The organism is Variovorax paradoxus, assembly GCF_000834655.1.
Classification (GTDB): Bacteria; Pseudomonadota; Gammaproteobacteria; order Burkholderiales; family Burkholderiaceae_C; genus Variovorax; species Variovorax paradoxus_F.
Map to the genome: position 1 here is coordinate 1 of NZ_JXQQ01000047.1, position 55,737 is coordinate 55,737.

Here is a 55,737-nt window from a genome sequence, read left to right on the forward strand (position 1 = left end):
GGCAGAGCGCTCGATGGATACGCCGCTTGCCCCCACCCCAGCCCTCCCCCGGAAGGGGAGGGAGTAAAGCTTAGAACTCCAGCGTGCAGCTGTCGCCCAGCGCCTCTCGCCACACGCGCACCCGCGCAAGCGACGCCCGGAATTCCGGCAGCGCATCCGCAATGAACAGGCACAGGTTTTCCAGCGTCGGCGGATGCAGCCCCGCCACGTCGTCCAGCAGGTGATGGTCCAGCAGCTCGCGCACGTCTTCGAGCTGCCGCCTCAACAACCCGAGGTCGATCACCATGCCAGTGACGGGATCGCGCTGGCCTTCGAGCCAGACTTCGGCGTGGTACGTGTGGCCGTGGATACGGCGGCTGCCTTCCACTTCGATCTCGCGCTTGAGCGTGTGAGCGGCGTCGAAGAAAAAGCGTTGGCTGATGGTGAAGCGCATAGAGGGCGGGCGGCTATCGGATGCCTGTGATCTTGTGGGTCTGAACGCTCAGGCGCCAGGTGGGCTGGCGCATGCATTCGGCGATGCAGAGTTCGGTGTTGGCCACGCGGTCGGGGCCGTCCATGGGTTGCAGGAAGCGGTGCGTGAATTCGCCGGTGCGCGCCATCGTGTCGAGATCGAATGCGGCCTGCGGCCACACCAGCTTGAGTTCCTGGCCGCGCTGCTGCACCCAAGGCGCGCCGGCCTTGGGACTGATGCAGAGCCAGTCGATGCCCTCGGGCGCGGCGACCGTTCCGTTGCTCTCGACCGCGATGCGAAAGCGGCGCGCATGCAGCGCATCGACGAGCGCCGCATCCACCTGCAGCAGCGGTTCGCCGCCGGTCAGCACCACCAGCCGGTGCTCGGCATCGTTGGCGGGCCACTGCGCGGCGATGGTGTCGGCGAGTTGGTCGGCGCTCTTGAACTTGCCGCCGAGCGTGCCGTCGGTGCCGACGAAATCGGTGTCGCAGAAACGGCAGATGGCTGAGGCCCGGTCTTCCTCGCGGCCCGTCCAGAGGTTGCAGCCCGCGAAGCGGCAGAACACGGCGGGCATGCCGGCCTGGCCGCCTTCTCCCTGCAGCGTGTAGAAGATTTCCTTGACGCTGTAGGTCATGAGGCGAGGGCTTCGATTTCGAGGTTGTCGATCAGGCGGGTGCTGCCCAGGCGCGCTGCGGCGAGCGCCACGAGCGGTTCGCCAGCCGCCGGCGCCTGCAGGTCGGCACGGCGCCGCAGCACCAGGTAGTCGGGTTGCCAGCCGCGCGCCGTCAGCGTTTGCATGGCCCGCGCTTCGATCGCGGCCAGATCGCGCTCGCCCGATCGCACCGCCGCAGCCATCGCCTTCAGCGCCTTCGACAGCTGCACCGCCTCCGCGCGCTCGGTCTCGCTCAGGTAGCCGTTGCGCGACGAGAGGGCCAGGCCGTCGTCGGCGCGGAAGGTCTCGCTGCCCACGATTTCGATCGGCAGCGCGAACTGCCGCACCATGTGGCGGATCATCATCAGCTGCTGGTAATCCTTCTTGCCGAACACGGCCACGCGCGGCTGCACGCAGGTGAAGAGCTTCATCACCACCGTGCACACGCCGATGAAGAAGCCGGGGCGAAAGTGCCCTTCGAGGATGTCGGCCAGCGCCGGATCGGGGTGGACCTTGCAGGTCTGCGGCTCGGGGTAGAGCGCTTTCTCGTCGGGCGCGAACAGCACGTCGCAGCCGGCGTCGCGCAGCCTGGCGCAATCGCTCTCCCAGGTGCGCGGGTAGGTGTCGAAGTCCTCGTGCGGCAGGAACTGCAGGCGGTTGACGAAGATGCTCGCTACCGTCACGTCGCCCAGCGGCCTGGCCTGCGCGATGAGCGCGATATGGCCATCGTGCAGGTTGCCCATGGTCGGGACGAAAGCGGGGCGCTTGAAAGCCGAGAGATGGTCGCGCAGCTCGGCGATGGTGTGTGCGATGTACATGGAGGTCGGTCCTCTTTTTCTTTACCAGGCGTGGAGACGATCGTCGGGAAAGCTGCCGTCCTTGACAGCCTGCACGTAGGCCTTGAGCGCGGGCAGCACGCCCGGCGCGTCGGCCATGAAGTTGCGCACGAACTTCGGCATCTTTCCGAGGTTGATGCCCAGCATGTCGTGCAACACCAGCACCTGGCCGGCGGTGGCCTTGCCAGCGCCGATGCCGATGGTCGCGCAGTGCGTGAGCTCCGCGGTGAGTTCGGCGGCGAGCGCGGCCGGCACCATTTCCAGCACCAGCATCGTGGCGCCCGCGTCCTGCAGCGCATGCGCGTGCTGTTTCAGCAGCGCACCCGCGTCGCCTTTGCCCTGCACGCGGTAGCCGCCCAGCGCATGCACGGTCTGCGGCGTCAGGCCCAGGTGCGCGCACACCGGAATGCCGCGCTCGACCAGGAAGCGCACCGTCTCGGTCGTCCAGCCGCCGCCTTCGAGCTTGACCATGTGCGCGCCCGCCTGCATCAGCACCGTGGCGCTGCGCAGCGCCTGCTCCCGCGATTCCTGGTAGCTGCCGAAGGGCAGGTCGGCGATCAGCCAGGCCGTGCCCTGCACGCGGCGCAGGCCCCGCGAGACGCTGTCGGTGTGATAGCGCATGGTCTCCAGGCTCACGCCCACGGTGCTGGCGAGGCCCTGGCAGACCATGCCCAGCGAATCGCCGACCAGCAGGCAATCGACGCCCGCCGCATCGGCCATGGCCGCGAAGGTGGCGTCGTAGGCGGTGAGCATCGAGATCTTCTCGCCGCGCGCGTGCATGTCGGCCAGGCGCGGCAGGCTCACGGGCTTGCGGGAGGCGGGCATCGAGGCCGGGGGCAGCGAGCCATAGGGGGAGGCTGGCGTGGTTTCCGGCGGTGGGGTGGTGGTGTTCGACATGGTTGGGTTTCTCCCTGCGGGCGTCGGTGGCCGGGCATCCTTGAGTGAAGAAAAACGCGAGTGGGGTGGGTCGTCAGTCCGTCCGCGGCACCAGCACGGTGGGCGCCGTCGGTTCGGCGAGCGAAGGATAGTCGCGGCTGAAATGCAGCCCGCGGCTCTCGTGGCGGGCCTGGGCCGAGCGCACGATCAGCTCGGCCACCTGGACCAGGTTGCGCAACTCCAGGAGGTCGCGCGTGACGTGGAAGTTCGCATAGAACTCCTGGATCTCGGCCTGCAGCAGCGCGATGCGGTGGCTCGCGCGCTCCAGGCGCTTGTTGGTGCGCACGATGCCCACGTAGTCCCACATGAAGCGGCGCAGTTCGTCCCAGTTGTGCGAGATGACGACGGCCTCGTCGGCATCGGTGACCCGGCTCTCGTCCCACGCGGGGATGTCGGCGCCGGCATGCACGGGCGCGCTGGCGATGGCGCCCGCCGCGGCGCGCGCGAACACCATGCACTCGACCAGCGAATTGCTGGCAAGCCGGTTGGCGCCGTGCAGGCCCGTGCAGGCGGTCTCGCCGATGGCGTAGAGGCCCGGCACGTCGGTGCGGCCGGAAAGATCGCTGAGCACGCCGCCGCAGGTGTAGTGCGCGGCCGGCACCACGGGAATCGGTTGGCGCGTGATGTCGATGCCCAGCTGCGCGCAGCGCGCGAGGATGTTGGGAAAGTGTTCCTTCAGGAACGCGGCAGGCTGGTGCGAGATGTCGAGGTACACGCAGTCCAGCCCGTGCTTCTTCATCTCGAAGTCGATGGCGCGGGCCACCACGTCGCGCGGGGCGAGTTCGGCGCGCTCGTCGTGGTTCGGCATGAAGCGCGTGCCGTCGGGCAACTTCAGCAGGCCGCCCTCGCCGCGCACCGCCTCGCTGATCAGGAACGACTTGGCGTGCGGGTGGTAGAGGCACGTCGGGTGGAACTGGATGAACTCCATGTTCGACACCCGGCAGCCCGCGCGCCACGCCGCGGCGATGCCGTCGCCCGTGGCGGTGTCGGGGTTCGTCGTGTACAGGTAGACCTTGCCTGCGCCGCCCGTCGCCAGGATGGTGTGCGGCGCGCGGAAGGCGAGCACCTCGTCGGTGGCGTCGTCCAGCGCGTAGAGGCCCACGCAGGCCGGGTCTTCCAGGCCGAGCTTGGTGCCGGTCACCAAGTCGACCAGCGTGTGGTGCTCGAAGAGCGTGATGTTCGGCGTGCGGCGCACCCGCTCGATCAGCACCTGCTGCACGGCCGCGCCGGTGGCGTCGGTCACGTGGACGATGCGGCGCTGGCTGTGGCCGCCTTCGCGCGTGAGGTGCAGGTCGCCGCCTTCTTCCGAGAACGGCACGCCCAGTTCGCGCAGCCAGCCGATCGCCTCGGGCGCATGCTCGACGACGAAACGCGTGGCCTCGGGGTCGCACAGGCCCGCGCCCGCGACGAGCGTGTCTTCCACATGTGCATCGAAGCTGTCGCCCGCGGCCAGCACCGCCGCGATGCCGCCCTGTGCCCAGGCGCTGGAGCCGTCGTTCAGCGCGCGCTTGGTGAGCACGGCCACGCGGTGCTTGGGCGCCAGGTGCAACGCGGCCGAGAGGCCGGCGAGGCCGCTGCCGACGATGAGGACGTCGAAATCGAGCACGGCGCGATCCTCGGGCAGCGGGGTCAGGCCGGCGAGTAGGCCAGGCGAACGTAGATCGGCGCGAAGGCTTCGGCCTGCGTGATGTCGATCAGCGTTTCCTTCGCGAGCTCCAGCATCGCGATGAATGTGACGATCAGCACGGGCGCGCCGCGCGAGACGTCGAAGAGTTTCTCGAACTCCACGAAGCGCTGGCCCTGCAGGTGGCGCAGCACGATGCTCATGTGCTCGCGCACGTTGAGTTCTTCGCGCGAGATCTTGTGGTGCTGCACGAGCTTGGCGCGCTTCATGATGTCGGCCCACGCATCGCGCAGGTCGATCACGTTCACATCCGGAAAGCGCGGCTTGAGCGACTGCTCGATGTAGACCTGCCCCTTCCAGAAGTCGCGCCCGTAGGTCGGCATCGCGCTGATGGCGGCGGCCTGCAGCTTGGTCTGCTCGTACTCGAGCAGGCGGCGCACGAGTTCGGCGCGCGGGTCTTCGGCCTCTTCGCCATCGGCCACCTTCTTGGGCGGCAGCAGCATGCGCGACTTGATCTCGATCAGCATCGCGGCCATCAAGAGGTATTCGGCCGCGAGTTCGAGGTTCGTCTGGCGAATCTCGTCGACGTAGCTCAGGTACTGCCGCGTCAAGCCCGCCATCGGGATGTCGAGGATGTTGAAGTTCTGCTTCCTGATGAGGTACAGCAGCAGGTCCAGCGGACCTTCGAAGGCTTCGAGAAAGACCTGCAGCGCCTCGGGCGGGATGTACAGGTCCTTGGGCATCGCGAACAACGGCTCGCCATAGAGCCTGGCGAGCGCGACCTGGTCGACCACCTCGGGCATCGCCATCACCGGCGTGTCGTTGTCCTCGTCTCTGCTCATCGGGCGAACGCTATCAATTCAATAGCTGTCGGCGCAATGCGGGCGAGGGCTGGATGCCGAACTGGCACCATTTACTTGGATTGGGTCTGGTAGACGTAGGGCTGCTGGGGCACGCGGGCTTCGCTGTACTCCTCGAGCAGGCCGCGGTCGAGGTTCTTGTCCCAGAGGAGGGCGCGGCCGGCGCGCTGTTCGGCTTCCAGCGTCGGCTTCTTTTCTTTCATCTCCTCGATGAAATTGGTGATCTCGGAAGAGTAGTGGGGGCGGCGGAAGATGGACATAGACTGGACCTTTGTAGCCTGAATTTTACCGGGGACGGCATGGGACATCGGCAACACTGGCAGATCGGCATGGCAACTGCGTTGCTGGCGGCGGTAATTGGCCTGGCGGGCTGCGACAACCAGCGCATCGCCGAACTCGAGGAAGGCGTCGCCACGGAGGCCGACGTGCGAACCAAATTCGGCCAACCAGAGAACATCTGGGACGCCCCGGACGGCGGCCGCGTCTTCGAATACAACCGCCAGCCCCAGGGCCAGAAGAACTACATGATCACCATCGGCCGCGACGGCAAGATGAGCGCGTTGCGCCAGGTGCTCACGCCCGAGAACTTCGCCAGGGTGAAGCCGGGAATGATGATGGAAGACCTGCGCAAGCTCCTCGGCAAGCCCGCCAAGGTCACGCCCTACGCGCTCAAGCGCGAGACCGAATGGGAGTGGCGCTGGGTGCAGCCGCCGAATTCGCCGATGGTGTTCACCGCCACGCTGAACGACGACCAGCGCGTGGTCCGCAGCGGCTCGTCGCCCGACCGCGCCACCGAGGCCAACTAGCCGTCGGCGGCGTGCGGCCTTGCGGCCGCCAGTTCTTCCGCGAACCCCGAACGCTCGATCACTTCGCGCGGTTGCGGCTGCAAGGATTCAATCCGCAGCACCCCGTCGCGCGCCAGCACCGCCCTGTGCAACTGCCGCAGCGCGTCGACGCCGGTAGCGTCCAGGTAGATGAGGTGCGTGGCGTCGAGCACCACCGTCATGCCGCGCGGCGCGCGCTCGGCCGCGTTCACCGCCTCGTCGAGCTTGGCCGCAGCACCGAAGAACAGCGCGCCGTAGATGCGGTAGGTGAGCACCGGCGGCTGCAGCGTCTCGAGCTCGACGCTGAAGAGCCCGCTCATCCGCCGGATGAAAAGCGCGCATGCCAGCACGATGCCCACCTGCACCGCCACCGTGAGGTCGAACACGACGGTCAGGAAAAAAGTGCCGAGCATCAGCAGCCGGTAGTGCCGGCTGAAGTGCCGCAGCTGGCCCGGCGTGAACTCGCGCCATTCACCCATGTTCAGCCCCACGAACACCAGGATGCCAGCCAGCACCGCAAGCGGCACATGGCGCGCGAGTGGTGCAGCCAGCAGCACCACGGCCATCAGCGTGAGCGCATGCACGATGCCCGCGACCGGCGAGCTGCCGCCCGAGCGGATGTTGGTCACCGTGCGCGCGATGGTGCCGGTGGCCGGCATGCCGCCGAAGAAGGGCGTGACGATGTTGGCGATGCCCTGCGCCATCAGCTCCTGGTTCGGGTCGTGGCGCGGTTGGCCGCTCAGCTGATCGGCCACGCGCGCGCACAGCAGCGACTCGATGGCGCCGAGCAGCGCGATGGTCAGCGTTGGCGTGACCAGCTGCTTGACCGTCTCCCAGGAGAAGCCAGGCAGCGCGAAGCTGGGAACGCCCTCGGGAATGCCGCCGAAGCGCGTGCCGATGGTCTCCACCGGCAGCGCGAAACCCCATGACAACAGCGTGAGCGTGACCAGCGCGACGATCGGCCCCGGCACGCGCGAGCCCATCTGTACCGCGCGCGTCTGCGCGATGTGCAATGGCAGCCGAGGCAGCCGACGCCACAGCACCAAGCCGGCCACACAGGCCACGCCGAGCGCGAAGGCATGGGGGTTGAAGGTGCCGATCTGCAGCGCCATCGCGTGCAACTGCGAGAACACGTCGGCCGGCATCTTCTCGACCGACAGTCCGAGCAGGTCCTTCAATTGCGACAGGAGGATCAGCACTGCGATGCCGTTGGTGAAGCCCACCACGATCGACAACGGCACGAAGCGCACCAGCCGTCCCAGGCCGAAGAAGCCCGCGGCGAACAGCAACACGCCGGCGCACGCGGTCGCGATCAGCAGGTTCGCCACGCCGTAGCGCTCCACGATGCCGTAGACGATCACGATGAAGGCGCCGGCCGGCCCGCCGATCTGCACCGCCGAGCCGCCCAGCAGCGAGATCAAGAGGCCCGCGATGATCGCCGTCCAGATGCCTGCCTCGGGCTTGAGCCCCGAGGCAATGGCGAAGGCCATGGCCAGCGGCAGCGCCACGATGCCGACCGTCGCTCCAGCGCCCAGGTCCTTGAAGAAGCGCTCCCTGCTGTAGTCCGCCATCGCGTCCAGCAGGCGAGGACGAAAGCGGGTGATGTTCAGCGGGGATTGCATTGGTGGCCGATTGTGGCCTGCGCGCCCATTGCTCAGCGCCATCGACGGGGCCGTTCGCCTCTATGCGTACTTTCGATCAACTTATCCAGAACGAAGGATGCAGATACAGTTTTCACACTAATTGACATTTAGAAACCAGCTTACCGAGGGAGCCGGGCCATGCACATCCTGCTTGTCGCAAGCGCGTTCAACAGTTTGACGCAGAGGGTCCTTGCCGAACTCCAGGACCGCGGCCATACCGTCGGCGTGGAGCTGGCCGTCGGCAACGACGACGCCTTGCGCGAAGCGGTTCGCACGCATGCGCCCCGGCTCATCGTCGCGCCGATGCTCACCACCGCAATACCCGAGGACATCTGGCGCGCCCACACCTGCCTGATCGTGCACCCCGGCCCACCTGGCGATCGCGGCCCGTCCTCGCTCGACCGGACGCTGCGGGAGGGCGCCGAGAGCTGGGGCGTCACCGTGCTGGCCGCCGTCGCCGAGATGGACGCGGGCGACGTCTGGGCCTGGTCGCCGCTGAAGGTGCCGCCGCTGGCCGGCAAGAGCGATCTGTACCGCGGCGAGGTGGCCGATGCGGCCATCGACGCGGTGCTGCTGGCGGTCGAGCGCTTCGCCTCGGGCACGTACAAGCCCAAGCGGCAGAAGGCGGCCGACCTCGCGGCCGGCTGGCGTCCGTTCCTGAAGCAGGCGGAGCGCCGCATCGACTGGACCTCGGCATCGACCGAGTCGGTGTTGCGCCAGCTGCGCGCCGCTGATTCGCAGCCCGGCGTGCTCGACGAACTGCTCGGCACGCCGTGGTACCTGCACGGCGCGTACCCCGAAGACGAACTGCGCGGCACGCCCGGCGAACTGATCGCCACCCGTGCCGGGGCCGTCTGTCGCGCCACGACGGACGGCGCGGTCTGGATCCTGCAAATGCGCCCCTGGCATGCGTCAGGCTCGGGGCTCGCCAGCTTCAAGCTGCCGGCGGTCGATGCGCTCGGCGACCTGCTTCCTGCCGGCCTGCCCGACGTGACCGCGCCGCTGGAACTACCGGCCGGCCGCCGCACCTGGACCGACATGCGCTACAGCGAGCACGGCGAGCATGGCGCGGTGGGCGTGCTGAATTTCTCGTTCCCCGGCGGCGCGATGAGCAGCGTGCAATGCCGCCGCCTGCTGGAGGCTTACCGATTCGCCTGCACCCGCCCGACCTCGGTGCTGGTGCTCGGCGGCCTGCGCGACTTTTTCTCGAACGGCATCCACCTGAACGTGATCGAGGCCGCGCCCGATCCGGCCGAGGAGTCGTGGGCCAACATCCACGCGATGAACGACCTGGTCGAGGCGGTGATCACCACCACCGACCGGCTCACCGTCGCGGCGCTGGGCGGCAATGCGGCGGCCGGCGGCGTGATGCTCGCGCTCGCGGCGGACGAGGTGTGGTGCAGGGACGGCGCCATCCTCAACCCGCACTACAGGCTCATGGGCCTCTACGGCTCCGAATACTGGACCTACACCTTGCCGCGCCGCGTGGGCGAGCGCGAGGCCGAGCGGCTCACGCAATCGGCGCTGCCGGTGAGCGCGAAGCGCGCGGTCGAACTCGGCATGGCCGAACGCGTGCTGCAGGCCGCGCCGGAAGAACTGGGCGATGAAGTGATGCGGCTGGCCACGCAACTCGCGGGCTCACCCGATCTGGCCGCCCGGATCGCGAAGAAGCAGGCCAAGCGTGCGGAAGACGAAGCGGCAAAGCCGCTGCAGCGATACCGCGACGAAGAACTGGCGCACATGCGCCGCAATTTCTTCGACCGCAGCGAGCCGCACGCGGCCTTGCGCTCGGCGTTCGTCCGCAAGGAGAAGGCGCAGCACACGCCCGCGCACGTCGCGCAGCTGGGCCTGCCGCGCTGAATTCCAGCCGCTTATTTGCTGTCCGGAATGACCGCGTCGGCCGCAGCGCCCACGGCCTTGCCGGTGATGCGCGCGGTGCCGATGGCCGCGTCTGCGGCGAGGCCGACCGCCCCGGCACCCACGCTCACCGCGGTACTGGCCACGGTGACCACCGCACAGCCGCTCAGCGCGGCGACGAGCGACGACAGCAGAAGGGTGCGCAGCAGCATGGTGTGATCTCCTCGATCAGCGAACCCGCATGCCCGGCGTCGCGCCCGGCCAGGGTTCGAGCACGTGGATGCCCGGATTGGCTTTCTCGTCGCCGTGGCTCGCGGCCAGCACCATGCCTTCGCTCACGCCGAACTTCATCTTGCGCGGCGCGAGGTTCGCGACCAGCACCGTGAGCTTGCCCACGAGTTGCTCGGGCTGGTAGGCCGAGGCGATGCCGCTGAAGACGTTGCGGGTCTTGCCCTCGCCCGCATCGAGCGTCAGGCGCAGCAGCTTGGTCGAGCCTTCGACCTTCTCGCAGGCCACGATCCTGGCGATGCGCAGGTCGATCTTCACGAAGTCGTCGATGGTGATGGTGGGCGCGATGGCTTCGCCGCCGGGCAAGGCATCCGCAGTGGTTTCCACGGCAGCAGCGGCCACCGGCTCGGGCGCATCGAAGAGCTTGTCGACCACCTTGGCATCGGCACGCTGCATCAGGTGCTTGTACTCGCCGATGGTGTGGCCCACGGGCAGCGCTTGCGCGGCGTCCGGCCAGGCCAGCGGCGAAATCTTCAGGAACGCCTCGACGTTCACGGCCAGCGCTGGCAGCACCGGCTTCAGGTACAGCGTGAGCAGGCGGAAGGCCTCGATGCACACGGTGCACACGTCGTGCAGGCGCGCCTCGGCGCCTTCTTTCTTGGCCAGCTCCCAAGGCTTGTTCTGGTCGACGTATTCGTTCACCTTGTCGGCCAGCGCCATCACTTCGCGCAGCGCACGGGCGTAGTCGCGGCCGTCGTAGAGCGAATGGATCTGGCTCGCCGCGTCGCGCAGCGCGAACAGCAGCGCGTCGCCGTCGGCCGACACCTCGCCCAGCTTGCCGCCGAAGCGCTTGCCGATGAAGCCGGCCGCGCGGCTGGCGATGTTGATGTACTTGCCCACGAGGTCGCTGTTGACGCGCGCGACGAAGTCCTCGGGGTTGAAGTCGATGTCCTCGTTGCGGCCGTTGAGCTTGGCCGCGATGTAGTAGCGCAGCCACTCGGGGTCGAGGCCGATCGACAGGTACCTGAGCGGGTCGATGCCGGTGCCGCGGCTCTTGCTCATCTTCTCGCCGCTCACCGTGAGGTGGCCGTGCACGTACACCGCGTCGGGCGCCTTGCGGCCGCTGAAGTGCAGCATGGCGGGCCAGAAGAGCGTGTGGAAGGTGATGATGTCCTTGCCGATGAAGTGCACCTGCTCCAGGTCCGGGTCGGCCATGTACTCGCTGTACGAGATGCCGTCGCCGCCCAGCTCGATGCAGCGCTTGTCCAGCAGGTTCTTGAGCGACGCCAGGTAGCCCACGGGCGCGTCGAGCCACACGTAGAAGTACTTGCCCGGCGCATCGGGAATCTCGATGCCGAAGTAGGGCGCGTCGCGGCTGATGTCCCAGTCGCCCAGGCCCCCCTTGCCTTCGTCGTCCTTGTAGAGCCACTCGCGGATCTTGTTCTGCACTTCGGACTGCACGTGGCCGGGCGCGGCGGTCCATTCCTTCAGGTAGGCCTCGCAGCGCGGGTCCGAGAGCTTGAAGAAGAAGTGGTCCGAGCTGCGCAGTTCGGGCTTGGCGCCCGAGAGGGCCGAGTAGGGGTTGATCAGCTCGGTGGGCGCATACACGGCGCCGCACACCTCGCAGTTGTCGCCGTACTGGTCCTTCGAATGGCAGTTGGGGCACTCGCCCTTGATGAAGCGGTCGGCCAGGAACATGCCCTTCTCGGGGTCGTAGAACTGCTCGACGCTCTTGGTCTCGATGAGGCCGGCGGCACGCAGGTCGCGGTAGATGTCCTGCGCGAGCTGGTGGTTCTCGGGCGCGTCGGTCGAGTGCCAGTTGTCGAACGAGATGTAGTAGCCGTCCAGATACGGCTTGCGGCCCGCGGCGATCTCGGCCACGAAGGCCTGCGGCGTCACGCCGGCCTTGTCGGCCGCGATGGTGATGGCCGCGCCGTGCGCGTCGTCGGCGCAGACGAAGTTGACCTCGGCACCGTTCATTCGCTGGTTCCGCACCCAGATGTCGGCCTGGATGTACTCCATCATGTGGCCGATGTGGAACTTGCCGTTGGCATACGGCAGGGCGGTGGTGACGAAGAGCTTGCGCGGGGCGGACATCGGGGAGGGCGCTTTCGGGGAGTGACGGACGGGGGAACCGGGCATTTTAGGTGGCCGCGTCCGTCCTGCGCCCGGCCCCGTGTTTGATGGCAGCATCGTCCCATGCCGCACGCCATCGACCTTTCCTCGTACATCGCCGGATTCGCCGCCTCGCCAATGGCGAAATGGGGCGCTTCGATGCCCTGGACGCTCTCGGCGCGGGCGCCCGACATCGTGCGCGAGCTGCTCGCGGAACTGCCGGCCGACGAATACGCCATCGACGGCGACATCGCCGTCCATCGCAGCGCCCGCATCGAGGCCGGCGCGGTACTCAAGGGCCCACTCATCCTGGGCGCCGGCTGCTTCGTGGCCGCGGGTGCCTACCTGCGCGGCGGCAACTGGGTCGATGCGCGCTGCACCATCGGCCCGGGCACCGAGCTCAAGTCGTCCTTCGTCTTCGCGCGGCACGGCGCTCGCGCACTTCAACTTCGTCGGCGATTCGGTGATCGGCGCGGGCGTCAACATGGAGGCCGGCAGCATCGTCTGCAACCATCGCAACGAGCGCGCCGCCAAGGAAATCTTCGTGCGCAGCGGCGAGGGCTGGGCGCTGCAGCCCACGGGCTGCGAGAAGTTCGGCGCGCTCATCGGCGATGGGGCACGCATCGGCGCCAATGCGGTCCTCGCGCCGGGCGCGTTGCTTCGCCCCGGCCGTGTCGTCGGCCGCGCGTCGCTGCTGGACCAGGAACTGCCCGGCCACGAATGACCGACCCGCGTGACCGGCCCGAGTGCCCCACGAAACCGCGGGGTGTCTCGCGCGCGACGTATGCTTCGACCCCCGATACAGAAAGCCTGAAAGCGAGACGCAGCCGATGACCACCCCCATTCCCGCAACCCTCATCCCCGGTGATGGCATCGGCCCCGAAATCGTCGACGCCACGCTGGCCGCGCTCGATGCGCTGAAGGCGCCCTTCACCTGGGACACCCAGATCGCGGGCCTGGGCGGCGTCAAGGCCTCGGGCGATCCGCTGCCGCAGGCCACGCTCGAGAGCATCCGCCGCACCCGCCTCGCGCTCAAGGGCCCGCTGGAGACGCCCTCGGGCGGCGGCTACCGCTCGTCGAACGTTCGGCTGCGGGAGGAATTCCAGCTCTACGCCAACCTGCGCCCCGCGCGCACCATCATCCCGGGCGGCCGCTTCGAGAAGATCGACCTGATGATCGTGCGCGAGAACCTGGAGGGCCTCTACATCGGCCACGAGCACTACGTGCGCATCGACGGCGACCCGCACGCCGTCGGCATGGCCACCGGCATCAACACGCGGCAGGGTTGCCGCCGGGTGCTCGAATACGCGTTCGAGACCGCGATCGCGACCGGCCGCAAGAAGGTCACGCTGGTGCACAAGGCCAACATCATGAAGGTGCTCACGGGTCTCTTCCTGGAGACCGGCGAGCAGCTCTACGCCGAAAAGTACAAAGGCAAGTTCGAACTCGACTCGATCATCGTGGACGCCTGCGCGATGAAGCTGGTGCTCAACCCCTGGCAGTTCGACATGCTGGTGACGACCAACCTGTTCGGCGACATCCTCTCGGACCTCGTGGCCGGGCTGGTCGGCGGCCTGGGCATGGCGCCGGGCGCCAACATCGGTACCGATGCGGCGATCTTCGAGGCGGTGCACGGCTCGGCGCCCGACATCGCCGGCAAGGGCATCGCCAATCCCACCGCGCTGCTCCTGGCCGCCGCGATGATGCTCGACCACACGAAGATGCCCGAGCTGGCCACGCGCCTGCGCACGGCCATCGACCAGACGCTGAACATCGACAACGTGCGCACCGGCGACCTGGGCGGCACGGCGAACACCGCCGCCTTCACGAAGGCCCTGGTCAGCCGCATCAACGGCGGCTGATCCGAGCGAAGGCGCAAGGCGCGGCCATGAGAAAGCTCCTGCTTCTGTTGGCCGTCGTCCTTGCGAGCTGCGCGTCCGTTGCGGCGGACCCGCGCTACACGGTGGTGAGGGTCGACCTTCGCACCGAGAAGCTCGCGCTGTTCCTGAACGACGACACGGGCGTCGCTTTCAAGCGCTTCGACCGGCTCGATGCCTGGCTCAAGGGGCAAGGACGGCAGCTCGTCTTCGCGGTCAACGCCGGCATGTACCACGCGGACTTCTCCCCGGTCGGCCTCTTCGTGCGAGACGGCCGCGAGGAGGCGCCGCTCAACCTGGCGAGCGGCGCCGGCAACTTCTTCCTGAAGCCGAACGGCGTCTTCCTCGTCACCGACGACGGCCCCCGGGTGATCGAATCGTCGGAATACCCGGCGCTCGCCCGGCGCGGCGGCGTGCGGCTGGCCACGCAGTCCGGCCCGCTGCTGCTGCGCCATGGCGTGCTGCACCCGGCGCTCATTCCGGATTCGGATTCGCGCAAGATGCGCAACGGCGTCTGCGCATCGGGCCACACGGCCATCTTCGTGATGAGCGAGACGCCGGTGAACTTCCACGATTTCGCGCTCTACTTCCGCGACGTGCTGCATTGCCGCGACGCCCTGTACCTGGACGGCACCGTCTCGGCGCTGCATTCGAAGGCATTGGGGCGAAGCGATTTCGTGCGCGACCTGGGGCCGATACTCGGCGTGATGTCGCCATGAGATTCCTGGCCGCACCTTGCGTCTTTCCTTTCGAATTTCGTTTTCGCTGAGCCATGTCCACACCGCTGCCCATCCTGTCCCTCCTCGAAACCCGCGTGCTCGGCGTGCTCGCCGAAAAGCAGCGCACCGTGCCCGACAGCTATCCGCTCACGCTCAATTCGCTGGTCTCGGGCTGCAACCAGAAGACCAGCCGCAACCCAGTGCTCGAGCTCACCGAGTCGCAGATCCAGTCGGCCATCGACAGCCTCAAGGGCTACAGCCTCGTCGCGGAAAGCAGCGGCGGCCGCGCGTTCCGCTACGAGCACAACATCGACCGCGTGCTGCGCATTCCCTCGCAGTCGGTGATCCTGCTCACCGTGCTGATGCTGCGCGGGCCGCAAACGGCCGGCGAGCTGCGCATCGCCTGCGACCGCATGCACAACTTCGCGGACATCTCCTCGGTCGAGGGCTTTCTCGACGAGCTGTCGGAGCGGCCGGCCGGTGCGCTGGTCGTCAAGCTGGCCCGACTGCCCGGTGCGCGCGAAAGCCGCTGGGCGCACCTGCTGAGCGGCCAGCCTGCGGAAGAGGTCGCTGGCCCGGCCGGCACATCGGGCGACGGCGCGTATGCCTCGCACGATGCATCGCTCGGCGAGGTCGCGGCGCTCAAGGCCAACGTGGCGCGGCTCGAAGCCGAGCTGGCGTCGCTCAAGGCGCTGGTGGGGCGGGTGTGTTCGGAGCTCGGGATTTCCGAGGCGGGTTGACCGTGCCGGTTTTCCACTGCGCCTGAACTGCGTTATCTAGCGCAGCGAATGACACCCAAACTCGCTGATGCTGACCGGCGTCGCCGTCCTGGCCGGCGTGGCCATCGCGCTGATCGTGCTGTCACTGCTCGTTGCCGCGCTGCTTCCGCGAGGGCATCGTGCCGCGGATGCGCTCAGGCGGTTCGCCGCGATGGTGCCTTTGCTGGCGGTCGGCGCGGGCATGTCGGTGTACCTCCTGGCCATCCTCGCGTTTGTCTTCCTGTTCCCGGTCCTGGCGATCTTCTATTCATGAAATACGACTGCCCGCATTGCAGGAAGCCCGGCATCACCGGTTTCGCCAAGCGCTGGTCCAGCCGCGCTGCGCCCGCGAAGTGCGAGGCCTGCGGCGGCCTGAGCCATGTGCTCGCGAGCACGTCCAGCGGCATCGGGGCCGCCGGTGTCCTCATCGTCGTGGTGGCGCTGATCGGCGCGCTCGGCTGGCCGTCTGCCTGTTCCGCAGTGGTTTTTCTCTTCGGGCTGGTGCTTGCCGTGGCCTGCAACCTGCGCGCATGGAAGCGCGCGAAGCTGTGGCCGATCTCCAGGGAAAGCGCGGCCCACGCGACGACTGCGAACTGGTTCGTCACCGGCATCGCGGTGCTCCTGGGGCTTTCTTCCTGACCCGCGCAGCAGCGTCGCCGACTACTCCGCGGGCTCCGGCCGCACCGGCACGTCCACGCTGACCTTCACCGGGTCCATCGTTACCAGCGTTCGAAAGCGCTTGACGTTGTTGCTCTGGAAAAAGAGCTTGCGGCTGAGCGTCGTGTACTGCGCCATGTCCTGCACGACCAGGATCAGGATGAAGTCCCACTCGCCCGTCACGTAATAGCACTGCTGCACCTGCGGGCAGTCCCGGAAACTCTGTTTCATGGCATCGAGCAGGTCGATGCGCTCGCTCTCCACTTCCACCTCGGCCACGATGGACAGCGGATGGCCGAGCGCCGCGGGCGCCAGCACCGCGCCGTAGCGCTGGATCACACCGTCGTCGCGCATGCGCTTGAGCCGCCGGTTCACGGCCGCCGTCGACAGGTGGATGCGCTCGCCGAGTTCGCTTTGCGACATGCGGCTGTTGGCCTGGATCAGCTCCAGCAAGCGAAGGTCTTGGGCGTCGAGAGGGGGCATGGAGGGGTGTGTGACGCAAAAACGTTGCGTCCAAGGCCCCGATTTTGCGTGCCTGTATCGCGGCGTTGTCAATAGCATCGCGTCATGAAATTCCCCGATGAGCCCCTGCGCGACCAGCTCGCGGGCTGGCGCCGCCAGTTGCATGCGATGCCCGAGACCGGCTTCGAGGAGGCGAAGACCTCGGCCTTCGTCATCGGCGTGCTGAAGGCGCTGGGCCTGGAGGTGCACACCGGCATCGGCGGCACGGGGCTCGTCGCGAACCTGAAGGTCGGCAGCGGCAAGGGCGTCATCGGCCTGCGCGCCGAGATGGACGCACTCAATATCACCGAGGTCCCCACCGACCGCCCCTACGCCTCGGCCACGCCCGGAAAGATGCATGCCTGCGGCCACGACGGCCACATGTCGATCGTGCTGGGCGCAGCGCGCCTCCTGCGCGAGCGCCAGGATTTCGACGGCACCGTGCGCTTCATCTTCCAGCCGGCCGAGGAGCACGGCCGCGGCGCGAAGGCCATGATGGACGACGGCCTCTTCACGCGCTTTCCGGTCGACGAGATCTACGGCCTGCACAACATGCCCGGCATGCGCGCGGGCACGATCGCCACGCGCGCGGGCGGCCTCATGGCGAGCGAGGACAATTTCGTCATCCACGTGAAGGGCCGCGGCACGCACGCCGCGCGGCCGCACATGGGAATCGACCCCATCGTCATCGGCGCGCAGATCGTGCTCGCGCTGCAGGCCATCGTCTCGCGCACGCTCGACCCGGGCGCGCAGGCGGTGGTCTCGTGCACCGAGTTCGTCACCGACGGCATCCGCAACGCGATCCCGTCGAACGTGGTCATCAAGGGCGACACGCGCAGCTACGACCCCGCGGTGCAGAAGATGCTGGCCGCGCGCATGCGCGAGATCAGCGAAGGCATCTGCCGCATGCACGGCGCCGGGTGCGAATTCAGCTACACGCACGAGTTCGCGCCCACCGTGAACTGGGCCGAATGCGTGCCCGTCGCGGTGGCGGCGGCCACGGCCGTGGTGGGCGCGGAGAACGTCGATGCCGACGTGGCGCCGATGATGATTTCGGAGGATTTCGGCGCGTTCCTGAAGGTGGTGCCGGGTGCCTTCGTGTTCCTGGGCAACGGCGCCGAGGGCGCACCCGGCAGCACGCCGCTGCACAACGGCAGCTACGACTTCAACGACGAGGTGCTCGCGACGGGCGCCCGTTACCTTGCAGAAATCGTCCGCCTGCGCCTTCCGCGCTGACCGACAAGACAACCTTCTTTCTTTTCCCCATGCTGGTCATCAACAAGAACGCCACCCGCGGTGCCTACCCCCGCGAGCTCCGCGACATCCTCAGCATCGCCGAGGCCAGGCGCACGCGAGACTGGCTCTCGCGCTGGTCCTTGCTATCGCCCGAACCCACCCCGCTCTGGCAACTCCCGGACATGGCGCGGGAGCTGGGCGTGGCAGGCATCTTCGTGAAGGACGAGTCCAAGCGTTCGTCGCTCGGCAGCTTCAAGGCGCTGGGCGCGCCGGCCGCGCTCGTGCGGCTCGTCCTGCGGGCCCATCCCGCGTGGGACCCGGTGGCCCTGCTGCGCGGCGCGCATGCGGCGGAACTGCAGTCGCTGGTCGTCACGAGCGCCACCGATGGCAACCACGGCCGCGCCCTGGCCGCCGCGGCGCAGAGTATCGGCGTGCGCTGCGTGATCGTGCTGCACCGGCATGTGAGCGCGGAGCGCGAAAACGCCATCGCGGCCTTCGGTGCGGAGATCGTGCGCATCGAGGGCAACTACGACGCCTCGGTCGCGCACGCGGCCGCGCTCGCGCAGGACAACGGCTGGCAGGTGGTTTCCGACACCTCCTATGCCGGCTACGAAGACATTCCGCGCGACGTGATGCAGGGCTACGGCATCCTGGCCGACGAGGTGATGGAGCAGCAGGAGGGCACGGCGATGTTCACGCACGTGATCCTGCAGGGCGGCGTCGGCGGGCTGGCCGCTGGCGTGGCAAGCTACCTGTGGGAGCACTACGGCGAGAAGCGGCCGACCCTCATCGTCGCCGAGCCGCGCCAGGCCGACTGCCTGCTGCAGAGCGCAATCAACGGCCATGCATCGAATGCCACCGGCAGCGTCGACTCGGTGATGGCTGGCCTCGCGTGCGGCGAGACCTCGCCGTTGGCCTGGCGCTTCCTGGCGCCCTCGGTCGATGCCTTCTTGACCATCGAGGACGGTGACGCCGTCGAGGCGATGCGCCTGCTGGCGCGGGGCTCGGCGCACGACAGCCCGATCGTGAGCGGCGAATCGGGTGCGGCGGGCCTTGCGGCATTGCGCGTGCTCACGCTGTCGGACGACCTGTGGCGAAAGGTCCGTCTCGACGTGCGCTCCAAGGTGCTGCTGGTCAACACCGAAGGCGCGACCGCACCCTCGGTGTACCGCGACCTGGTCGGGCTCGATGCGGACGACGTCCTGCGCGGGCAGCGCGCGCCGGTGCGGCTCTAGCCTGGCTCAGGCCGCGTTCCACCCGAAGAACCGCAGGACTTCTTCGCGCTGCTTCATCGCATCGGCGCGCCCGAGCGCCATCAGCTCGCGCGTGTACCCCGATTCGAACAGCAGGTAGCTCGCGAGCGCGCTGCCCTTCACGTCGGCCGCGACCTTCGAGCCTCCCAGGAGGTGCCGCACCGCGCCCGGCAGCGAATCCACATGGCGCGCCGCGATCGCGTCCAGGCGCTCCGAGGGCGAAATCACGAGCAGGTCGAGCGGACGCAGCGAACTCGATGCGCGCACTTCTTCGGGAATCAGCCCCAGCGTGTGGTTGATGCGGCGCAGCCGCTCGATGTCCACCGCCAGCGCATCGAGAAAGATGCTCGAGAGCGCGTGACCCGCGATCTGCGCCATGGTCGGGTAGCCGCTGTGCGTGTTGGGCGCATCGGTCTCGCGCGGCTCGTGCATGCGGCCCGCGCCGATCACCAGGATGCGCTGCGCACCGAGGTGGATGGCCGCCGCGATGGGCGCCGACTGGCGCATCGAGCCGTCGCCGAAGTACTCGGTGTGCCCTTGCATCGGGAGCGCCGTCGCCGGAAACACGAACGGAATCGCCGAGGACGCGAGCAGGTGGTGGTGCGTGATGCGGTCGCGCACCGACAGGCGCTGCGAGCGCACCCAAGGCTCCATCGGCACGGCAGCCTCGAAGAACGTGACGTGCTCCCCCGAGCTGTAGCTCGATCCCGTCACGGCCAGCGCCTGCACGTGGCCCGCCTGCATGAGCTGCGGCAGGCGGTCGAGCGGCACCATGCGCTGCAGCAGGTCGGCCAGCGGCGCGTTGTCCAGCAGCGACTTGGGCTTGACGCGCATCCAGTTGGCCGCGAAGCGCCCGAACCCCAGCAGCGTACGCCAGCGCGCGCCGCTGCCAATGACCGAGAGCGAATCGGCGCGGTACACCTGTTCTGCGTGAAAGTTGCCCCAGACCTGGGCGATATGCGCCACCACGTGGTCGAAGTTGTCCGCGCCGCAGGCCAGCGCCGCGGCATTGATGGCGCCGGCCGAGGTGCCGGTGATGACGGGAAAGGGGTTGCCGGTGCCGGCGGCCGGCCCGGCGGCGCGGCGCATTTCGGCAATCGCTTCGAGCACGCCGACCTGGTAGGCCGCCCGTGCGCCGCCTCCGGTGAGCAGCAGGCCGGTGGCGGGGCTTGTCTCTGTCATTTTCTTGTTGCTTTGGGCTTCTGAAAGAAAACTCGGATCCCCGCTTTTCGTGGAACACCGCGGAACCGGCTTTGCCGGGCCGCTGGTGTTGCCCCCGGCAGGGGGAAGGAGTAGCGACACGAAGTGCGCGGAGCCTGGGGGCGAGCCACTAGACTACCCGCCATTCAGGAGTTTGATCAATGGCCATCACCCAAGACGCGATCATGGGCGCCCTCAAGAGCGTCACCGACCCCAATACCGGCAAGGAATTTGCGGCAGCGCGCTCGCTCAAGAACATCCAGATCGCGGACGGCGACGTGGCATTCGACCTCGAGCTGGGCTACCCCGCCAAGAGCCAGCACGCGGCAATCCGCAAGGCGCTGGTGGCGGCCGCCAAGACTGTGCCAGGCGTGGAGAACGTGTCGGTCAACATCGTCACCAAGGTCATCAGCCACGCGGTGCAGCGCGGCGTGCAGCTGATGCCCAACGTCAAGAACATCATCGCGGTGGCTTCGGGCAAGGGCGGCGTGGGCAAGAGCACCACGGCAGCCAACCTGGCGCTCGCATTGGCCGCGGAAGGCGCGAGCGTCGGTCTCCTGGACGCCGACATCTACGGCCCGAGCCAGCCCATGATGATGGGCATCGAGGGCCGCCCCGACAGCGCCGACGGCAAGACCATGGAACCCATGCAGCGCCACGGCGTGCAGGTGATGTCCATCGGCTTCCTGGTCGACCAGGACCAGGCCATGATCTGGCGCGGCCCCATGGCCACGCAGGCGCTGGAGCAGCTGCTGCGCCAGACCAACTGGAAAGACCTCGACTACCTCATCGTCGACATGCCGCCCGGCACCGGCGACATCCAGTTGACGCTGAGCCAGCGCGTGCCGATGACCGGCGCGGTGATCGTCACCACGCCGCAGGACATCGCGCTGCTCGACGCCAAGAAGGGCATCAAGATGTTCGAGAAGGTCGGCGTGCCGATCCTGGGCATCGTGGAGAACATGGCGGTGCACATCTGCTCGAACTGCGGCCATGCCGAGCACATCTTCGGCACCGACGGCGGCAAGAAGATGGCGGCCGAATACCAGATGGAATACCTCGGTGCGCTGCCGCTGGACATCAAGATCCGCCTGCAGGCCGACAGCGGCGCGCCCACCGTGGTGGCCGACCCCGAGGGCGAAGTGGCCGGCATCTACAAGGCGGTGGCACGCCAGGTGGCCGTGGGCATCTCGGAGAAGGCGAAGGACTTCTCCTCGAAGTTCCCGACCATCTCGATCAGCAAGAACACCTAGGAAACGAGCGCTTGCTTTCGATTTGCACAGCGGCGTCTGACGTGCGTCGTCCGGAGGGCCGGGATTGAATCTCCTTGCCTCGATGCGCTACCTGGTCGCCCTGAGCGAACACAAGCACTTCGGCCGCGCCGCGCAGGCCTGCCACATCACCCAGCCCGCGCTGTCGAACGCCCTGAGGGCGCTCGAAACCGAGTTCGGCGTCGTCATCGTCAAGCGCGCCCGCGTCTACGTGGGCCTCACGCACGAAGGCGAGCGCGTGCTGGCCACTGCGCAGCGCATGCTGCGCGACAACGAAGTGCTGCTGCAGGAGCTGCGCAGCGACGTGGACAACCCGCACGGCCGGCTGCGCATGGCCGCGGTGCCCACCGCGATACCGATCCTCTCGCGCTTCGCGGCGATGCTGCACCAGCGCCATCCGGGCATCCTGCCGGCCGTGCTGTCGATGAGTTCGCAGGAGCTGGAGACGGGGCTGGAAAGCCTCAGCATCGACCTGGCCCTGGGCTACACCGAGCGCATGCACCTGCCGGGCATCAAGCTCACCGCCTGGCCGCAGAGCGTGGAGCATTACTTCCTGCTGCGGCGCGCCGAGACGCCCTCGGAGGACGAGTTGCGCATCGGCCAGCCCATCACCTGGGCCGAGGCCGGCCGGCTGCCGCTGTGCCTTCTCACCACCGACATGCACAACCGGGCCATCATGGACCAGGCCCTGCGCGAAGCCGGCGTGCCGGTGTCGCCGGCCATCGAGACCAATTCGGTGCTCACGCTCACGCTGGCCGTGAGCGCGGGCACCGTCAGCAGCGTGCTGCCGGGCGCGATGGTCGCGGCCGTGCGCACCCACCGCGAGCTGGAGGCGCTGCCGCTGGTGGCGCCCGAGGTGCGCACGCCCATCGGCTTCATGACGCAAGACGGCGTGCGCTCCTCGCGCGCGCTCGATGCCGCACTGGCCTTCCTGCAGACGCCCGAATGGGCCGAGCAGGTGCGCCTGCACAGCGGGACGCTCGGCAGCGACTGAGCGCCCCTCCCCGGGCCGGGCATTTAATTATTGAATCGGCCCATGCGCCGATCGAATTTGACGGCGTGTAAAACGTTCGGACACACTCCGCGGCCCGGACCAACACAAAAGTTACACGTCCGGCGAACAAGGAGAAATATGGCAGGCTCAACTGCGGGCGTTCTCGATGGAGAGCGCATGGCTGGAAACGGGGTGCAGCAGCAACCCGGCTTCCTCGAAAAAGAACGCATCATCGCGGGCCCCGGTTTCAACCGTTGGCTGGTTCCCCCGGCCGCACTGGCCATTCATCTGTGCATCGGCATGGCCTATGGCTTCTCGGTGTTCTGGCTGCCTCTGTCGAAGGCGCTGGGCACCGCCGGCACCGGCGCGCAGGCCTGCGCGAAGGAGATGAGCTTCTTCGCCGAGCTCTTCGCCACGAACTGCGACTGGCGCGTGGCCACGCTCGGCTGGATGTACACGCTGTTCTTCGTGTTCCTGGGCTGCTCGGCGGCTCTCTGGGGCGGCTGGCTCGAGCGCGCGGGTCCGCGCAAGGCCGGCGTGGTGTCGGCCGTGTGCTGGTGCGGCGGCATGCTGCTGTCGGCACTGGGCATCCACCTGCACCAGTTCTGGCTGATGATCCTCGGCTCGGGCGTGATCGGCGGCATCGGCCTCGGTCTGGGCTACATCTCGCCGGTGAGCACGCTGATCAAGTGGTTCCCCGACCGCCGCGGCATGGCCACCGGCATGGCCATCATGGGCTTCGGCGGCGGCGCGATGATCGGCTCGCCGCTGGCGGTCGACCTGATGAAGCGCTTCTCCACCTCCACCGACGTGGGCGTGATGCAGACCTTCGTCGTCATGGCGCTCGGCTACTTCGTCTTCATGATGGCCGGCGCGCTCGGCTACCGCGTGCCGCCCTCGGGCTGGAAGCCCGAAGGCTGGACGCCGCCCCCCGCGCAGACCAGCAACGCCATGATCACGCAGCGCCACGTGCACGTGAAGAAGGTCTGGGGCATTCCCCAGTTCTGGCTCGTGTGGCTGGTGCTGTGCATGAACGTGAGCGCCGGCATCGGCGTGATCGGCATCTCCTCGCCGATGCTGCAGGAAGTGTTCGGCGGCGCGCTCATCAACGTGTCGCAGAAGTTCGGCGAGCTCGACAAGGCGCAGCTCGCGGCGATCGCCGTGGTGGCCGGCGGCTTCACGGCGCTGCTGTCGCTGTTCAACATCGGCGGACGCTTCGTGTGGGCGAGCCTGTCCGACAAGCTGGGCCGCAAGCTCACCTACACGGTGTTCTTCGTGCTCGGCGCGATCCTGTACGCGAGCATTCCCTCGTCGGCCGGCGCGGGCAGCAAGCTCCTGTTCGTGGGCGCGTGCTGCATCATCGTGTCGATGTACGGCGGCGGCTTCGCGACGGTGCCGGCTTACCTCGCCGACCTGTTCGGCACGCAGTTCGTGGGCGCCATCCATGGCCGCCTGCTCACCGCGTGGGCCACGGCCGGCATCCTCGGTCCAGTGGTGGTGAACTACATGCGCGAGTACCAGCTGGGCCTGGGCCTGCCGCGCGAGCAGGTCTACAACCAGACCATGTACATCCTCGTGGGCATGCTGGCGATCGGCTTCATCGCCAACCTGCTGGTGCGTCCGGTGGCCGACAAGCACTTCATGACCGACGCCGAGCTGGCCGTCGAGAAGAAGCTCGCGCACGAGAAAGCCTCGGCGGCCGAAGTGGGCAGCGGCTCGGGCCGCGCCGACACGGTGAGCCCGGTGGTCGTGGCGCTGGCCTGGGCGGCAGTGGGCATTCCGCTGGCCTGGGGCGTCTACAAGACGCTGGGCAGCGCGGCGAAGTTCTTCCACTGAGTCGCCGACGCACGGCGATTCGATGACGATGCGGCCGGCCGGGTTCACACCCGCCGGCCGCATCGCCGTTTCCGGCCCGACATAGCGCCGATGGCCCCGCATGGTTTACCCTTCGCGCCAAGATGAAATCCAAAGTCCAGTTCCGCCTGCGCGTCTATCGGGACGACACCATCGCCATCGGCCCCGGCAAGATCGCCGTGCTCGAGGCGGTGGCCGAGACCGGTTCGATTTCCGCCGCGGCGCGCCTCCTGGGCATGTCGTACCGCCGCGCCTGGATGCTGGTCGACGAGATGAACAAGGCCCTGACCTCGCCCGCGGTGAACACCGCAGCCGGCGGCTCGCGCGGCGGCGGCACGGCGCTCACGCCGGTGGGCGAGGAAATCGTCAAGCACTACCGGGCGATCGAGAACGCCGCGAAGCTGGCAACGGCCGCCGACATTCGCGCGCTGACCCGGCTGCTGGCACCATGACTTCTTGCGCCGACCCGGTCGTCTCCCGCCCCGTCGGCGTGGTGCGCAGCCGCTTCACCGAGGCCACCGGCATGCCGATCCAGACGGCCGGCGCGCCCGACGAGCAGGGGCGCCTGGAAGTGTTCGCCGAGTTCGCGCCGGGCCTTCGGGACATCGAGGGCTTCGAGTACCTGATCCTCATCACCCACCTGCACCAGTGCGCGCACGAGCGGCTGGAGGTGGTGCCCTTTCTCGACGACGAATCGCATGGCGTCTTCGCCACGCGCGCGCCGGCGCGCCCGAACCGGCTGGGCCTGTCGATCGTGCGGCTGGTGTCGGTGGAAGGCACGACGCTGCACTTCAGCGGCAACGACATGATGGACGGCACGCCCGTGCTCGACATCAAGCCCTACGTGCCCCGGTTCGACGTGCGCGAGACCGGGCGCGTCGGCTGGTTCGGCGCAAAGCTCGATCAGCTGCCGGGCATCCGGTCCGACGGCAGGATGGGCTGATCGGGCGGGGCCGGGAGGTTGTCCGGCCCCAGCGCCAGGTCGTTGCCCTGCCAGCACGACCACACGTCCTGCGAGAGCGACTCGCGCGCCTGCGGCGGCGCTTCGTGGATGGTGCCCACGCTGATGAAGCCGGCCAGGTATTCGCCGGGCTGCACACCGACCTGCCGCGCCAGCGTCTCGTCGAAGCAGCGCTCGCCGCTCAGCACGATCGCGCCGTAGCCCAGCTGGTGCGCCGCGCTCAGGATGTTGCCCAGCGCCGCGCCCGCACACAGCCACTGCTCGCGGCCGGGGATCTTGCTGCGCTCGCGCGGCGACACCACGAACCCGAGCAAGAGCGGCGGCCGCGTCGCGTGTTCGCGCGCACGCTTCAGGTCCGCGGGGCTTGCCAGCGGATCGCGCCTGAGCTTCTCCTGCTCGAAGCACCAGGCCAGCGCCTCGCGGTTCTGCGGGCGGAACTCGATCACGCGCCAGGGATGCAGTCCGCCGTGGTCCGGCGCGCGCAGGCCCGCCTGCAGGATGCCGTCGAGCTCGTCGGGATTGGGGCCGGGCTGCTGCAGCCGGCGCGGCGACACCGAGCGCCGCGTCAGCAGGACTTCGAGGATGCGTTCCGCACCCGTCATGTGCCGCCACATTGGTGTCATTGCTCCTGGCGGTCGGCCCACACGGCCTTGCGGCGCAGGACCTCGCCGATGTCGTGCGCGTCGGCCTGCGCAACGAGGAAGGACTGGCTCTCGCCCCCGGGCGCGATGATGGAGATCACGAAGCTGTCGGAGTCCATCGCGCGTTCGATGCGCCATTCCTGCACCTGCGTCACGTGCCGAAGCTCCGGCCTGCCGGAGATCGAACGGACGACGGTGTCGTGGGAAGAAGGGCGCATGGGCTTGCAGGTGTTGCAACGCTATGTTCGCCAGTATATGAAGACTGCGCAATTCGCGCACCCCCGTGAGAACGTTAGGGCTCACCGTGTAACAATCGCGCCGTATTTTCATGAACACGACGAGCTCACTCATCGCCTCGACCGACTGGTCGCCCCTGGTCCTGTCGCTCAAGGTCGCCGCGGTCGCGACCGTGCTGGCGCTGATCGCGGGCGTGGCGCTGGGCTGGGTGTTCGCGCGCAAGCGCTTCTTCGGCCGCACCGTGCTGGAGGCCGTGTTCATGCTGCCGCTGGTGCTGCCGCCCACGGTGATCGGCTATGCCATCCTGGTCGCGGCCGGCCGCCGCAGCCCGCTGGGCGCGTGGCTGCGCGAGCACCTGGACTACACCATCATCTTCAGCTGGCACGGCGCCGTGGTGGCTTCGGCCGTGGTCGCGCTGCCGCTGGTGCTCAAGTCGGCGAGCGCGGCATTCGCGAACGTCGACCGCTCGCTCGAAGCCGCGGCCAGCACGCTGCGGCAGTCGCCGTTCTCGGTCTTCCTGCGCGTGACCCTGCCGCTCGCCTGGCCCGGCATCCTGGCCGGCACGCTGCTCGCCTTCGCGCGGGCCATGGGCGAATTCGGCGCCTCGCTGATGGTGGCGGGCTCGATCCCCAAACAGACCCAGACGCTCTCGATGGCCATCTACGACGCGGTGCAGGCCGGGCACGACGACCTGGCGCTGCTGCTGGTGATCGTGACCTCGGTGCTGTCGATCACCGTGCTGGTGCTTTCCAACCGCTTCTTCTCGCTTCGCTGAATTCGATCTTCAATAATCCCCAGGAGATACCCATGCGCCCGTTCCGCCTCTTGTCCCTTGTCGTTGCCTTGGCCCTGCCGCTGGCCGCCGCCGCGCAGCAGATCACCGTGTCCGCGGCCGCGAGCCTGACCGACGCGTTCAAGGAAATCGGCCCGAAATTCGAGGCCGCCAAGCCCGGCGCCACGGTACGCTTCAACTTCGCCGCCTCGGGCGTGCTGCTGCAGCAGATCGGGCAGGGCGCGCCGGTGGACGTGTTCGCGAGTGCCGACCAGGAAACCATGAACCGCGGCGTCGAGCAGAAGCTCATCGACACCGGCACCCGCAAGGACTTCGTGACCAACAGCCTCGTGCTGATCGAGCCCGCGAAAGACGGCGTGGGCGTCAAGTCGCTGCAGGACCTGACCGGCGCCAGCGTCAAGAAAATCGCCGTCGGCAAGACCGCCACCGTGCCGGTCGGCCGCTACACCAAGCAGGTGCTCGATGGCGCCAACCTCTGGACCGCGCTCGAACCCAAGTTCGTGCAGGCCGACAGCGTGCGCCAGGTGCTCGACTACGTGAGCCGCGGCGAGGTCGAGGCCGGCTTCGTCTACCGCACCGATGCGGCGGTGGCGGGCGACAAGGTCAGGATCGTGCTCTCGCCCTCGGGCAGCAGCCCCGTCACCTACCCGATCGCGGTGGTGGCCGAGAGCAAGCAGAAGGCCGTGGCCACCGACTTCCTGAATTTCCTCGCGACCGACGCCGCGCAGGAAGTGCTCGCCCGCTACGGATTCGGCAAGCCATGATCGACGTCGATCTAAAACTTACGGTGCAGGACGGGGCGCGCCGCTTCGACCTCGCCGCGCGTTTTCAGACCGACGTCCCCTTCGCCGCGCTCTATGGCCCCTCGGGCGCGGGCAAGTCGCTCACGCTGCAGGCGATCGCCGGCCTGCTGCAGCCGTCCGCGGGTCATGTGCGGCTCGACGGTCGCACGCTCTACGACGCGGCCCGGCGTATCGACGTGCCGGCGCCCGAGCGGCGCATCGGCTACCTCTTCCAGAACTACGCGCTGTTCCCGCACCTCACGGTGCGCGAGAACGTGTCCTTCGGCCTCACCTCGTGGCGCCGCCGCCGGCTGCCGCCGAAGGAAGCGGAGACGGTGCAAGCCCTGCTCGAGGGCTTCGGCCTCGCCGGTCTGGCCGACAGCCGGCCGCAGAAACTCTCAGGCGGCCAGCAACAGCGCGTGGCGCTCGCGCGGGCGCTGGCCTGCCAGCCGCAGGTCTTGCTGCTCGACGAACCCTTCGCCGCCCTCAACCCGATGCTGCGCAGCGAGCTGCGCGAAGAGCTCGCGCAAGTGCGCCGCCAGTGGGGCATTCCAGTGCTCATGATCACGCACGACATCGAGGACGTGCTCGCGCTCGCCGACGTGGCCTTCGTCTACAAGGACGGACAGGTAGTGCGCGAGATCGACCTGCACACCGCCGAGAGCCGCGACGTCGCGCTGCGTGAAGTGGCAGGCGTGCCGGCTGTCGAGGAGACGCCGTTGCGCAGCAAGCTGCGCGGCCTGCTAACGCAGGACGTGCCGGACCGCTGAGGCCGTTTCATTTCCTTTTTGAATCGCCGCATGTCCCGATTCAATTTGACGCTCCCGGGGCCCGCGGCGAACACTCGCCCGCATGAGCAGTGAGCAGAAGATCGAGTTTTACAAGGGCCCCGCAGGTGGCTGGGGTGCACTTCGCAGCGTGACGAACGCGCTGCTGCGGCAGGACATTCCCCTCAAGGGCGCCAAGACGCTGCTCTCGGCCAACCAGCCCGACGGCTTCGACTGCCCCGGCTGCGCCTGGCCCGACCGCAACCACGCATCCACCTTCGAGTTCTGCGAGAACGGTGTGAAGGCCGTGGCTGCCGAAGCCACCGCGCGCCGCGCCGGCCCGGAGCTCTTTGCCAAGCACACCGTGGCGCAACTGGCCGAGCAGAGCGATTTCTGGCTCGAAGACCAGGGCCGCCTCACGCACCCGATGGCCTACGACGCGGCGAGCGACAAGTATGTGCCCATCGATTGGGACGACGCCTTCGCGCTGATCGCGCGCCACCTGAACGCGCTGCCCGATCCGAACCAGGCCATCTTCTACACCTCGGGCCGCGCGAGCAACGAGGCGGCGTTCCTGTACCAGCTCTTCGTGCGCGAGTACGGCACCAACAATTTCCCCGATTGCTCGAACATGTGCCACGAGCCCAGCGGCAGCGGCATGCGCCCGCAGATCGGCGTGGGCAAGGGCACGGTCACGCTGGAAGATTTCGAGAAGGCCGACGCCATCTTCATCTTCGGCCAGAACCCCGGCACCAACCATCCGCGCATGCTCGGCGAGCTGCGCGCGGCATCCAAGCGCGGCGCGCGCATCGTGAGCTTCAACCCGCTGCGCGAGCGCGGCCTGGAGCGCTTCGCCGATCCGCAGGACAAGCTGGAGATGGCCACCCTGGGCTCCACGCCCATCAGCACGCACTACTTCCAGCTGCGTGTGGGCGGCGACTTCGCTGCCGTGAAGGGGATGATGAAGCACGTCATCGAGCGCGAAGACGCGCTCGTCGCGCGCGGCGAAGCGTCGGTGCTCGACCACGCCTTCATCGCCACGCACACGACCGGCTTCGAGTCGCTTGCGGACGACCTGCGCGCCGAGTCGTGGGATGTGCTGGTGCAGGAATCGGGCCTCACGCAAGAACAACTGCGCGCCGCGGCCGAGGTGTACCTGGGCGCCAGGAAGGTCATCGCCTGCTGGGGCATGGGCATCACGCAGCACCAGCACTCGGTGGCGACCATCCAGATGATCGTCAACTGGCTCATGCTGTGCGGCCACATGGGCCGCGAAGGCGCGGGCGCCTGCCCGGTGCGCGGCCACAGCAACGTACAGGGCGACCGCACCATGGGCATCTGGGAGAAGCCGCCGGTGGCGCTGCTCGACCGGCTGCAGCAGGTGTTCGGTTTCGAGCCGCCGCGCCAGAACGGCCTGGACACGGTCGAGGCGATCCAGGCGATGCTCGACGGCAAGGGCCGCGTGTTCTTCGCGCTCGGCGGCAACTTCGCCGCCGCCACGCCCGACACCTACCAGACCTGGAAGGGCCTGCAGCAGTGCGACCTCACGGTGCACGTGACCACCAAGCTCAACCGCAGCCACATCGTGCACGGGCGCGAGGCGCTGATCCTGCCGTGCCTGGGCCGCACCGAGATCGACATACAGGCCGCCGGCCCGCAGGGCGTGACGGTGGAAGACTCGATGAGCATGGTGCACATCTCGATGGGCATCAACCCGCCGGCCTCCGAGCAACTGCTGTCGGAACCGGCCATCGTGGCGCGCCTGGCGGCCGCGACCATCGGCGCGCGCAGCAGCACGCCGTGGCTCTGGCTCATCGAGGACTACGCGCGCATCCGCGACAAGATCGAAGCCGTGTTCGACGACTTCAAGGACTTCAACACCCGCGTCGCCAAGCCCGGCGGCTTTCGCCTTCGCAATACCGCGAGCGAACGCGTGTGGGCCACGGCCTCGAAGAAGGCCGTGTTCTTCACGCACGCCGTGCCGCGAGACACGCCTTCGCACCGGGCGCGCGCGCGCATCCGCGACACGCAGGTCTTCACGCTCTTCACCACGCGCTCGCACGATCAGTACAACACCACCATCTACGGCATGGACGACCGCTACCGCGGCGTTTTCGGCCAGCGCCGCGTGGTCTTCATCCACGCCGAGGACATCCGCGCACTCGGCATGAAGGACGGCGACTGGGTCGACCTGCAGACCGTGTGGAACGACGGCCAGGAACGCCGCGCCGACCGCTTCAAGTTGGTGGCTTACGACATTCCGCGCGGCAACATCGCGGCCTATTACCCCGAGACCAATCCGCTGGTGCCGCTGTCGGCCGTGGCCGAGAACGCGGGCACGCCGACGTCCAAGTCCATTCCGGTGGTGCTGGTGCCGCATGAGCCGCCGATCCAGAAGCTGTCGGAGGACGCGGCGGACGGCATGGTTGCAACCGCATGAGCCGCCGGGCCGCTCCCAAGGCGAATACCGCAGCGGGGAGCGCGGAGGGTTTCGAATGAGCGCATTGCTCGAAGACAGCCTCTCGGTCGCCATCCTGCGCATGCTCGCGCAGGAGCCGGCGGGCGCCGGCGTGTCGCTGCCGCGCCTGGGCAAGCGCCTGGGCCAAGGCGCGAGCGTGCTGATGCGCCGGCTCACGCTGATGGGCGATGCCGCCATCGGCGGCGTGCGCGGTCCCGGCTGGGTGCGCGTGGAGCAGCACGACGACCGCTGGGTCGCGCACCTCGAAGCCCCCGGTCGCGCGCAGGTTCAAACGCTCCCCCCGGCTGACGAAAACGCCGGCTGAGCGGACAATGGCCGGCCTATCCGGAGCCACCATGTCCCAGCCCGACCTCGCCGATTCCGAAGACACCCTGCCATCGCTCTCGCGGCACGCCGTGCGCGTGTTCGGCGAACGCGGCGTCGCCCCCGAAGGCGCGGTGCGCGACGACACGCTGGCGGCAGAGGTGCCTGTCGCGCTGGTCTTCAACGGCGTCTCGCACGCGGTGATGATGGCCACGCCGCTCGACCTCGAAGACTTCGCGCTCGGCTTCGCGCTCAGCGAAGGCATCCTGGACAGTGCGGCCGACTGCCGCGGCATCGAGGTGCAGACCATCGACGCGATGGCGGCAGGCCTGCCCGAAGGCATGCCCGGCATCGAGGTGCAGCTGGAAATTTCCACCCGCAGCTTCGAGCGCCTGAAGGGCCGCCGCCGCAGCCTCGCGGGCCGCACGGGCTGTGGCGTGTGCGGCGTCGAGAGCTTCGCGGGCCTGGACATCACCCCGCAGCCGGTGCCGCCGCGCGAGTGGATCGAACGCATCGACCTCGACACCGTGCTGCGCGCCTTTGCCGCGCTGCCCGCGCGCCAGGTGCTCAATGCCGAAGCCGGCGCCATCCACGCCGCGGGCTGGGCCACGGTAGAGGGCGACCTCACCGACGTGATGGAAGACGTGGGCCGTCACAACGCGCTCGACAAGCTGCTCGGCCGGCTCGCGCGGGCGGGGCGTCTCGAAGAGCCGGGCTTCGTGCTGATGTCCAGCCGCGGCAGCCACGAACTCGTGCGCAAGTGCGGGCGCCTGGGCATTGCGGCGATGGCGACGATCTCTGCGCCCACTGCCATGGGTGTGCGCATGGCCGAGCTCAGCGGCCTGCGCTTCTGGGGGCTGTGCCGCGCGCCGCGTGGCGTGCTCTATGCGGACGGGCTGCCACCACCTTCGAACGCGCGCACCGCCTCAGCCACCGCCTCGATACCCTGATCACTCAAGTCGCTTGCCGCCACGCTGCGGCGGCGCTCCCAGGCCTTGAAGTGAAGCTCCTGCGACTTCTGGTAATGCGGGTCGTAGTGCAGCGTCATCAGTTCGGCGAAGAGCTTCGGCAGGTTGGCTTCTTGCGCCCATTGCTGCCAGCGCGCCACCGTTTCCTTGCCCTGCAGTTCCTTGAGAACGCCGAGCTTGTCGGCTAGCGCGTCGCGGTCGTCGCCAAGGTAGGCGTAGTCGCGCAGCAGGTAATCGAGCCGCGCCTCCGGCGTGGCCGCGACCTCGATGCAGGGCGCTGCGCGCATCTGCGCCACGAGCGACAGCGGCAGGGAGAGTCGGCCGATGCGGATGCTCTCGCCTTCCACGTACAGCGGGCGCTTCAGGTCGATGGCTTCGAGCACGGTCGCGATGCGCGTCTCGAAATGCTTTTGCGAAGGCTGCGGCACGCCGGGCAGCGAGCCGAGCAGCGAGCCCTTGTGGTTCGCGAAGTCTTCCAGGTCGAGCACCTGCTCGCCGCGCTCGGCCAGCGCATGCAGCACGCGCGTCTTCGCGCTGCCGGTGGCGCCGCAGATCACGCGCAGGTCCAGCTGCGGCGTCAGCGAATCGATCTGCGAAATGACGTGGCGGCGAAAGCTCTTGTAGCCGCCGGCGAGCTGCTGCGCGTCCCAGCCCACGAGCCGCAGCCACGTCACCATCGAGCCGCTGCGCATGCCGCCGCGCCAGCAATAGACCAGCGGCTTCCATTTTTCGGGCCGGTCGGCGAGCGTGTCGCGCAGATGCCTGGCGATGTTGGCCGCGACCATCGCGCCGCCGATGCGCCGTGCCTCGAAAGCGCCGGTCTGCACGTAGACGGTGCCGACGATGCGGCGCTCCTCGTCGTCGAGCACCGGGCAGTTGATGGCACCGGGAATGTGGTCGAGCGCGAACTCGGCCGGCGAGCGGGCGTCGATGATCGTGTCGAAGGCGTGGCGGTCGCCGACCCGCACGGGCTGGCGATGACTCATGGCAGGAACCTCATGCCCCCGATTGTCGCCCCGAGGCGTCAGGCGTAGGCTGGCCCCAGTCCCTTGCGCAAGCGAGCGCTCGCAAAGTCCACCACCGTCACCAGCACGAACATCGCGATCAGCACCGTCATCGCCTGCTGCTGCTGGAAGATCGACAGGTGGAAGTACAGCAGTTGCCCCAGCCCGCCGCCGCCCACGAAGCCGAGCACCGCGGCCATGCGGATGTTCATCTCCCAGCGGTAGAGCGTGTAGGCGACCCACTGCGGCAGCACGATCGGCAGGCTCGCGTAGCTGAAGGCGGCGACCGGGCCGGCGCCCGAGAGCGTGAGCGCGTGTTCGGGCTCGCGCGGCGCGTTTTCCAGTGCCTCGGCGAAGAGGCGGCCCAGCACGCCGGTCGTGTGCAGCGCGAGCGCGAGCGCCCCCGCGAAGGGCCCGATGCCGGCGGCCAGCACCATGAGCGCGGCCCACACCAGCTCGGGCACGCTGCGCAGGAAGTTGAGGATGAAGCGCGCGACGTGGCGCGGCAGCCATCCCGCCCGGCCCGAGGCAGGCAGCGCGAGCCCGGCACCCGCGACTGCGGCCAGCACCGTTCCGAGGGCGGACACCGCCAACGTCTGCAGCGCACCGTGGCCGACCTTCCCGAGGAAGTCCGGCGACACGTCGGGCGGGAAGAACTCGGCGATGAACTTGCCCATCAACTGCAGCGATTCGGCCGAGCCCAGCGCGCGGTAGTCAATGCCGAGGTAGACGAAGCTCGCGACGACCGCCACCGCGATCAGCCCCACGGCGAACCAGCAGCGCAGGCACGGCGGCGGACGCGGCGGGAGGTTGTTCATGCGAGCAGCCTCCTGAGCGCATTGCTCATCACGTCGGCCAGCAGCACGAGCGCGAGAAACACGAGCAGGATGCTGCTCGCCTCGCCGCCGTTGAGCATCTTCATCGACTGGTCCATCAACTGCCCGAGGCCGCCGGCGCCGACGAAGCCCATCACCACCGAGGCGCGCACCGCGCATTCCCAGCGGTACACGGTGTACGAGGCCAGCTCCTGCGCGGTGTGCGGCAGGAGGCCGTAGCAAAGCGCCGCGAGCCGGCCGCTGCCGCCCTCGAGCAGCGCGCGCGCGGGGCGCGTGTCGGTCGACTCGAGGATCTCCGCATAGACCTTGCCGAGCATGCCGCCGTAGGTGATGGCCAGCGCCAGCACGCCGGCCGCGGGGCCGAGGCCGAGCGCGCGCACGAAGAGCAGCGCCCAGACGATTTCGGGAATGGCGCGCAGAACCATCAGCAGCCAGCGCGCGGCCTGCCGCACGATGCCGGCCTGCACGCGCCCCGGCCCCGGACCGATGCGCGAGATGGAGAGGGCGCGCGTCGTCACGAACGCGAGCGGCGCGCCGATCAGCAACGCGAGCGCGGTGCCGGCCGTGGCCATGGCCAGCGTCTCCAGCGTGGCCTTGGCGAGCAAGGCGAGGAAATCGGGCGAGCCGGCGGGCGGAAAGAAGCCCGCGAGAAAACCGCCGATCACTGCAAGGTTGCCGCTGCCGAACAGCGCCCACGGCTTGAACTCCGAGAGCGCCAGCATCGGCCACGCGATGACGAGCGCGGCGAGCCAGAAGCCCAGCCGCCGCATTGCCTGCGGGTCGCGGTGGACGACGGCGGTGGTGGCGGTGTTCACGGACAGTCCGGGCGCTGGAAGGCCGCTTCAGCGGCGACGGGCTGAGGCGCCCGTTGCACCGCCACGCCGCCTTCGCTCGCATAGAGCGCATCGAGCATCGCGGGTGTGACCTCGGCGGTCGGCAGGTCGAACATCACCTGCCCGTTGCGCATGCCGACGACGCGCGGAAACCAGCGCAGCGCGAGGTCCACCGCATGCAGCGAGGCGACCAGCGTGGCGCCCGTCGCTTCGCTCTGCGCGACGAGCTGGCCGATGGCGACATCGGCGAGCGTCGGGTCGAGCGCGGAGACGGGTTCGTCGGCCAACAGCAGGGCCGGGCGCTGGTACAGCACGCGCGCGATGCCCACGCGCTGCAGTTGACCGCCCGAGAGGCGGTCGCAGCGGTCGAAGAGGCGGTCTTCGAGCGAGAGGCGCGAGAGCACTTCGTGCGCGCCCGCGATGTCGGAAGGATGGAAGAGAGAACCCAGCGCACGAAGTACCGACCACTCGCCCAGGCGGCCCGCCAGCACCGCGGTCACCACGCGCAGGCGCGGCGCGATCGGCGGTGCCTGGTGCACGGTGCCGATGCGCGCGCGCAGCTTTTTCAGTGCACCGGCCGGCAATTGCCACGGCTTCGCGCCCAGCGTCTGCACATCGCCTTCGCCAGGTCGCAATGCGGCCCCGAGCACGCGCAGCAGCGTGGTCTTGCCGGCGCCCGAAGGCCCGATGACGGCGATGCGCTCGCCATCGCGCGCGGCCAGCGTCACCCCGGCCAGCGCGCGCTGGCCGTTGGGATGGACGACGCCGATGGTGTCGAGGGAGAAGCTCACGCGGCAGGTCTTTCCGACGCTGCTCCCTCACCCCTACCCTCTCCCGCAAGCGGGAGAGGGGGCCTACAGCCGGGCCCCGATTTGCTCCCTCTCCCGCTTGCGGGAGAGGGCTGGGGTGAGGGCGACTCCCCCACGCTCGATCTCACTTGATGAGACCGGCCGATTTGCCCGCCGTCTCGATCCCGTCGTAGTTCGACGACTTGGTCGGGATGAACTTGCTCGCGCGCTGCAGCGCCATGATTTCCTTGTGCGCCGGGTTGGCCGGGTCGAGCTTGAGGAACGCATCCGTCAGCTTCTTCTGCAGCGCCGGGTCCATGCCCGGGCGCACCGTCCAGTTGTAGTCGTAGTAGGTCGGCGTGGTCGCGAGAACGCGCACCTTGGCGGCATTCGGGTTCTTCGACTCGACCAGCTTGTCCCAGACCGAGGCGTTGAGCACGCCCGCTTCAGCGCGCGATGCGGCAACGAAGGCCACGGTGGCGTCATGCGCACCGGAGAACGCGACCGTCTTGAAGTCCTTCTCGGGGTTGATGCCGGCCTGCAGCAAAAAGTAGCGCGGCATCAGGCTGCCCGAGGTGGAGGCGGGCGCGCCGAACGCGAAGGTCTTGCCCTTCAGGTCGGCCAGCGTCTTGGCGGTGCTGTCGGTGGGCACGATGAACTTGCTGGTGAACACCTCGTCCTCCGCGCGCTGCACGATCGGCACCGCACCACCGTTGGTGCGGATGCGCGCCTGCACGAAGGTGAAGCCGCCGAGCCAGGCCATGTCGATCTTGTTCGTCGCGAGGCCTTCGACCACGGCGGCGTAGTCGGTCACGGGCGTGAACTGCACGTCCATGCCGGTTTCCTTCTTGAGGTAGTCACCCAGCGGCGTGAACTTGCGCTGCAGCTCGGTGGGCGCCTCGTCGGGAATGGCAGAGACGCGCAGCACGCCCTGGGCGAGCGCGCCGAAGCTGGCGAGGGAAACGGTCAGCGCGAGCGCCAGTCGGGAGAGCTTGTTCATGGGAAGGCTTTGGGTGGTGAAAAAAGGGGTGTATTCAAGGGCGTGGGCGCAGCACGGGCGGGGCTTCGATAATCGCGGCTTATCTCATCCGACCCGATAGCCGCCATGACCGATGCCGCAACTTCCAAGCTCCTGAACCCGCTGGCGCCGCTGCGGCTCACCAGCTTCTCGCATGGTGGCGGCTGCGGCTGCAAGATCGCGCCCGGCGTGCTGTCGCAGATCTTGAAGAACCACGCGGGGGGAATGATCCCGCCCGAGCTCATGGTGGGCATCGAGACCGCCGACGACGCGGCAGTCTACAGGCTCAACGACGAGCAGGCGCTCATCGCCACCACCGACTTCTTCATGCCGATCGTGGACGACCCCTACGAGTTCGGGCGCATCGCGGCCACCAACGCCATCAGCGACGTGTACGCGATGGGCGGCCGGCCGATCATGGCGCTGGCGCTCGTGGCCATGCCGATCAACCAGCTGCCCGTGGAAGTGATCGCCGAGATCGTGCGCGGCGGGCAGGACGTGTGCCGCGCGGCGGGCATCCCGATCGCAGGCGGTCACACCATCGATTCGGTCGAGCCCATCTACGGCCTCGTCGCGATGGGCCTGGTGCATCCGGACCGCGTGCGCCGCAATGCCGATGCGAAGGCCGGCGACGTGCTGGTGCTGGGCAAGCCGCTGGGCGTGGGCGTGCTGTCGGCGGCGCTCAAGAAGGAGCAGTTGTCTGAAGCCGGCTACCGGCAGCTGATCGAGAACACCACCAAGCTCAACACCCCCGGCATCGCGCTCTCGGCGCTCGAAGGCGTGCATGCGCTGACCGACGTGACGGGCTTCGGCCTCGCCGGCCACGCGCTCGAACTCGCGCGCGGCGCGAAGCTCGCCGCCGTCGTCGAATGGTCGAAGGTGCCGCTGCTCGACAACGTGGCCGCGATGGCCGCCGAGGGTTTCGTCACCGGCGCATCGGGCCGCAACTGGTCGGGCTACGGCGCCGAGGTCGAACTGGCCGCGGGCCTGCCGCCCACCGCGCAGAACCTGCTGAGCGATCCGCAGACGTCGGGTGGCTTGCTCGTGAGCTGCGCGCCCGAGGCGGTCGATGCGGTGCTGGAGATCTTCCGCAAGGAAGGGTTTGCAGAAGCGGCTGTGATCGGCCGTGTCGAGGCGGGAAAGCCCGCGCTGCGCGTTGTGCCCTGAGCCCCTGTATGTCTCCCTCCCCTTCCGGGGGAGGGCTGGGGTGGGGGCAAGCGGCCGCCGATCAAGCGCTGCCGTATCGCAAGCGCCGCTAGCCCCCATCCCAACCTTCCCCCGGAAGGGGAAGGAGCAAGACAAAGACAAGAACGGCGGAAGGGGGAAGGAGTCGAACCTTCCCGGCGACGCATGGCGCCACCCACTGGGTTTGAAGCCCAGCCGCCCCACCAGGGACGATCCCCTCCCATGGACGCTGCTCACGGGCTCGCCCCGAACAGCGACGTATCGGGCCGCAGCAGGTGCGTGTCTTTCACGCGCCGCGTATAGCCCACACGATCGAAAAATTCCAGCAGCTGGATCGCGCGCTTGCGCCCCAGCCCCGTCGCGTCGCGAAAACTCGCGGCCTGCAAGCCCTCGGGCTGGGCGAGGCAATCGCGCGCCAGGGCGGCCAGCCGCTCGACGGTCGCCAGCGGATAGTACAAGTCCTTCACCACCTGGAAGGTCTCGCCGCGTCGCGCGAGGCTCGCGAGCGTCTGGCGCACCATCGCCTCGCTCGCACCGGTGTCCTTGGCGAGGTCGCGCACCCAGGGCGGATCGAAACCGCCGTCGGCCAGCCTGGGCAGCAGTTTCTGCGCGAGCTTCTGCTCCACCTCGTTGAGCCGCGCCGCGTGGTCGGGCAGGTGCAGCCAGGTGCCGCTGCGCACGAGCGCGCCGCGCGCGATGAGCGCATCGAGTGCATGGCGCCACAACGCATCGTCGGTGCGCGGGCCGGCAAGCCGCTTGAGGCGGCGTGCGTCGGGGCCGACTTCGTCGGGCGCCGTGCGATGGAATTCCGCGAGGCGTTCGGCGATCTGCGCTTCGAGCGCTGCCAGGTGTTCCTGCGCGATGGCTGTATGCCCGATGCGCACCGCATCGACTGGCAAGGGCAAAGCCGCGGCGTCCGCCAGCGAAAGCGCGCGAGCCACCTGCGCCGCATCGACACCGAGCGGCGCGTTCTGCAGCAGCGCCGCAACGCGATCCGCCCGTTCGTCGATGGCCCAGGCAGCCAGCGTGCGCAGCCTCTCAGGCGTGCGCCGGTAGCGCACCGGCGCGAAAGGATCGAGCACGCACACGCCCGCCACGGTGCGCGTGGCCGATGCATCGCGCAGCACGCCGCGGTCGCCATGCCAGGCGCCGACCTTCTCGCGCAGCACCAGCTGGGCCACGGCGGTTTCGCCGGGCGCGAGCGTGTCGCGGTCGAGCAGCGCGATCGACGCCATCACGTCGCTCGCGCCGAGGTGTGCATGCACCGTCGCGCCCGAACGCAGCGACTTGGCCTCGTCGGGCCACAGCGTGAGCAGCACGTCGATGCGGTCGGTCGCGAGCGCGATGGACGGCGTGCAGACCCAGTCGCCGCGGTGCGCCTCGTCCTTGGTCACACCCGCCAATGCGAGCGCGCAGCGTTGACCCGCATGCGCCGACTCGGCCTGCTGGTTCTGTGCGTGGATGCCGCGCACCCGCACCGAGCGCTCGCCGGGCCCGAGCCGCAGCTCGTCGCCGATGCGCACCGTGCCGCTGAAGACCGTGCCGGTCACCACGGTGCCGACGCCCGCGAGCGTGAAGGCGCGATCGACGGCAAGGCGAAAGGCGAGGCCCTCTTCGCGCGCACGCTCCTCGCGCGCGACCTCGAGCAGTCGCGTGCGCAGCGCGTCGATGCCTTCGCCGGTGGTGGCCGACACCGCGAGCACCGGCGCATCCGCCAGCGGTGTGGGTGCGAGCAGCGCCGCAACCTCCGCCCGCACCTGCGCGATCCTCGTGGCGTCCACGCGGTCGGCCTTGGTGATCGCCACCGTGGCATCGCGCACGCCGAGCAGCGCCACCACGGCCAGGTGCTCGCGCGTCTGCGGCATCACGCCGTCGTCGGCCGCCACCACGAGCAGCGCATGGTCGATGCCGGTCGCGCCGGCCAGCATGGTGTGCAGCAGGCGCTCGTGTCCCGGCACGTCGACGAAGCCGAGCGACACGCCATCGGGCGCGTGCAGGTACGCATAGCCCAGCTCGATGGAGATGCCGCGCCGTTTTTCTTCGGGCAGCCGGTCGGTGTCCACGCCGGTGAGGGCGCGCACCAGCGTGGTCTTGCCGTGGTCGATGTGGCCTGCGGTGCCGATGATCATCGCGTCGGCCTCGTCACATGAAGTTGCGCGTGTGCAGCGCGGACAGCCGCTCCGCCTCGTCGCGGTCGAAGCCCAGCCGCGCGAGGCGCGCACGCCGGCCGGCTGCCATGTCGCGCTGCAGTTGCTGCACGGCCGCGTGGCCACGCGCGATGGCGGCGGGCGAGAGCTCGCCGGCCGCGAGCAGCACCAGCGCATCGAACACTTCCTCGTTGAGCCCCGCGGTGCTGGCCAGCGCGTCGTAGCGCACCTCGATCGCGTTGCGCAACTTCGATTGGTAGTCGGGCTGCACCGAGAGCCGGTATTCCAGGTGCGCCATGCCGAAGGCCACGTGCCGCGCCTCGTCGCGCGCGGTGAGCCGCGCGATCTGGCGCGTCACCGGGTCGGGCGCGTTCGCCTGCAGGAAGTTCAGCAGGTTCACGAAGCTGCCTTCGCCCAGCACGGCGAGCAAAAAGGTGGCGACCGAGAAATCCGGCGCATCGAACAGCGTGCGCAGCGACGCCTGCCCGCCCGCCGTCGAGAGCGCGGGCTCGTGGCCGCGCAGCGTGGCGCGCCGCGTGAACACCTCGACGTGCCGCGCCTCGTCGGCGCACTGCAGCGCCAGCACTTGCAGCACCTCGCGAAAGTGCGGGTGGATCTGCCCGAGGTGCCGCGCGGGCACCAGCAGCGCGGCGTTCTCGTTCTCGATGAGGTACGTCATCACCTGGACCACGGCGGTTTCGATGGCGGGCGGCAGTTCGAAATCGGCGTCCCATTCGATGGCCGTGGCCGGGTCCCACTGGGCTGCCGCGGCTTGCCGATAGAGCTCGCCCGCCGTCGCGGCCCAGAGCTCGTGGCGGCGGTGCAATGCAAAGAAGAAATTCGGACTTCCCGCCTCGACGGTAGCGCCGCGCGCGGCCAGCCCCCAGCCGGCTTCGGCATCGTCGGCGGGCGCGCCGTTGATGTCGCCGAGTGCGGTGCCCGTCGCCTGCGCGTCGCGCCATCGGCCCTCGGCATGCGGGCCGCGCGTGATGCGGGCTTGCGGCTGTCCGTCGACGGTGTCGAAGCGCAGGGGATGCCCCTGGCTGCGGCACCAGGCTTGAAGGTGCATTTCCCAGTCGGGCGAGCGCCCGCGCACCTGCAGTTCGCCCCCCACCGGCCGTTCGGCCAGCGCGCGGCGAATGAGCAGCAGGGCGCCTTGGTCCAGGCCCAGCGACTCAATATCGATAGTCGGGGTTGAGGATGGCGCCATCGCGGCTGTAGAAGTTCTCGTCGTCCACCGCACGCTCGAGCAGCGCGTAGCCGCTGGTGCGCCCCGCGCGCCATTCGCGCAGGCCCTCGAGTTCGAGCAGCGGCCGCACCTGCGGGTCGTCCCAGCGCATCGCCATCAGCAGCGCGACGAAACGCTCGATCAATTCGGCGGGCGCGCCCGGGCTGGTGGTGAAGTTGCAGTGGTCGTAGGCACCGGTGCGCGCGATGACGCGCGTGCTGCCCGAAGGCAGCGTGCCGTCCAGCCCGAAAGCCAGGTGGTTGCCGTCGATGAGGCAGCACGCATCGACCTCGCCGGCCATCAGCGCCACCGCCGCATCGCGCTCGCCGCCGATGTGGTCGCCGTGCTTGCCGCCGAGCACGTCGAAGTAGCGCAGCAGAAAGTCGCGCGGCTTCACGAGGCCTTCCCGGCGCAGGTGGTCGAGAGGGATCAGCGTGGCCTGCGGCGAATCGAGCGCGCCCACGCCCACCGTCTTGCCGCGCAGGTCGGCCAGCGCCTGGATCGGGCTGTCGGCGCGCACCACGATGGCCGAGCGCAGGTCGCAGTCGGTATCGCGCATTGCGACGGCATGCACCTTCTGGCCGCGGCTGCGCGCGATGCGGTCGGCGCGCACCCAGGCGAGCGGCGAGTTCCACGCCAGGTGGAGCGTGCCGTCGAACTGCGCCTCGACCTGCTTTTCGTAGTTCGAATACAGCACGTAGTCGAAGGGCAGGCCGTTCTTGGCGAAGAAGGCCTTGAAGCCTTCCCAGATGGTGACGACCTTGGGCGCGTAGGCGACGGCGCCCATGATCAACGTCGGTTCGGACATGGCAGGAAGTCTTTCAGAACAGCGGCAGGCCGGTGATGGCCTTGCCGATGAAGTCGTAGAGCACGTCGGAAGTGGGCGCCATCACGCTCGACGCGCGCGCGTCGCGGAACAGGCGTTCGATGCCGGCCTCCTTGCGGAAGGCCGCGCCGCCGCACACGCGCATGGCGATGTCGGTCACTTCGAGCGCGGTTTCCGCCGCGGCCGCCTTCACCTCGAGCACGCGCAGCATGGTGTCGGCGCGGCCCGCGCCGATGGCGGCCACGGTGTCGTCGAGCAGCGTCTGCACCATGTCGGTCTTGATGCGGGCGCGCGCGAGGTAGGCGCGGATGGTGGGCAGGTCGGCCAGCGACGAATCCAGGTGCACGTGCTTCGTCTGGCTCACATGGCCGATGGCGCGGCTCAACGCGCCTTCCATGAGGCCCACGGAGCATGCGGCGCTGAGCACCGAGAACCAGGGCAGCACCACGCCCATCATCGTGTCGAAGCCCTTTCCGTCTTCGCCCAGGCGCGCGTCGGCGCCGATGCGCACGTTCGCCGCGGTGATGGGCGTGGAGGCGTTGCCGCGCAGGCCCAGGCCGTCGAAGCGGCCGGGTTGGCTGAGGCCATCGGACTTCGCATCGACCAGCCACAGCGTGCTCGCGCCGTCGGCCGCAAGCGGCTTGCTCGACCAGACATAGCTGTCGGCCTCGAAGGCCGAGGTGACCCAGCTCTTGCGCGCATCGAGCACCACGTTCGCGCCGTCCGCGCGGGCAGTGCCCGTGGGCGCCCAGAAGTGGCTGCGCGAATCGGCTTCGGAGAAGGCGAGGGTGCCCAGGTGCCTGCCTTCGGCGATGGCCTTGCGCACAGCCTCGGGACCCTGCTGCTCCAGCACGGCGGTGGCGCAGTAGTGCATGCACACCACCATCGCCGTGGAGGGGCAGGTCTGCGCGATGCGCGAGACCACCTGCGCGGCTTCCTTCAGCCCCAGGCCCTGGCCGCCGACCGACGTGGCCGAGACCAGCCCGAGCAGGCCCGCCTTGCCCAGCGCCTGGATCGTCTCTCGGGGAAAGCGCGCCTCGCTGTCGGTGCGCAGGGCCAATGGCTGCAGCGTTTCCGTTTCGATACCGGCGAGCACGTCGAGGGGATTCATCGCTTTATCCTGGGGTTGAGGTTGCAGACGGGGGGTTACACCAGCCGCTCGCGAAGTTCGTCGAGCTGGGCCGTGAAGGGTGCGCTGTCTTCGAGGCAGCGCAGGTCGAGGAGGAGGCGGTCTTCCGCGATGCGGCCGATCACCGGAAGCGGCAGGCCGCGCAGCGCGGTGGCGAGCTTGTCGAGTGCCGTGCCCAGGCCCTTCTTCGCGGTGCCGGCCGGCGCGATCGCAAGGCCCGCGGAGGGCAGGCGCTCCACCGGGAGCGAGCCCGATCCGATCTGGCCGAGCAGCGGCACCACCTCGACGGTGAATCGCGGCGACACGGCCGCCTGCACGGCAGGCAGGAGCGCCTCGGCCATCTTGCGGATCGCGTCGGCAGGGCGTGTGAGCAGGCGCAGCGTCGGCAGGTCGTTCGCAAGCCGCTCGGGCCGCAGGTAGAGCGCGAGCGTCGCTTCGAGCGCGGCCAGCGGCAGCTTGCTCATGCGCAGCGCCCGCTTCATCGGGAACTTGCGGATGCGCCCCACAGCCTCCTTGCTGCCGACGATGAGCCCGGCCTGCGGGCCACCCAGCAGCTTGTCGCCGGAGAAGGTGACGACGTCGCAGCCGGCCGCGAGCATCTCCTGCGGCAGCGGCTCGCGCGGCAGGCCGTAGTGCGCCAGGTCGACGAGCGAGCCGCTGCCGAGGTCCGTGGCCAGCGGCACGCCGCGCGCATGCGCTATGCCGGCGAGCGTGGCCTCGTCCACTGCGGCGGTGAAGCCCTGCACCGCGTAGTTGCTGGTGTGTACCTTCATCACCAGGGCGGTCTGCGCGTTGATGGCGCGCTCGTAGTCCTGCGGATGCGTACGGTTGGTGGTGCCCACTTCGACCATGCGCGCGCCGGCGCTGGCCATCACGTCGGGCATGCGGAAGGCGCCGCCGATTTCGACCAGCTCGCCGCGAGAGACGATCACTTCGCGGTCGCGCGCGAGCGCCGCGATGGTGAGCAGCACCGCAGCCGCGTTGTTGTTGACCACCGTCGCGGCTTCGGCGCCGGTGATGGTGCACAGCAGTTCCTCGACCAGCGAATCGCGGTCGCCGCGGCTGCCGGTGGCCAGGTCGTACTCGAGGTTGTTGGGCGAGGTCATCACTGCGAGCAGGCGCTGCAATGCCGAATCGGCCAGCAGCGCGCGGCCGAGGTTGGTGTGGATGACGGTGCCGGTGAGGTTCAGCACAGCGCGCATGCGCGGCGCAAGACGGCCTTGCACACGAATGGCGAGTGCATCGCTCAGCGCTTGCGGCTGCACTTGCGCCATGGAGAGCGTGCCGGCCACGGCCCGCGCGCGAAGCGCTTCGAGCAGCGCGCGCGCTTCACCGACGACGAGGGTGCGGCCGTGCTCGGCCAGCAGGGCGCGCGGCGCGCCGGCGCGCAGCAGTTGATCGACAGAAGGCAGATCCTGGGGCCTTGCCGTCGAGCCGTGGACCACGGACTCTTCGGGCGCCGCCATCAGCCGCCTCCGCCGTCGTCGAGGATTTCTTCAGGGTCGCCGAACAGCAGCATCAGGTTGTGGCCGCTGCGCTGGTGGCCGGCTTCGGAGACCAGCAGGTCGAGCGTGATGCTCGCCAGGTCGTCGGCGACGGGTTCGACCTCGGGGTCCCGCTCCATCGCGATCTGCTTCAAGTAGTGGCCGCAGCTGTCGCAGCACTCGGCCTTCACCGCGCCTTCGCGCACGCCGGTGGCGGGCAGTTCGATGCCGGGCTCGGGCGTGAGCGATTCGAAGTGGATGCCCTTGGTGCTTTCGCAGTGCGTGCACTTGATGCGCACGTAGTGCCACTCGGTGCTGCACAGCGAGCAGTGCAGGTAGCGAAAGCCCGCCTCGTCCGCGCCGATGCGCGTGATGCTCACGGTGGGCACGCTGCCGCAGCAGGGGCACTCGTTGCCGGGGTCGGTCCGGCCGAAAATGCTCTCGCCATTGCGCTCGGCCACCTGCAGCACGAGCTGCGTCCAGTAGGCCTGGAGACCGGAGGCGATCAACGGCGCCGCGGCCAGGTCGAGCCCGAACATGATGCGGCGCGAGAGCAGGTCGGCCTGCTGGTCGAGCCAGGCGTCGTCGGCGGCCACCACGCGGTCGAGCGTGTCGCGTGCCGGGCCTTCGGGCAGGCGCGCGCGGAAGAGGCCGAGCAGGCGCCGCAGCTGCGCGCGCCACACCGCATCGCGTGTCCAGCCGAACGCGGGCATCGGCGGCTTGAGCACCTTCGCGGCGGCTTCGAGCGCTTCGGATTCGGGGAGCGCGACGGCCGGATAGTCCTGCAGCACCTGGTGCTGCGCCTGCGCGAGGTCGGCGATGAAGATCAGGTACTCGCGCATCGGATGCGAGGCCGCGAGCTGGCGCAGCCGCAGCTGCCGGTCGGAGAACACCGCGGCGCGCACGGGCAGGCGAAGGAACGGCATCTGCCGCCCGGCCTGCATGGCGATCTGCTCGGGGTCGAGGACGCGCGTGGTGCGCAATGGCGGCGAAGAACCGGAAGGGCTGTTCATTGCGCGCACTCTACAGCGATCCTGTCGATTGTCTTGCTCCTTCCCCTTCCGGCGGAAGGCCGGGATGGGGGCAGCGCCCAACGAGCGCCGGTGTCGGGCAGAGGCCGTCGTGCCCCCACCCCGGCCTTCCGCCGGAAGGGGAGGGAGAAATGCGAAAAGGCGCTACTCACCGCGTGTCATCTTCCGGTACCACAACGGATGGTTGAGCTTGGCCCATCCTTCGGTGACCGTGCCGCGCGTCATCGCGCGGATGCTGCCCTTGACCCACAGCGCGGCGTAGATGTGCGTGATGACCGAGAGGATCAGAACCACCGCCGAGACCGCATGCACCACCACCGCGATGCGCCGGATCAGGATCGGGAAGAACCCGACGAACCACGGGCTCCAGAACATGAAGCCCGTCACCAGCAGCAAGAGGAGGCTGATGCCGAAGGCCCAGAACACCAGCTTCTGCCCGGCGTTGTACTTGCCCACCGGCGGCATGCTGGACTTGTCGCCCTTGAGCATCTTGGGCGCGTTCTTGATCCACTCGCCGTCGCTGCGGTCCAGGATGTTCTCGCGCCACATCGTGAAGAAAAGGAACACGAAGCCCAGCACCATCAGGAGGCCCATGAAGGGGTGCAGGATGCGCGTCCACTGGCCGCCACCGAAGAGCGTGCTCAGGAAGAACAGGCTCGGGTGGAAGAAGGCCAGGCCCGAGAGTGCGGCCGCGAAGAACATGATCGCGACGAACCAGTGGTTCATGCGGGTGGCATCGCGGTAGCGGCGAAGGTAATAGCGGGTCATCGCGTTCTCCTCATGCACGGGGTGCGTCGCGTGCGGGCTCGGCGGCGCGCACGGGTTGGCCGGACGCCGGCGGCTCCTCGATCACGACCACGTCGTCGGGCCGGCCATCGATGTCGGCATCGGGGTGCTCGTCCTTCGGCTCGATCGGCCCGGTCTTGATGTAGTGGAAGAAGCTGCCGACCACCGCGCCGATCATCGCGACCATCGCGAGCGGCTTGGCCACGCCCTTCCAGAGCGACACCAGCGGGCTGATGTGCGGGTCCTTGGGCAGGTTGGCATAGAGGCCGGGGCGGTCGGCGTGCTGCAGCACGTACATGACGTGCGTGCCGCCCACGCCGGCCGGGTCGTACACGCCGGCGTTGGCGAAGCCGCGGTCCTTCAGGTCGACGATGCGTTCCGAGGCGTACTCGTGCATGTCTTCCTTGGCGCCGAAGTGCAGCGCGCCGGTGGGGCAGGCCTTCACGCACGCCGGCTCCAGGCCCACGCCCACGCGGTCGGAACACAGCGAGCACTTGTAGGCCTTGTTGTCGGCCTTGCTGATGCGCGGCACGTCGAACGGGCAGCCCGTCACGCAGTTGCCGCAGCCCACGCAATGCTCGCTGATGAAGTCGACGATGCCGTTGCTGTACTTGATGATCGCGCCCGGCGCCGGGCAGGCCTTGAGACACCCGGGGTCGTCGCAGTGCATGCAGCCGTCCTTGCGGATCAGCCACTCGAGCTTGCCGGCCTCGGGCTCGACCTCGGAGAACTTCATCACAGTCCACGAAGCCGGCGTGAGGTCGTTCGGGTTGTCGTAGGTGCCGTGCGTGGTGCCGACCTCGTCGCGCAGGTCGTTCCACTGCATGCACGCGACCTGGCAGGCCTTGCAGCCGATGCAGGTCGACACGTCGATCAGCTTGGCCACCTCCTGCACCTGCGGGCGATGGCGGATGTCGGGCGACGGTGTCGTGGTGGCCGAGCGGGCGGCGATGTCGAGGGTCTGGAGGGAGGACATCGCTTATGCCTTCTCGATATTCACGGTGAACGACTTGTACTCGGGCGTCTGGGTGTTCGCATCGCCCACGAAAGGCGTCAGCGTGTTCACCAGATACCCCGGCTTGGCGATGCCCACGAACCCCCAGTGGTTCGGCAGCCCCACCGTGTGCACCGTGCGCCCGTCGACCTGCAGCCCCACGATGCGCTTGGTCACCAGCGCCACCGCCTTGATGAAGCCGCGCTTGCTGGACACCTTCACCATGTCGCCGTTGGCGATGCCCTTGTCCTTGGCAAGCTCCTCGCCGATCTCGACGAACTGCTGCGGCTGGATGATGGCCGAGGTGCGCACGTTCTTCGTCCAGTAGTGGAAGTGCTCGGTGAGCCGGTAGCTGGTCGCCACGTACGGGAAGTCCTTCGGCACGCCCAGGCGCTCCAGGTCGCCCTTGAAGATGCGCGCCGCGGGGTTGGCGCGCGCCTTCTCGTTGTTCGGGTGCATCAGGTTGTTCACCAGCGGCGACTCGAAGGGCTCGTAGTGCTCGGGCAGCGGACCTTCGGCCATGCCGGTGGGCGCGAAGAGCCGCGCCACGCCTTCGGCCGTCATGATGAACGGGCGCACCGCCTCGGCTTCCATCGGGTTCGCGTCGGGCCGGATGTCGGGCACGTCGGCACCGGTCCACGCCTTGCCGTTCCATGCGATGAGGCTGCGCCTGGCGATCCATGCCTTCCCGGTGGCCGGGTCGGTCGAGGCGCCGTTGTAGAGGATGCGCCGGTTCGCCGGCCACGCCCACGCCCAGTTCTGCACCATGCCGATGCCGTACGGGTCGGCGTTGTCGCGCCGCGCCATCTGGTTGCCCGCCTGCGTCCAGGCGCCGGCGTAGATCCAGCAGCCCGAGGCGGTCGAGCCGTCGTCGCGCAGGAGCCCGAAGCCCGAGAGCTGTTCGCCGGCCTTCGCGAGCGGCGGCTTGGTCGGGTCCTTCGGGTCGAGCAGGTCGGTGAGCGCGCGGCCGTTGTATTCCATCGCCAGCTCTTGCGCCGAGGGCGAATGCGGAATCTTGTAGGGCCAGGTCAGCTTGACGATCGGGTCGGGGAACGCGCCGCCGTCCTTGATGTAGGCCTGGCGGATGCGGTTGTAGATGCCCGCCACGATCTCGATGTCGCCCTTGGCCTCGCCCGGCGGCTCCGCGCCCTTCCAGTGCCACTGCAGCCAGCGGCTGGAATTGGTGAGCGAGCCGTCTTCCTCCGCAAAGCACGTCGATGGCAGGCGGAACACCGTGGTCTGGATGTCGGTGGTCTTGACGTCGTTGAACTCGCCGAAGTTGCGCCAGAACTCGCTGGTTTCGGTCTGCAGCGGATCGATGGTGACGAGGAACTTGAGCTTGGACAGCCCGTCGACGATCTTCTTCTTGTCCGGGAACGAGCCCACCGGGTTGAAGCCCTGGCAGATGTAGCCGTTGAGCTTGCCCTGGTTCATGAGCTCGAAGGCCTGCAGCACGTCGTAGAGCTTGTCTATCTTGGGCAGGTAGTGGAAGGCCCACTCGTTCTCCGCCGTGGCCGCATCGCCCCACCACGACTTCTGCATGCTGACGAAGAACTTCGGGTAGTTCTGCCAGTAGCTCATCTGGTTGGGACGCAGCGGCTTGAGCGCGCGGGTCTTGTAGTAGTCGGGCAGGTTCTGCTCGCTGTCTCGCGCGAGCGACATGTAGCCCGTGAGCGAGTTCGACAGCAGCCCCAGGTCCGTCAGGCCCTGGATGTTGCTGTGCCCGCGCAGCGCGTTCATGCCGCCGCCCGGCACGCCGATGTTGCCCAGCAACAGCTGCACGATGGCGCCGGTGCGGATCATCTGCGAGCCCTGGCTGTGCTGGGTCCAGCCGAGCGCGTACATGATGGTCATGGTGCGCGTGGGCACGCTGGTGCTCGCGATGTACTCGCAGACCTTCAGGAACTTGTCCTGCGGCGTGCCGGTGATGCGGCTCACCAGCTCGGGCGTGTAGCGCGAGTAATGCCGCTTCATCACCTGCAGCACGCACTGCGGGTCCTGCATGGTCATGTCGACCTTGGCCATGCCGGCTTCGTCGAGCGCGTAGTTCCACGACTTGGGGTCGTAGTTGCGCTTCTCGGCGTTGTAGCCGCTGAAGATGCCGTCCTCGAACTTGTAGTCAGGCCCGACGATGAAGGTCGCGTTGGTGTAGTTGCGAACGTACTCCGTCTGGATCTTGTCGTTGCTCAGCAGGAAGTTGATGACCCCCGCGAGGAACGCGATGTCCGAGCCCGCGCGCACCGGTGCGTAGTAGTCGGCCATGGCGGCCGAGCGCGTGAAGCGCGGGTCCACCACGACAAGGCGCGCCTTGTTCTGCTTCTTGGCCTCGATGACCCACTTGAAGCCGCACGGATGCGCCTCCGCGGCATTGCCGCCCATGATCAGCACGACATCCGCGTTCTGGATGTCCTGCCAGTGGTTGGTCATCGCACCGCGTCCGAACGTCGGGGCCAGACTGGCCACCGTAGGTCCGTGTCAAACGCGTGCCTGGTTGTCGAACACCAGCATCCCGGTCGAGCGGAATGCCTTGTGCGTGATGTATCCGGTTTCGTTGGACGAGGCCGAGGCGCAGAGCATGCCCGAGCTGGTCCAGCGGTTGACGGTCTTGCCGTCGGCATTGGTGGTCTGGAAGTTGGCGTCGCGGTCGGCCTTGAGCAGCTTGGCGATGCGGTCCAGCGCCTCGTTCCAGCCGATGCGCTTCCACTCGGTGCTGCCGGCCTCGCGCACTTCGGGGTACTTCAGCCGCATGGGGCTGTGCACGAAGTCCAGGAGGCCCGCGCCCTTGGGGCACAGGGTGCCGCGGTTCACGGGGTGGTCGGCATCGCCTTCGATGTGAAGGATGTCGGACACCACGTTCTTGGCCTTGTCGCCCAGGCTGTACATGATGAGCCCGCAGCCCACCGAGCAGTACGGGCAGGTGTTGCGCGTCTCGGTGGTGCGTGCGAGCTTGAAGTTGCGCGCCTCGGCCAGCGCCGCGGTCGGCGAAAAGCCGAGCGCGACGATGCTCGAGCCGATCAGGCCCGCGCTGCTGACGCGGAAGAATTGCCGGCGGCTTATGTCCATGACATCACCTCCTGCACAGCTGAATGGGGTTGTTTCATCGGGGTCTTCTTCTGTTATGCGTGGGAAAAAGCTGAAAAGGGGAACAGGGCGCGCCTCCCGGCCGCTATTTGGGTGCCGTGCCGTCGCCACCGCTCGGCGCAGGCGTGCCACCGGAGGAGGCGCCGCCCTGGCCGCTCATGCCGCCCACGGCTGCGCCGCCTTCGGACGGGCCTTTATGGGCGGAGGTGGGATCGACCTTGTCGCCGGAGTCGGCAGGCTTGATGCCGCTGGGGCTGGCACCGGACGGGGCGGCGGGGGAAGCGGAGGAAGAAGCCGCGCCCGCCCCCGATGCGGTGGGCTTGGGATCGCAGGCACTCAGGAGCAAACCCGCGGCCAGGAAAAGGCCGACGGTTTGCAAGCGCTGACATCGTGACATCGACACTCCTTCGTTGGAAAGGCGATCGGACGTTTTTTGTTGTGGTGCACCACAACGAACGGCGCCGAAAATTCGGTCGCATCGGTGCGGGACATTTTTTCGCATCATGCGGCAGGCTTGCGATGCGATCAATAGTTCCAAGGTCGCAATAACCCTTGAATCGGGCTGCGGGGTTAGGCGTCGGCTATCGTTCGCGCCATGACCGACTCCCTCCGCCTTGGCTGGCGCACCCTCTGGCGCGACCTGCGCGCCGGGGAACTGCGCCTCTTGATCGTTGCCGTGCTGCTGGCCGTGGCCGCCCTCACGGCGGTCGGCTTCTTCGCCGACCGGCTGCAGGGCGGGTTGAAGCGCGATGCGCGCCAGCTGCTGGGCGGCGATGCGGTGATCGTCAGCGACAACCCGACGCCCGATGCCTTCGTGGCGCAGGCAAAGGCGCTGGGCCTGGAAGGCACCGCCACCTATGGCTTTCCCACCATGGCGCGGGCCGACGACGTGCAGGGCGGCGCGAGCAAGCTCGTGGCGCTGAAGGCGGTGACGGCGGGGTATCCCCTGCGCGGCAGCCTGCAGACCGCGACCACCTTCACGGGCCCGGGCGCGGTCACGCGCGACATCCCGCCGGCCGGCGAAGTGTGGGTCGATGCCTCGCTGCTCGATTCGCTCGGCCTGAAGATCGGCGACCCGCTGCTCCTGGGCGATGCGAGCCTGCGCGTGGGCCGCATCATCACGCTGGAGCCCGACCGCGGCGCCGGCTTCATGAGCTTCTCGCCGCGCGTGATGCTCAACCAGGCCGACGTGGCCCGCACGGGGCTCGTGCAGCCGGCCAGCCGCGTGGGCTATCGCTATGCGGTGGCGGGCAGCGACGCGGCGGTCAAGCGCTTCACCGACTGGGCCGAAGCCACCATCAAGAAGGGCGAGTTGCGCGGCGTGCGGCTCGATTCCTTCGAAGGCGGCCGGCCCGAGATGCGCCAGACGCTCGACCGCGCCGAGAAATTCCTGAGCCTCGTGGCGCTCCTCGCGGCGCTGCTGTCGGCCGTGGCCGTGGCGCTGGCCGCGCGCGGCTTCGCAGCGAGCCACCTGGACGACTGCGCGATGCTGCGCGTGCTCGGCCAGAGCCAGCGCACCATCGCGATGGCCTACGCCTTCGAGTTCGCGGTGATCGGCCTCGTGGCGAGCGGCATCGGCGTGGCCATCGGCTTCGCGGTGCATTACGTCTTCGTGCTGCTGCTGGCCGGGCTTGTCGAGACCGCGCTGCCCGCCGCCACCCTGTGGCCTGTGGCGTTCGGCCTTGGCATGGGGCTCACGCTGCTGTTCGCCTTCGGCCTGCCGCCGGTGCTGCAGCTGGCGCGCGTGCCGCCTCTGCGCGTGATCCGGCGCGACGTGGGCGGGCTCAAGCCCGCATCGCTCGCGGTGCTGGGCATCGGCGTCGCGGGCTTCGCCGCGCTGCTGATGGCGGCGAGCAGCGACATCAAGCTCGGCCTCATCGCCGTCGGCGGCTTCGCGGGTGCCGTGGCCGTGTTCGCATTGCTCAGCTGGCTCGCGGTGAAGGTGCTGCGCCGCAGCGTCAACGAAGCGACCGCGCCGCGCTGGCTGGTGCTGGCCACGCGGCAGATTTCGGCGCGGCCCGCCTATGCCGTGGTGCAGGTCAGCGCGCTCGCAGTCGGCTTGCTGGCACTGGTGCTGCTGGTGCTGCTGCGCACCGACCTCGTCGCCAGCTGGCGCAAGGCCACGCCGCCCGATGCGCCGAACCGCTTCGTCATCAACGTCATGCCCGACCAGAGCGATGCGTTCCAGAAGTCGCTGCGCGATGCGGGCGTGGGCAAGTTCGACTGGTACCCGATGATCCGCGGCCGCCTGGTCGCGATCAACGACAAGCCGGTGACCCCCGACGACTACGTGGAAGACCGCGCCAAGCGCCTGGTGGACCGCGAGTTCAACCTCAGCAACGCCATGGAGGCGCCGGCGCACAACAGCATCACCGCGGGCGCCTGGAAGCCCGGCGCCGCGGGCGAGGTGAGCGTCGAGGAAGGCCTGGCCGACACGCTGGGCCTCAAGCTCGGCGACATGCTGCGCTTCGACATCGGCGGCATGCAGAACGACGCGCGCATCACGTCGCTGCGCAAGGTCGACTGGGGCTCGCTGCATGCCAACTTCTTCGTGATGTACACGGTGGCCTCGCTGCCCGACGTGCCGGTCACCTACATGGGCGCCTTCCGCGCCCCCGAGACGCGCGGCTTCGACAACACCCTGGTGCGCACCTACCCGAACGTGACCAACGTGGACATGAGCGCGACCATCAACCAGGTGCAGCGCGTGCTCGACCAGGTGATCCGCGCCGTCGAGTTCCTGTTCGGCTTCACGCTCGCGGCGGGGCTGGTGGTGCTGTTCGCCGCGGTGACGGCCACGCGCGAAGAGCGGGCGCGCGAGTTCGCGGTGATGCGCGCCGTGGGCGCACGCGCAAGCCTGTTGCGGCAGGTGCAGCGCGCCGAGCTGATCGGCGTGGGGCTGCTCGCGGGCTTCCTCGCTAGCATGGTGGCCTCGGTGATCGGCTGGGGGCTCGCGCGCTATGTGTTCGAGTTCACCTGGACCGCATCGCCGATCGTGCCTGTCGCAGGCGCGCTGGCCGGCGCGGTGCTCGCGCTGGCGGCAGGGTGGTGGGGCCTGCGCGATGTGCTGCGCCGGCCGGTGGTCGACACGCTGCGCCGCGCGGCCGAATAAGGACCGACAGCGGCGTACAGTTTTTTTCTTTCGCGATCGGCAAGACGGGGCCGGGGATGCAATACATTCCCCGGCCCCGTATCCATTTCAAGAAGAGAAATTCCTGCATGCGCTTGGCGTCATTCCAGATCACCAACTTTCGCTCGATCAACGACAGCGGCCCCATCGACTCCACACAGATCACGGCGATCCTCGGTCGAAATGACAGCGGCAAATCGAACCTGCTGCGCGCGCTGCACAGTCTGAACCCGGCCGAAGGCCTGGCCGAACTCAGTCCGATCAAGGACTTTCCGCGCCACCGGCGCCTGGAGGAATGCCAGGGCGACACGCCCGTCGTCTCGACGCGCTGGGCGCTCGACGACGGCGAACGCGCTGAACTCAAGGCGATCCTTCCGCGCGCATCGGACGTGCGCCACGTCACCGCGGGCCGGGGCTATGCCGCGGTGCGCTGGACCGGCTTCGAAGGCCTCGGCGAACTCTCGCTCGACGTGTCGGACATCAAGGGCAAGGTCCGCAAAATCGTGCCCGCCGTCAAGGCCGCGGCCGAGAAGGTCTCGGAAGCAGGCCGCGCCACGCTGGAGCAGGAAGCCGACGCCTTCGACGCCGCGATGATCCCGAGCCCCGACTACATCAAGTGGTCGGAAGGCGCGGTGATTGCGCTGGAGGCATTGCGCCGGACGATGGCCGCCGCGGATGCCGAGCTCAGCGACAAGCAGGAGCAGATGCTTGTCGAGCTCGAAGACATGGCCCGCGCGATCGCCAACGACACGCCCGCGCTCGCGAAAGCCAGGCAATGGGTGCTCGAAAAGCTGCCGCGCTTCGTCTACGTGGACGAATACCCCGCGCTGCCCGGCCGCCAGAACATCGCCGACTACCTCGTGCGCAAGGGTTGGGGCCAGGCGACGCCCGAACAGCGCAGCTTCGAGAAGCTCTGCAAGGTCGCGGGGCTCGACCCACAGCAACTGCAGGACTTGCTTGAGAAGAACGACCAGGCCACGCGCAACCAGCTCGTGAATCGCGCGGGCTCGGTCGTCACGTCGGAGATCCGCCGTGTGTGGAAAGACCGCGAGCTCAAGGTGCGCTTCAACCTCGACGGGCCGTACATGGACACGCTGGTGTCGGACCCGAACGGCGCCTACGAGGTCGAAGTGAACCTGGACGAGCGCAGCCGCGGCTTCCAGTGGTTCTTCTCGTTCTACATCACCTTCTTCGCGGACACCCGGGGCGCGGGCGATGCCATCCTGCTGCTGGACGAGCCGGGTTTGCACCTGCACGCGCATTCCCAGGCCGACCTGCTTGCGCACTTCGAGCACGACTTCGGCAACCAGATCGTCTACACGACGCACTCGCCGTTCATGGTGCCGGTGCACCGGCTGGACGCAGTGCGCACGGCCAGCATGAGCGAGGCTGCGGGGACGACGGTGAGCAACAAGGCGGAGGGGGACGCGCGGACGCTTTATCCGTTGCAGGCGGCGATTGCGCTGAGCCGCATGGGGAGCGAGCCTGTGAAGGCGCAGCCCAAGGAGGCCGTGCCGCGTGCCGAGACGCCGACCCGCGAGGTCAGCGAGCTGGAGGCAGCGCTTCCTTGAACATGTGCTCCCCTGCAAAGTCCACGAACGCCCGCACCTTCGGCGACAGCTGCCGGCTCGATGACCACAGCGCGGAGAACTGTCCCTGGCGACTCAGGTGCGTCTCGAGCACGCGCTGCAGTTCGCCGCGGCAGAGCGAATCGCGCGCGAGGAAGTCGGGCATGTAGGCCACGCCGAGGCCGGCCACGGCCGCGCCGAGCATGGCTTCCATGTTGTTGCACAGGAGGCCGGGCGGCAGTTGCGTGGGCAGGCCCGGCAGGTCCCAGTCCTCGATCTTTCCGCCGGTCACGAACTTGTAGCGCAGGCAGCTGTGCCGGGCGAGATCGGCCGGCACCTGCGGCACGCCGTGTTTGGTCAGGTAGGCGGGCGAGGCGACAAGCACGAAGTCG

General features: G+C 68.5%; 54 protein-coding genes and 1 tRNA gene (1 of these 55 only partly in view). 24 read left to right on the forward strand and 31 right to left on the reverse strand.

Going from position 1 to position 55,737, the window contains the following annotated elements; all coding sequences use genetic code 11:
• Positions 1–70 precede the first annotated feature (70 nt).
• The 7 genes from RT97_RS19735 to RT97_RS19765 form a co-directional block, all read right to left on the reverse strand.
• Entirely contained in the window at positions 71–433 is a 363-nt protein-coding gene (locus tag RT97_RS19735; protein ID WP_042580519.1) for a 6-carboxytetrahydropterin synthase, read from the reverse strand.
• Between the two features lie 13 nt (positions 434–446).
• The gene (queE, locus tag RT97_RS19740; RefSeq protein ID WP_042580520.1) at positions 447–1,085 is read right to left on the reverse strand and encodes a 7-carboxy-7-deazaguanine synthase; all 639 of its coding nucleotides are present in this window, start codon (positions 1,083–1,085) and stop codon (positions 447–449) included.
• Positions 1,082–1,921 (reverse strand): pantoate--beta-alanine ligase, encoded by an 840-nt coding sequence (panC, locus tag RT97_RS19745; protein ID WP_042580521.1) that lies wholly within the window; start codon positions 1,919–1,921, stop codon positions 1,082–1,084. Before panC ends, queE begins: the two co-directional genes overlap by 4 nt.
• 21 nt (positions 1,922–1,942) lie before the next feature.
• Complete coding sequence (gene panB / locus RT97_RS19750; protein WP_042580522.1) at positions 1,943–2,836, reverse strand: 3-methyl-2-oxobutanoate hydroxymethyltransferase; 894 nt, start codon at positions 2,834–2,836, stop codon at positions 1,943–1,945.
• Positions 2,837–2,909: 73 nt separating this feature from the next.
• A complete protein-coding gene (gene nadB, locus RT97_RS19755) occupies positions 2,910–4,481 on the reverse strand; it encodes an L-aspartate oxidase (protein ID WP_042580523.1) in 1,572 nt (523 codons plus the stop codon).
• A gap of 23 nt (positions 4,482–4,504) precedes the next feature.
• Positions 4,505–5,341, reverse strand: a complete 837-nt coding sequence (locus RT97_RS19760; protein ID WP_042580524.1) for a segregation and condensation protein A — start codon at positions 5,339–5,341, stop codon at positions 4,505–4,507.
• A 71-nt stretch (positions 5,342–5,412) separates the two neighbouring features.
• On the reverse strand, positions 5,413–5,619 hold the full coding sequence (locus RT97_RS19765) for a DUF3460 family protein (protein WP_042580525.1): 207 nt from the start codon (positions 5,617–5,619) through the stop codon (positions 5,413–5,415).
• A 69-nt stretch (positions 5,620–5,688) separates the two neighbouring features.
• Between RT97_RS19765 and RT97_RS19770 the strand changes: the two genes are divergently transcribed.
• Positions 5,689–6,165 (forward strand): hypothetical protein, encoded by a 477-nt coding sequence (locus RT97_RS19770; RefSeq protein ID WP_042580526.1) that lies wholly within the window; start codon positions 5,689–5,691, stop codon positions 6,163–6,165.
• Here RT97_RS19770 and RT97_RS19775 read toward each other — a convergent pair.
• Positions 6,162–7,805, reverse strand: a complete 1,644-nt coding sequence (locus tag RT97_RS19775; protein WP_042580527.1) for a SulP family inorganic anion transporter — start codon at positions 7,803–7,805, stop codon at positions 6,162–6,164. The two genes, RT97_RS19770 and RT97_RS19775, sit on opposite strands and share 4 nt — an antisense overlap.
• 159 nt (positions 7,806–7,964) lie before the next feature.
• Between RT97_RS19775 and RT97_RS19780 the strand changes: the two genes are divergently transcribed.
• Positions 7,965–9,686, forward strand: a complete 1,722-nt coding sequence (locus tag RT97_RS19780; protein ID WP_042580528.1) for an enoyl-CoA hydratase-related protein — start codon at positions 7,965–7,967, stop codon at positions 9,684–9,686.
• Positions 9,687–9,697: 11 nt separating this feature from the next.
• Here RT97_RS19780 and RT97_RS19785 read toward each other — a convergent pair whose 3' ends face one another.
• Both RT97_RS19785 and metG read right to left on the reverse strand, forming a co-directional pair.
• On the reverse strand, positions 9,698–9,895 hold the full coding sequence (locus RT97_RS19785) for a hypothetical protein (protein ID WP_042580529.1): 198 nt from the start codon (positions 9,893–9,895) through the stop codon (positions 9,698–9,700).
• Between the two features lie 16 nt (positions 9,896–9,911).
• Entirely contained in the window at positions 9,912–12,008 is a 2,097-nt protein-coding gene (gene metG, locus RT97_RS19790; RefSeq protein WP_042580530.1) for a methionine--tRNA ligase, read from the reverse strand.
• Positions 12,009–12,393: 385 nt separating this feature from the next.
• Between metG and RT97_RS33885 the strand changes: the two genes are divergently transcribed.
• The 6 genes from RT97_RS33885 (at position 12,394) to RT97_RS19820 (ending at position 16,019) form a co-directional block, all read left to right on the forward strand.
• Positions 12,394–12,750: a hypothetical protein gene (locus RT97_RS33885; RefSeq protein WP_253278275.1), complete on the forward strand. Its 357-nt coding sequence runs from the start codon at positions 12,394–12,396 to the stop codon at positions 12,748–12,750.
• A gap of 106 nt (positions 12,751–12,856) precedes the next feature.
• Entirely contained in the window at positions 12,857–13,888 is a 1,032-nt protein-coding gene (locus tag RT97_RS19800) for an isocitrate/isopropylmalate dehydrogenase family protein (protein WP_042580531.1), read from the forward strand.
• 26 nt (positions 13,889–13,914) lie between these two features.
• Entirely contained in the window at positions 13,915–14,622 is a 708-nt protein-coding gene (locus RT97_RS19805; protein ID WP_042580532.1) for a phosphodiester glycosidase family protein, read from the forward strand.
• A gap of 53 nt (positions 14,623–14,675) precedes the next feature.
• The gene (locus tag RT97_RS19810) at positions 14,676–15,362 is read left to right on the forward strand and encodes a YceH family protein (RefSeq protein WP_042580533.1); all 687 of its coding nucleotides are present in this window, start codon (positions 14,676–14,678) and stop codon (positions 15,360–15,362) included.
• A 67-nt stretch (positions 15,363–15,429) separates the two neighbouring features.
• On the forward strand, positions 15,430–15,654 hold the full coding sequence (locus RT97_RS19815; protein ID WP_042580534.1) for a hypothetical protein: 225 nt from the start codon (positions 15,430–15,432) through the stop codon (positions 15,652–15,654).
• On the forward strand, positions 15,651–16,019 hold the full coding sequence (locus RT97_RS19820; RefSeq protein ID WP_042580535.1) for a hypothetical protein: 369 nt from the start codon (positions 15,651–15,653) through the stop codon (positions 16,017–16,019). The genes RT97_RS19815 and RT97_RS19820 overlap by 4 nt, the downstream gene beginning before the upstream one ends.
• A gap of 21 nt (positions 16,020–16,040) precedes the next feature.
• Here the strand turns inward: RT97_RS19820 and RT97_RS19825 are convergent, their stop codons facing one another.
• A complete protein-coding gene (locus tag RT97_RS19825) occupies positions 16,041–16,520 on the reverse strand; it encodes an Lrp/AsnC family transcriptional regulator (protein WP_042580536.1) in 480 nt (159 codons plus the stop codon).
• A gap of 84 nt (positions 16,521–16,604) precedes the next feature.
• Here RT97_RS19825 and RT97_RS19830 point away from each other — a divergent pair, with 84 nt between their 5' ends.
• Both RT97_RS19830 and RT97_RS19835 read left to right on the forward strand, forming a co-directional pair.
• Entirely contained in the window at positions 16,605–17,774 is a 1,170-nt protein-coding gene (locus tag RT97_RS19830; protein WP_042580537.1) for a M20 aminoacylase family protein, read from the forward strand.
• 29 nt (positions 17,775–17,803) lie between these two features.
• Positions 17,804–19,009 (forward strand): diaminopropionate ammonia-lyase, encoded by a 1,206-nt coding sequence (locus RT97_RS19835; RefSeq protein WP_042580538.1) that lies wholly within the window; start codon positions 17,804–17,806, stop codon positions 19,007–19,009.
• A gap of 6 nt (positions 19,010–19,015) precedes the next feature.
• On the opposite strand, the gene RT97_RS19840 is transcribed toward RT97_RS19835, so the two are convergent.
• Positions 19,016–20,209: a patatin-like phospholipase family protein gene (locus tag RT97_RS19840; RefSeq protein WP_042580539.1), complete on the reverse strand. Its 1,194-nt coding sequence runs from the start codon at positions 20,207–20,209 to the stop codon at positions 19,016–19,018.
• A gap of 179 nt (positions 20,210–20,388) precedes the next feature.
• Between RT97_RS19840 and apbC the strand changes: the two genes are divergently transcribed.
• From apbC to tsaA, 5 genes are all read left to right on the forward strand, one after another.
• Positions 20,389–21,480, forward strand: coding sequence for an iron-sulfur cluster carrier protein ApbC (gene apbC / locus RT97_RS19845; RefSeq protein WP_042580540.1), 1,092 nt, complete (start codon positions 20,389–20,391; stop codon positions 21,478–21,480).
• 64 nt (positions 21,481–21,544) lie between these two features.
• Entirely contained in the window at positions 21,545–22,492 is a 948-nt protein-coding gene (locus tag RT97_RS19850; protein ID WP_042580541.1) for a LysR substrate-binding domain-containing protein, read from the forward strand.
• 177 nt (positions 22,493–22,669) lie between these two features.
• Positions 22,670–24,328, forward strand: coding sequence for an OFA family MFS transporter (locus RT97_RS19855; protein ID WP_172672232.1), 1,659 nt, complete (start codon positions 22,670–22,672; stop codon positions 24,326–24,328).
• Positions 24,329–24,450: 122 nt separating this feature from the next.
• On the forward strand, positions 24,451–24,798 hold the full coding sequence (locus RT97_RS19860) for a winged helix-turn-helix domain-containing protein (RefSeq protein ID WP_042580543.1): 348 nt from the start codon (positions 24,451–24,453) through the stop codon (positions 24,796–24,798).
• Positions 24,795–25,289, forward strand: coding sequence for a tRNA (N6-threonylcarbamoyladenosine(37)-N6)-methyltransferase TrmO (gene tsaA, locus RT97_RS19865; RefSeq protein WP_042580544.1), 495 nt, complete (start codon positions 24,795–24,797; stop codon positions 25,287–25,289). Before RT97_RS19860 ends, tsaA begins: the two co-directional genes overlap by 4 nt.
• Here tsaA and RT97_RS19870 read toward each other — a convergent pair.
• Together RT97_RS19870 and RT97_RS19875 are read right to left on the reverse strand one after the other, a co-directional pair.
• Complete coding sequence (locus tag RT97_RS19870) at positions 25,250–25,909, reverse strand: nitroreductase family protein (RefSeq protein WP_253278273.1); 660 nt, start codon at positions 25,907–25,909, stop codon at positions 25,250–25,252. The genes tsaA and RT97_RS19870 overlap by 40 nt on opposite strands.
• A 17-nt stretch (positions 25,910–25,926) precedes the next feature.
• Entirely contained in the window at positions 25,927–26,166 is a 240-nt protein-coding gene (locus RT97_RS19875) for a hypothetical protein (protein ID WP_042580545.1), read from the reverse strand.
• A 110-nt stretch (positions 26,167–26,276) separates the two neighbouring features.
• On the opposite strand from RT97_RS19875, the gene modB reads away from it, so the two are divergent.
• From modB to fdhD, 6 genes are all read left to right on the forward strand, one after another.
• On the forward strand, positions 26,277–26,960 hold the full coding sequence (gene modB, locus RT97_RS19880) for a molybdate ABC transporter permease subunit (RefSeq protein WP_042580546.1): 684 nt from the start codon (positions 26,277–26,279) through the stop codon (positions 26,958–26,960).
• A 32-nt stretch (positions 26,961–26,992) separates the two neighbouring features.
• Entirely contained in the window at positions 26,993–27,742 is a 750-nt protein-coding gene (gene modA / locus RT97_RS19885) for a molybdate ABC transporter substrate-binding protein (protein WP_042580547.1), read from the forward strand.
• Positions 27,739–28,530 carry an ABC transporter ATP-binding protein gene (locus tag RT97_RS19890; RefSeq protein ID WP_042580548.1) on the forward strand — a complete coding sequence of 264 codons (792 nt, stop codon included), beginning with the start codon at positions 27,739–27,741 and terminating at the stop codon, positions 28,528–28,530. Before modA ends, RT97_RS19890 begins: the two co-directional genes overlap by 4 nt.
• An 82-nt stretch (positions 28,531–28,612) precedes the next feature.
• Positions 28,613–30,967, forward strand: coding sequence for an FdhF/YdeP family oxidoreductase (locus RT97_RS19895; RefSeq protein ID WP_042580549.1), 2,355 nt, complete (start codon positions 28,613–28,615; stop codon positions 30,965–30,967).
• Positions 30,968–31,022: 55 nt separating this feature from the next.
• A complete protein-coding gene (locus RT97_RS19900) occupies positions 31,023–31,310 on the forward strand; it encodes a hypothetical protein (RefSeq protein ID WP_042580550.1) in 288 nt (95 codons plus the stop codon).
• 31 nt (positions 31,311–31,341) lie between these two features.
• The gene (gene fdhD, locus RT97_RS19905) at positions 31,342–32,259 is read left to right on the forward strand and encodes a formate dehydrogenase accessory sulfurtransferase FdhD (RefSeq protein WP_155403848.1); all 918 of its coding nucleotides are present in this window, start codon (positions 31,342–31,344) and stop codon (positions 32,257–32,259) included.
• Here fdhD and mnmH read toward each other — a convergent pair.
• From mnmH to RT97_RS19930, 5 genes are all read right to left on the reverse strand, one after another.
• Positions 32,193–33,263, reverse strand: coding sequence for a tRNA 2-selenouridine(34) synthase MnmH (mnmH, locus tag RT97_RS19910; protein WP_042580551.1), 1,071 nt, complete (start codon positions 33,261–33,263; stop codon positions 32,193–32,195). The genes fdhD and mnmH overlap by 67 nt on opposite strands.
• 38 nt (positions 33,264–33,301) lie before the next feature.
• Positions 33,302–34,099 (reverse strand): phosphonate ABC transporter, permease protein PhnE, encoded by a 798-nt coding sequence (gene phnE / locus RT97_RS19915; RefSeq protein WP_042580552.1) that lies wholly within the window; start codon positions 34,097–34,099, stop codon positions 33,302–33,304.
• The gene (locus RT97_RS19920; protein WP_042580616.1) at positions 34,096–34,887 is read right to left on the reverse strand and encodes a PhnE/PtxC family ABC transporter permease; all 792 of its coding nucleotides are present in this window, start codon (positions 34,885–34,887) and stop codon (positions 34,096–34,098) included. Before RT97_RS19920 ends, phnE begins: the two co-directional genes overlap by 4 nt.
• 41 nt (positions 34,888–34,928) lie before the next feature.
• A complete protein-coding gene (locus tag RT97_RS19925) occupies positions 34,929–35,741 on the reverse strand; it encodes a phosphonate ABC transporter ATP-binding protein (protein ID WP_042580553.1) in 813 nt (270 codons plus the stop codon).
• A 142-nt stretch (positions 35,742–35,883) separates the two neighbouring features.
• A complete protein-coding gene (locus tag RT97_RS19930) occupies positions 35,884–36,738 on the reverse strand; it encodes a putative selenate ABC transporter substrate-binding protein (RefSeq protein WP_042580554.1) in 855 nt (284 codons plus the stop codon).
• A 105-nt stretch (positions 36,739–36,843) separates the two neighbouring features.
• Between RT97_RS19930 and selD the strand changes: the two genes are divergently transcribed.
• Positions 36,844–37,923, forward strand: a complete 1,080-nt coding sequence (gene selD, locus RT97_RS19935; protein ID WP_042580555.1) for a selenide, water dikinase SelD — start codon at positions 36,844–36,846, stop codon at positions 37,921–37,923.
• Positions 37,924–38,070: 147 nt separating this feature from the next.
• Here the strand turns inward: selD and RT97_RS33180 are convergent.
• The 11 genes from RT97_RS33180 to RT97_RS19990 form a co-directional block, all read right to left on the reverse strand.
• A tRNA-Sec gene (locus RT97_RS33180) sits at positions 38,071–38,163 on the reverse strand.
• Between the two features lie 11 nt (positions 38,164–38,174).
• Positions 38,175–40,070: a selenocysteine-specific translation elongation factor gene (gene selB, locus RT97_RS19940; protein ID WP_042580556.1), complete on the reverse strand. Its 1,896-nt coding sequence runs from the start codon at positions 40,068–40,070 to the stop codon at positions 38,175–38,177.
• Between the two features lie 13 nt (positions 40,071–40,083).
• Positions 40,084–41,298 carry a ferritin-like domain-containing protein gene (locus RT97_RS19945; RefSeq protein ID WP_042580557.1) on the reverse strand — a complete coding sequence of 405 codons (1,215 nt, stop codon included), beginning with the start codon at positions 41,296–41,298 and terminating at the stop codon, positions 40,084–40,086.
• The gene (locus RT97_RS19950; RefSeq protein ID WP_042580558.1) at positions 41,264–42,124 is read right to left on the reverse strand and encodes a phosphate/phosphite/phosphonate ABC transporter substrate-binding protein; all 861 of its coding nucleotides are present in this window, start codon (positions 42,122–42,124) and stop codon (positions 41,264–41,266) included. The genes RT97_RS19945 and RT97_RS19950 overlap by 35 nt, the downstream gene beginning before the upstream one ends.
• Before the next feature lie 13 nt (positions 42,125–42,137).
• On the reverse strand, positions 42,138–43,253 hold the full coding sequence (locus RT97_RS19955; RefSeq protein ID WP_042580559.1) for an acyl-CoA dehydrogenase family protein: 1,116 nt from the start codon (positions 43,251–43,253) through the stop codon (positions 42,138–42,140).
• A gap of 35 nt (positions 43,254–43,288) precedes the next feature.
• Positions 43,289–44,737: an L-seryl-tRNA(Sec) selenium transferase gene (selA, locus tag RT97_RS19960; protein WP_042580560.1), complete on the reverse strand. Its 1,449-nt coding sequence runs from the start codon at positions 44,735–44,737 to the stop codon at positions 43,289–43,291.
• Positions 44,737–45,768: a formate dehydrogenase accessory protein FdhE gene (gene fdhE, locus RT97_RS19965; RefSeq protein WP_042580561.1), complete on the reverse strand. Its 1,032-nt coding sequence runs from the start codon at positions 45,766–45,768 to the stop codon at positions 44,737–44,739. The genes selA and fdhE overlap by 1 nt, the downstream gene beginning before the upstream one ends.
• A 162-nt stretch (positions 45,769–45,930) precedes the next feature.
• On the reverse strand, positions 45,931–46,554 hold the full coding sequence (locus RT97_RS19970) for a formate dehydrogenase subunit gamma (protein WP_042580562.1): 624 nt from the start codon (positions 46,552–46,554) through the stop codon (positions 45,931–45,933).
• Between the two features lie 10 nt (positions 46,555–46,564).
• A complete protein-coding gene (gene fdxH, locus RT97_RS19975; RefSeq protein WP_042580563.1) occupies positions 46,565–47,548 on the reverse strand; it encodes a formate dehydrogenase subunit beta in 984 nt (327 codons plus the stop codon).
• Positions 47,549–47,551: 3 nt separating this feature from the next.
• Entirely contained in the window at positions 47,552–50,629 is a 3,078-nt protein-coding gene (fdnG, locus tag RT97_RS19980) for a formate dehydrogenase-N subunit alpha (protein ID WP_155403849.1), read from the reverse strand.
• A gap of 103 nt (positions 50,630–50,732) precedes the next feature.
• Positions 50,733–51,044, reverse strand: coding sequence for a hypothetical protein (locus RT97_RS19990; protein WP_042580566.1), 312 nt, complete (start codon positions 51,042–51,044; stop codon positions 50,733–50,735).
• A 198-nt stretch (positions 51,045–51,242) separates the two neighbouring features.
• Between RT97_RS19990 and RT97_RS19995 the strand changes: the two genes are divergently transcribed.
• Both RT97_RS19995 and RT97_RS20000 read left to right on the forward strand, forming a co-directional pair.
• Positions 51,243–53,759, forward strand: coding sequence for an ABC transporter permease (locus RT97_RS19995; RefSeq protein WP_042580567.1), 2,517 nt, complete (start codon positions 51,243–51,245; stop codon positions 53,757–53,759).
• Between the two features lie 107 nt (positions 53,760–53,866).
• Entirely contained in the window at positions 53,867–55,348 is a 1,482-nt protein-coding gene (locus tag RT97_RS20000) for an AAA family ATPase (RefSeq protein ID WP_042580568.1), read from the forward strand.
• Here the strand turns inward: RT97_RS20000 and RT97_RS20005 are convergent.
• Positions 55,320–55,737 carry the end of a LysR family transcriptional regulator gene (locus tag RT97_RS20005; protein ID WP_042580569.1) on the reverse strand. The gene runs 479 nt beyond the window's last position, so only the last 418 of its 897 coding nucleotides appear in the window; the start codon falls outside the window, past its right edge; it ends in the stop codon at positions 55,320–55,322. The genes RT97_RS20000 and RT97_RS20005 overlap by 29 nt on opposite strands.

Bases quoted from the DNA above. Each gene is read 5' to 3' on its own strand.
- RT97_RS19735 (WP_042580519.1), bottom strand. From the start codon at position 433: ATGCGCTTCACCATCAGCCAACGCTTTTTCTTCGACGCCGCTCACACG.
- queE (WP_042580520.1), bottom strand. From the start codon at position 1,085: ATGACCTACAGCGTCAAGGAAATCTTCTACACGCTGCAGGGAGAAGGC.
- panC (WP_042580521.1), bottom strand. From the start codon at position 1,921: ATGTACATCGCACACACCATCGCCGAGCTGCGCGACCATCTCTCGGCT.
- panB (WP_042580522.1), bottom strand. From the start codon at position 2,836: ATGTCGAACACCACCACCCCACCGCCGGAAACCACGCCAGCCTCCCCC.
- RT97_RS19760 (WP_042580524.1), bottom strand. From the start codon at position 5,341: ATGAGCAGAGACGAGGACAACGACACGCCGGTGATGGCGATGCCCGAG.
- RT97_RS19765 (WP_042580525.1), bottom strand. From the start codon at position 5,619: ATGTCCATCTTCCGCCGCCCCCACTACTCTTCCGAGATCACCAATTTC.
- RT97_RS19770 (WP_042580526.1), top strand. From the start codon at position 5,689: ATGGCAACTGCGTTGCTGGCGGCGGTAATTGGCCTGGCGGGCTGCGAC.
- RT97_RS19775 (WP_042580527.1), bottom strand. From the start codon at position 7,805: ATGCAATCCCCGCTGAACATCACCCGCTTTCGTCCTCGCCTGCTGGAC.
- RT97_RS19780 (WP_042580528.1), top strand. From the start codon at position 7,965: ATGCACATCCTGCTTGTCGCAAGCGCGTTCAACAGTTTGACGCAGAGG.
- RT97_RS19785 (WP_042580529.1), bottom strand. From the start codon at position 9,895: ATGCTGCTGCGCACCCTTCTGCTGTCGTCGCTCGTCGCCGCGCTGAGC.
- metG (WP_042580530.1), bottom strand. From the start codon at position 12,008: ATGTCCGCCCCGCGCAAGCTCTTCGTCACCACCGCCCTGCCGTATGCC.
- RT97_RS33885 (WP_253278275.1), top strand. From the start codon at position 12,394: ATGCGCGCTGCACCATCGGCCCGGGCACCGAGCTCAAGTCGTCCTTCG.
- RT97_RS19800 (WP_042580531.1), top strand. From the start codon at position 12,857: ATGACCACCCCCATTCCCGCAACCCTCATCCCCGGTGATGGCATCGGC.
- RT97_RS19805 (WP_042580532.1), top strand. From the start codon at position 13,915: ATGAGAAAGCTCCTGCTTCTGTTGGCCGTCGTCCTTGCGAGCTGCGCG.
- RT97_RS19810 (WP_042580533.1), top strand. From the start codon at position 14,676: ATGTCCACACCGCTGCCCATCCTGTCCCTCCTCGAAACCCGCGTGCTC.
- RT97_RS19815 (WP_042580534.1), top strand. From the start codon at position 15,430: ATGCTGACCGGCGTCGCCGTCCTGGCCGGCGTGGCCATCGCGCTGATC.
- RT97_RS19820 (WP_042580535.1), top strand. From the start codon at position 15,651: ATGAAATACGACTGCCCGCATTGCAGGAAGCCCGGCATCACCGGTTTC.
- RT97_RS19825 (WP_042580536.1), bottom strand. From the start codon at position 16,520: ATGCCCCCTCTCGACGCCCAAGACCTTCGCTTGCTGGAGCTGATCCAG.
- RT97_RS19830 (WP_042580537.1), top strand. From the start codon at position 16,605: ATGAAATTCCCCGATGAGCCCCTGCGCGACCAGCTCGCGGGCTGGCGC.
- RT97_RS19835 (WP_042580538.1), top strand. From the start codon at position 17,804: ATGCTGGTCATCAACAAGAACGCCACCCGCGGTGCCTACCCCCGCGAG.
- RT97_RS19840 (WP_042580539.1), bottom strand. From the start codon at position 20,209: ATGACAGAGACAAGCCCCGCCACCGGCCTGCTGCTCACCGGAGGCGGC.
- apbC (WP_042580540.1), top strand. From the start codon at position 20,389: ATGGCCATCACCCAAGACGCGATCATGGGCGCCCTCAAGAGCGTCACC.
- RT97_RS19855 (WP_172672232.1), top strand. From the start codon at position 22,670: ATGGCTGGAAACGGGGTGCAGCAGCAACCCGGCTTCCTCGAAAAAGAA.
- RT97_RS19860 (WP_042580543.1), top strand. From the start codon at position 24,451: ATGAAATCCAAAGTCCAGTTCCGCCTGCGCGTCTATCGGGACGACACC.
- tsaA (WP_042580544.1), top strand. From the start codon at position 24,795: ATGACTTCTTGCGCCGACCCGGTCGTCTCCCGCCCCGTCGGCGTGGTG.
- RT97_RS19870 (WP_253278273.1), bottom strand. From the start codon at position 25,909: ATGACGGGTGCGGAACGCATCCTCGAAGTCCTGCTGACGCGGCGCTCG.
- RT97_RS19875 (WP_042580545.1), bottom strand. From the start codon at position 26,166: ATGCGCCCTTCTTCCCACGACACCGTCGTCCGTTCGATCTCCGGCAGG.
- modB (WP_042580546.1), top strand. From the start codon at position 26,277: ATGAACACGACGAGCTCACTCATCGCCTCGACCGACTGGTCGCCCCTG.
- modA (WP_042580547.1), top strand. From the start codon at position 26,993: ATGCGCCCGTTCCGCCTCTTGTCCCTTGTCGTTGCCTTGGCCCTGCCG.
- RT97_RS19890 (WP_042580548.1), top strand. From the start codon at position 27,739: ATGATCGACGTCGATCTAAAACTTACGGTGCAGGACGGGGCGCGCCGC.
- RT97_RS19895 (WP_042580549.1), top strand. From the start codon at position 28,613: ATGAGCAGTGAGCAGAAGATCGAGTTTTACAAGGGCCCCGCAGGTGGC.
- RT97_RS19900 (WP_042580550.1), top strand. From the start codon at position 31,023: ATGAGCGCATTGCTCGAAGACAGCCTCTCGGTCGCCATCCTGCGCATG.
- fdhD (WP_155403848.1), top strand. From the start codon at position 31,342: ATGTCCCAGCCCGACCTCGCCGATTCCGAAGACACCCTGCCATCGCTC.
- mnmH (WP_042580551.1), bottom strand. From the start codon at position 33,263: ATGAGTCATCGCCAGCCCGTGCGGGTCGGCGACCGCCACGCCTTCGAC.
- phnE (WP_042580552.1), bottom strand. From the start codon at position 34,099: ATGAACAACCTCCCGCCGCGTCCGCCGCCGTGCCTGCGCTGCTGGTTC.
- RT97_RS19920 (WP_042580616.1), bottom strand. From the start codon at position 34,887: ATGCGGCGGCTGGGCTTCTGGCTCGCCGCGCTCGTCATCGCGTGGCCG.
- RT97_RS19930 (WP_042580554.1), bottom strand. From the start codon at position 36,738: ATGAACAAGCTCTCCCGACTGGCGCTCGCGCTGACCGTTTCCCTCGCC.
- selD (WP_042580555.1), top strand. From the start codon at position 36,844: ATGACCGATGCCGCAACTTCCAAGCTCCTGAACCCGCTGGCGCCGCTG.
- selB (WP_042580556.1), bottom strand. From the start codon at position 40,070: ATGATCATCGGCACCGCAGGCCACATCGACCACGGCAAGACCACGCTG.
- RT97_RS19945 (WP_042580557.1), bottom strand. From the start codon at position 41,298: ATGGCGCCATCCTCAACCCCGACTATCGATATTGAGTCGCTGGGCCTG.
- RT97_RS19950 (WP_042580558.1), bottom strand. From the start codon at position 42,124: ATGTCCGAACCGACGTTGATCATGGGCGCCGTCGCCTACGCGCCCAAG.
- RT97_RS19955 (WP_042580559.1), bottom strand. From the start codon at position 43,253: ATGAATCCCCTCGACGTGCTCGCCGGTATCGAAACGGAAACGCTGCAG.
- selA (WP_042580560.1), bottom strand. From the start codon at position 44,737: ATGGCGGCGCCCGAAGAGTCCGTGGTCCACGGCTCGACGGCAAGGCCC.
- fdhE (WP_042580561.1), bottom strand. From the start codon at position 45,768: ATGAACAGCCCTTCCGGTTCTTCGCCGCCATTGCGCACCACGCGCGTC.
- RT97_RS19970 (WP_042580562.1), bottom strand. From the start codon at position 46,554: ATGACCCGCTATTACCTTCGCCGCTACCGCGATGCCACCCGCATGAAC.
- fdxH (WP_042580563.1), bottom strand. From the start codon at position 47,548: ATGTCCTCCCTCCAGACCCTCGACATCGCCGCCCGCTCGGCCACCACG.
- RT97_RS19990 (WP_042580566.1), bottom strand. From the start codon at position 51,044: ATGTCACGATGTCAGCGCTTGCAAACCGTCGGCCTTTTCCTGGCCGCG.
- RT97_RS19995 (WP_042580567.1), top strand. From the start codon at position 51,243: ATGACCGACTCCCTCCGCCTTGGCTGGCGCACCCTCTGGCGCGACCTG.
- RT97_RS20000 (WP_042580568.1), top strand. From the start codon at position 53,867: ATGCGCTTGGCGTCATTCCAGATCACCAACTTTCGCTCGATCAACGAC.